Raw genomic sequence first — 56,070 nt, 5'->3', positions numbered from 1 at the left:
CGAGTCACTTTCTCTCGCTTGCCCGAGAGAAAGTAACCCAAGAGAGGGGCACCCTGCGTTCGCGCCCACCGGCTCTGCGAGCCGGCGGGTCCGCGCCCGGCTACGGGGGTTCGCCGACAGGGCTCCTGCCCTGGCGTCGAACTGGCCGGCATCCATGCCGACCACCCTGCGGGCCTGATCCTCCGCCGCGCGCCGCTTCTCGAAGGGTTGGAAGAGCCGCGCACCGCAGCGTCGAATTCAATCACGCGAGCTTGCCCTTCCTAGCCCTCGGTTATCGGTGACGGCGCGGTGTGGCCGCGCGTGTAACAGGAAGAGCCACCTCTATTCCAAAAAGCCTCGACCGATCAGGCTTGTAGGGTCGGCGGGTCCCACAGGCCCTTTCTCTGGGTTACGTCTCTTTGGGCCAGCAAAGAGAGGTAACTCGGGCGCCGGCAGGCGCTCGAAAGCCCGCCGCAGGCGAGCCACCCATCGACCAAGTCAGAACGAGCGAAAGCCCCCACAGACAAGCCAACATGCGACCACCCAAACCCCAAAAAAATCAGGTCGCGCGAACAATCAACGAAGTCGGCAACATCTGGGATGCCACCGCCTGCCCCTGGATCAGCGCCAGCACCTTGCGCGCCAGCAGCACCCCGCCTTCCTGCCAGTTCTGCCGCACGGTGGACAACGGCGGCAAAAAGCTGGCGCCCAGCGGGGTGTCGTCGTAGCCCACCACCGACACATCGTTGGGTACCGACAAACCCAGTTCCACCAGCGCGCGGATCGCGCCCATCGCCAGCAAGTCGCTGCAGGCGAAGATCGAATCGAAATGCACCTTGCGGCTGGCCAGCGAGCGCACCGCGTCGGCACCCGAATCCAGCGTCCAGTCCACCCGTTGCAGCAGCAACGGCTTGATGCCGTGACCGGCCAGTTCGTCGACGAAGCCGTGCAGGCGCTGCGCCATTTCCGGGTGATCGGAATTGCCGATGAACACCGGGCGGCGCCGTCCGATCGAGAGGAACCGCTCGGCCACACTGATGCCGCCCTGGCGATTGTCGCTGCCCACCACGATGTGGTTGTCGTGGTCGCCTTCCGCGCCCCACACCGCCATCGGCAAGCCCATCTTGTCGTACAACTTGACCGCGTCCTGGCGCACGCCCTGGCCGAGCAGGATCACCCCGTCGGCCGCCTGCACCGCGGCATTCGCGGCACCTTGGCGGGTGGTCAGCAGCACGCTGTAGCCGGCTGAAGTCAGCTCCTGCGAAATGCCGCCCAGCAGTGACAGCGGGTACGGATCCCACATGGTGCGGCTGGACGAGGGCGTCATTTCCACGATCACCGCCACCGTGTGGCTGCGCCGCAAGCGCAGATTGCGCGCACTGACGTTGAGCTTGTAACCGTGCTTGCGCGCCAGCGCCTGGATGCGCTCGCGGGTATCGAGAGTGACCAGCGGGCTGTCGGCCAGCGCCCGCGAGATGGTGATCTTGGACACTCCGGCCAGCTTGGCCAGATCCGCCATGGTCGGGCTGGGGCGCACCGCCACCGGCTGCTTCTTCTTGACCGGGCTCAAGCCATGCCCTCCGCACGATGGCGGGATAGCCGCGCTGCGGGCATCCCGTGCCGGCATCCGTCGAGGTCCAACTGGCTTTTTCGCGACGGCGGCATGGGCTCCACGGCTTCGGCGGGATCCGCAGCAGAAGTGCGGATCGATCAAGGGCGCCCCAGTGTCGCCCGCCATCGAGAGGTATTCAACGGGCGGGCGTGGAATGGCGTCCGACGGCCATAGTCGCAACCGTCATCACGGCGAATGATATCGATAACTTGATATCGATATCATTCGCTCGTATGCTCCGCCCGAATGCGTCATTCCGGCCGCCGATGGCGTAGCCGATATCCACTGAGGGGAGTTCTGCGTGCAAGATCGTGATGTGCCATCGGCCACGGCCAGCCGCCATGCGGACATGACTTCGCATGGCGGCAGCGCGGGCGCCATCGACCCGAGCGCCATTGACCCATGGCGACTGGTTCGCACCGATCACGATCCGGCCCGCGCCGCGCATCACGAAAGCCTGTTTGCCCTAGCCAACGGCACGCTGGGCGTGCGTGGCGGCCTGGAAGAAGTGCCCAGCCCCAGCCAGGGCAGCTTCCTCACCGGTGTGTGGGAACGCACGCCGATCGAATATCACGAACGCTTCCCCGGCTTCGCCCGCCACACCGACACCCGCTTGCCGGTGGTCGATGGCACCCGCATCGGCCTGCGCCTGGGCGACCAGCCGGTCGATCTGGCCGCGGGGGAATGGCAGGACTTCGAACAGTCGCTGGACCTGCGCACTGGCTGCCTGCGCCACCACCTGCGCTGGCGCTCGCCGGCCGGCGCCACGTTGGAGATCGATGCCGAACGCATCGTGCCGTGGCACGCCGCCGGCCTGCTGTGCATTCGCTACCGCGTACGCTCGGTCGACTATCGCGGCCTGCTCACGCTCGATTCGAGCCTGACCGCTGATGGGGCCGCCATCGGCCAGGGCGACGACCCGCGCATCGGCGCACGCATCGACGGCGGCCTGGCACTTGCTGCATCGAGCGCCGACGCCTCCGGCGCCACGGTATGCCAGGCCACCCGCCACAGCGACATCCGGCTGGCCTGCGCCCAGCGTCATCGTCTGGCGGATGGACAACTCGCCTTCGCCAGCGCCGCGATCGACACGCAGGGCGCTCGCCAGCGCTACACCGCGACGCTGGCGCCGGGCGACAGTGTGACCCTGGAAAAATACGTGGCCTACGCCTGCAGCGAACCGGGCGACGGCAGCACCGATGCCACCCTGCTCGACCTGGCCGCCGCCGCGCTGCAACAGGCGCTGGACGAAGCTTTCGAGCAGCACCTCGCGCTGCAAGCAACCGCCTGCGCCGACTACTGGCGCAGCGTCGACCTGGCCATCGACGGCGACCCGGCCACCGAACAGGCGCTGCGCGTGAATCTGTTCCATCTGCGCCAGTCCACCGCCGCCGACGGCCGTGGCAGCGCGGCGGCCAAGAGCCTCACCGGCGAAGGTTACGAGGGCCATTATTTCTGGGACGCCGAAGCCTTCGTGCTGCCGGCGCTGGCCTGCCTCGCCCCCGAACTGGCGCGCGGCATGCTGGATTACCGCATTCGCAAGCTGGACCGCGCGCGTGCCCACGCCCGCGAAATGAACCATGCCCGCGGCGCGCTGTATCCGTGGCGCACGATCAGCGGCGACGAATGTTCCGCCTACTTTCCCAGCGGCTCGGCGCAGTACCACATCAACGCAGCCATTGCCTTCGCATTGCAGCGCTATGTCGAGGCCACCGGCGACGCCGGCGTGCTGCTCGACGGCGGCGCCGAGATGCTGTTCGAGACCGCCCGGCTGTGGCTGCAGGTGGGCAACTACAGTCCGCGCCACGGTGGCGCCTTCTGCATCTGCCAGGTCACCGGGCCGGACGAATACACCGCGCTGGTCGACAACAACCACTACACCAACCGTATGGCGCAACGGCACCTGCGCCACGCCGCCGACGTGGCCGAGTGGCTGGCGCGCGAACAACCCGACACGTACACGCGCCTCGCCGCTGCCATCACGCTGGGCGATACCGACATCGCCGAGTGGCGCCGCGCTGCCGATGCGATGTACCTGCCGGTGGACGAACGGCTGGGCATCTTCCCGCAGGACGATGCCTTCCTCGACAAGCCGCGCCTGCCGCCCGAATTGCGCGACGACGCCGGACATCAACCGCTGCTGCTGCGCCTGCATCCGCTGACGATCTACCGCCACCAGGTCTGCAAGCAGGCCGACGTACTGCAGGCCTTCGTGCTGGCCGGTGACGATGTCGATCGTGACAGCAAGCGCCGCAACTTCGATTACTACGAAGGCGTGACCGTGCATGACTCCACGCTGTCGGCCTCCACCTTCGGCATCGTGGCCAGCGAAGTGGGCTACGCGGACAAGGCGTGGCGCTACTTCCAGGAAGCCTTGCGCGTGGACCTGGACGACCTGCACGGCAACACCGCGCACGGCGTGCACCTGGCCGCGATGGGCGGCAGCTGGCTGGGGCTGACGTGGGGCTTCGGTGGCCTGCGTTGCGTGGATGGCGTGCCGAGCTTCGCACCGACCCTGCCCGCGGCATGGCAGGGCTATCGCTTCGGCATGCGCTGGCGTGGCCGGCAGGTCCGCGTGGCCGTGCAGGCGCAAGGCGTCGAGTACAGCCTGCTCGAAGGCGCGCCGCTGGAGATCCGCCATCACGGTCGCACGCTCATCCTGCGCGTGGATCATCCCGTGACCTGCGCATTGTCCGGCAAGGCCAGCTTCCCGCAATCGTTCAAGGCGGTGATCTTCGATCTCGACGGGGTGATTGCCGATACCGCGGTGGTGCACCACGCGGCGTGGAAGAAGCTCGCCGACGAGATCGGCCTGCCGTTCGACGATGCCGTCGGCGAACGCTTGAAAGGCGTGGATCGCCGTGCCTCGCTGGAGATCCTGCTCGAGAACGCCACGCGCAGCTACAGCGAAGCCGAGAAGGACGCGCTGGCCACGCGCAAGAACGATTACTACCGCCAGCAGATCGAACACTTCGGCCCCGAGAATCTTCTGCCCGGTGCCCGCGAAGCGGTGGCCGCGACACGTCGCGCCGGTCTTAAAACAGCACTGGCCTCGGCCAGCCGCAATGCGCCGCTGCTGCTGGAACGGCTGGGCATCGCCGAGCTGTTCGATTACGTGGTCGATGCCGGGAATATCCGGCACGCCAAGCCCGATCCGGAAATTTTCCTGGCCGCCGCGGCCGGCCTGGGACTCGCCCCGGCCGATTGCCTCGGCGTGGAAGACGCCGCCGCCGGCGTCGCCAGCATCCATGCCGCGGGGATGGCGGCGGTAGGCATCGGCCAGGCGCAGGCCTTGGCGGAAGCGGACAGGCTGCTGCCGAACATTGCAGCGTTCGACATCGGCCAATTCACAACATAAGCGGTCAAGCCGCGCGGGCATCCGCGCTATCACACATTCACGGGTGGGGAGTAACGTAATGAACAGCAAGCAATTGACACGACTGACGCTATCGGCAGCCGTCGCCGCCACACTGATGGCCGGCACGGCCTATGCCCAGGACAGCACGCCGGCACCGGCCACGACTGCCACCAAGCGAGCGGCATCGGCGAAGGCCAATCCGAAGAAGGCGCAGAACCTGGAGCAGGTGGTGGTCACCGGCGTGGCCACCACCGGTGGCGTGCGCAAGATCGACGCCAGCTACTCGATCACCACCGCCAGCTTGGCGCAAATCCAGATGGACAACCCACGCAGCGCGGCCGACCTGCTGAAGATCTCGCCCGGCGTGTGGCCCGAATCCACCGGCGGACAGACCGGAGCCAACATCGAAATCGCCGGCTTCCCGGGCGGTGGCGACGCGCCGTTCTACACCAACCAGATCATGGGCACACCGTTGTACGGCATGCCATCGCTGTCGTTCTTCGAACAGAGCTCGATGTTTCGCCTGGACGACACCGTCGACCACGTGGAAATCCTGCAGGGTGGCCCCTCGGTGGTGTTCGGCGACGGCCAGATCGGCCTCACCTCCAACTACATCCTCAAGCAGGGCACCGATACGCCGTCCGGCGACATCGGCGTGACCTACGGCACCGAGAACCTCAAGCGCGTGGACGGCTTCTACGGCTTCCCGATCGGCAAGAACGGCTGGTACGGCAGCGTAGGCGGCTTCTGGCGCACTTCCGACGGCGTGCGTACCCCGCAATTCCCATCCGACAAGGGCGGCCAGCTCACCGCCACGCTGACCCGCGACTGGGACAGCGGCTCGCTGGTACTGTGGGCACGCGGCCTGGATGATCGCAATCAGTTCATCACGCCGATCCCGCTGATCCAGACCGGCTCGGGCAACTTCTCGCCCTACCCCGGCTTCGACCCTCTGACCGACACCTATTACAGCCGCGCGATGCAACACGTGCACCTGGAGAGCTACCCGGGCGGCGGTACCAACGCCAACCTGGCAGACGGCCGCGGTGCCCAGCTCGGCTTCTTCGGCGGCAACTACGACTGGGATTTCGGCAACGGCTGGACCCTGAGCGACAAGTTCCTCGTCGACGGCGGCAATATGGACACCAACGCGCTGTTCTCCGGCTCCAACCCGCAGACGCTGAGTTCGTGGGAAACCGGTAACGGCGTGCCGGCCGGCATCGCCGCCACCGCCAGCTACACCAACGGTTCGGGCATGGTGACCGACCCCAATGCCGACGTGATCAGTCAAGGCTGGTGGCACATCCACAAGAACCTGAAGAGCGTGGTCAACGACTTCCGCGTGAGCCACGAACTGTTCGAGGGCAACACGCTGACCGCCGGCCTGTACCTGGCGCACTACACCGACAACGACCGCTGGTCACTCGGCAACCCGATGTTGATGACCAACACGCCGAACGCCACGCCGATCGCGGTGAGCTACGTGCAGGGCGGAAAGACCTACTACGTCACCGATGCGCAGGGCCTGATCTACAACGGCGGCTACAACATCACCGAGAACGGCACGGCCACCAACAAGGCGTTCTACCTGTCCGACTCGTGGAAAACCGGCCAGTGGATGTTCGATGCCTCGGCCCGCGTGGAGGACGAGAACGCACGCAACGACGTGTGCAACCTGTCAAACGTCGACATCGACGGCAACGCCAACACCCTCTACGACAACAGCGTGTCGATGTGCAACGGCACCGTTGCACGCACCAACTACAACAAGACCCACACCTCATGGACGTTGGGTGCCACCTACAAGCTTCAGGACAACATGGCGTTGTACGCCCGGGCCAACAAGGGCGCGCACTTCAACAGCTTCGACGACCTGCGCGGCAGCACCACCGGCGACACGCCGCCGCTGCTGAAGATCCAGAACTTCGAGATCGGCTACAAGTACGAAAATCCGCAATTCAGTGCCGACATCTCGTACTACCACCGCCAGTTCGACGGTCTGATCTACCAGCCCTCGTCCTTCGGCGTGCCGTTCGGCAACAAGACCACCTACGGTTCGGACACCAAGGGCCTCAACTTCAAGATCCGCGCGAGCACGCCGGATCAGTTCTTCGGGGTGACCTGGTCGGGCGACTGGATGGATGGCCGCTACTCGCATTTCCAGGGCAACGTGGCGTTCTCCGGCCTGAACGGCATCTTCTACGCCAACATCAACGGCGAGCAACTGCAGCGCCAACCGAGGTTCCAGTTCCGTCTCACCCCTGCGTTCCGCATTCCCACGGCTTACGGCGACCTGCGCTTGTGGGCGACCTGGGAACATGTGGGCAACCACACCCAGGATCAGACCGGCCTGCAGCAACTGGGCAGCTACAACGACTTCAACATCGGTGCGCAGTACAGCTACGGTCCGCACTGGGTATTCACTCTCCTCGGCTCCAACGTCACCGACGCGCTTGGCCTGACCGAATCGAACTCGCGTATCGCCGGTTCGGCGGCCGGTTCCAGTGGTGTGATCCTGGCGCGCCCGCTGGAAGGGCACGAGTACAACCTGCAGGCGAAGTACCAGTTCTGAGGGATCTCTGGTCAAGTCTTTTCTCGTCATCCCAGCAAAGGCTGGGATGACGGCTTGTTCAGACCTTCCCTGGGAGTCCGTCAAAGGACGCTGGCCCGCGGCGACCCCCCTCCCCCAGGCGTCGTCGACCTGCCGGACACCCCTCTATCCGGCAGGTCCGGGGTTGGCATGGCAGATGGCGGCAGTGGCCGCCGCGTGCCATCGTGACTCGCGCGATGAACCCGGCGGCAGGCATACGCCACGTCGCCGGCCTCGGCCCGGAGTCGGCCTTCACCCATCCATCCGCAGGCAGTACCACATGAACCGATTTCGCATGATCGTCGCGCTGGCCCTGATCTACATGGTCTTCGCGATCCTGCTCAACAGTGTGGGCACGGTGATCCTGCAATCCATCTACACGTTCGGCGTGGGCAAGCCGCAGGCCAGCCTGCTGGAACTGTTCAAGGATCTGCCGATCGCCATCACCTCGTTCCTGGTGGCCTCGTTCCTGCCGCTGCTCGGCTACCGCCGCGCGATGATGATCGCGCTGGGCATCGTCACCGTCGCCTGCTCGCTGATGCCGTTGTTCCCCGGCTTCCACACCACCGAGCTGCTGTTCACCTGCATCGGCATTTCGTTCGCGCTGGTCAAGGTCGCTGTGTACTCGTCGATCGGGCTGCTGACCAGCGACAAGGCCGAGCACGGCCGCCTCACCAACACCATCGAAGGCCTGTTCATGGTCGGCGTGCTGGTCGCCGGCTGGCTGTTCAGCGCCTTTGTCGACCGCCGCGCACCGGGTAACCATGCCTGGCTCAACGTGTACTGGCTGCTGGCCGTGGTCTGCGTGCTGGTGATCGTGCTGATCACCGGTTCGCGCATGGACGAATCAGCTGCGCGCAGCGACGAAGGCACATCGGTGCGCGGCTCGCTGCTGGAGATGCTGCACCTGTTCGTGCGCCCGCTGGTTTACGTATTCCTGGCCTCGGCCTTCCTCTACGTGCTGATCGAGCAGAGCTTCGGCACCTGGCTGCCCACCTTCAACAACGAGGTGCTCAAGCTGCCCAACGCGATGAGCATCCAGTTGGCCAGCATCCTCGCCGCGACCACCGCCATCGGTCGCATCGCCGCCGGCCAGGTGCTGCGCCGGGTGCCCTGGTACACCCTGCTGAACCTGTGCGTGCTGGGCATGGGCGTGCTGGTGCTGGTAGTGCTCCCGCTGGCACGTGGCGTGGCGGCGCGCCCGGGCGTAGGCTGGTTCAGTGCGCCTGTCGCCGCCTACCTGATCCCGTTGATCGGCCTGCTGATGGCGCCGATCTATCCGGTCATCAACTCGGTGGTGCTGAGCTCGCTACCCAAGCCGTCGCATGCGGCGATGACCGGGCTGATCGTGATTTTCTCCGCACTGGGCGGCACACTGGGCTCGCGCATCACCGCGATCGTTTTCTCACGTTTCAACGGCATCGATGCGTTCTATTTTTCGCTGGTGCCGATGGTGCTGCTGCTGGTCACGTTGTTCTTCTTCAAGCGCGAGACCAACCGCCACGGCATGGCAGCATCGACGCCGGCCATCCGGCTTGCCGCGAAATAGGTTTCGCATCCATCAGGCGCCATGGACGACGCCGCGCACCACTTCGGGAGCGACCATGAGCTTGCGCCACATCGGCTTCACTGCACTGATCTTCTTCGGCATGGCCCACGCACCATTGGCACGCTGCGCCACCGATCCCAGTTTCCTGCTCACCGGCACGGCGAAGAATTTCGGCAGCTATTTCCCCAGCTACCTGGCGAACGGCTACTTCTCCGTGATGACCTCACCGCGCGGCACCGAACCGACGCGCAGCTACATGGTCGCCCTGATGGACTACGCGAAGGGCGACACCTCTCGTCCCGCCGCGATCCCGGGCTGGAACGAAATCGACTACAACCCCGGCGGCGGCTGGCTGAATTCGACGCGACTGGACCCGAAAATCTTCGCCGGCTACACGCAGACGCTGGACATGCACGACGCCACGCTTACCACGCGCTACCGCTTCGACTACGCGCACAAGGCCACCGACGTGCAGGTGACCAGTTTCGTCAGCCAGGCCGATCCGCACCTGGCCGCGATCCGCTTCACCATCACGCCGCAGTTCAGCGGCGACGTGCAGCTCACCTTCCCGATCCGGCTGTGGTCGGCCTACCAGCCGCGCTTCGCGATCGCGACGATGACTGGCGCACAGATGATCGCCGCGGTGATCGCCAGCGGGCAGAACCTCGACAACAAGCCGGTGCCCACGCCCGACCGTGCACCGGTGTGGTACCCCGGCTACACCCGGGTGCTGTCCGACGACGGCAACGCGAAGACGCTGACGCTGTGGCTCGACGGTCGCGCCAAGCAGGGCCTGGCGATGGCCGAGGCCGCTGCCATCGCATTGCCGGACGGGATCGTGATCCGGAGCGCGAAGCTTGCCAAGGGACCGTATCGGCTCTCACTCGACCTCACCGTGCATGTCGAGCAGGGCAAGACCTACGCCTTCACCAAGTACATCGCCGCTTCGCGCGATGGCTGGGGCGGCGGTGCGCAGGCCGATCTCGCGCTCGCCACGCAAGCACGCAGCACCGGCTTCGACGCCCTGCTCGCAAGCCACCAGGCCGCCTGGCGCCAGCTCTGGCAATCGGACATCGTGGTGGATGGCGACCCGCAGGTGCAGAAGACCATCCACTCGGATCTCTACTACCTCTTGTCCAACACTACCGTGGGCACCGCGTGGCCGATGGGCGCCTGCGCGCTCACCCCCAACTATGCCGGCCACGCGTTCTGGGACAGCGATTCGTGGGTATTCCCCGCGCTGTTGCTGCTGCATCCGGAACGGGCGAAACCGATCGTGATGTTCCGCCATCGCACCATGCTGCCCGCGCAGGCGCAGGCGGCGCATTACGGCTGGAAGGGCTTGATGTATCCGTGGGAGTCCGACCCGCAGAAAGGCACCGTGGTCACCCCGCATTTCGCCGAGGGCGTGCACCGCGAGATCCATGTCAACGCCGATATCGCCATCGCGCAATGGCAGTACTGGCTCGCCACCGGCGACGAAGACTGGCTGAAGCAGGACGGCTGGCCGGTGATCCGCGGCGTGGCCGAGTTCTGGGCCAGCCGCGTCACCTGGGACAAGGCGCACGACCGCTACGAGATCCTGCACGTCACCTCGCCCGACGAGGCCTACGACGACGTGCCGAACGACGCGTTCACCAACGCCGCCGCGCGCAAGGCGCTGCGCATCGCGGTGAAGGCGGCCACGCTGGTCGGCGCCACGCCCGATCCGCAGTGGTCGCGCATCGCCGACCACATGTACATCCCGTTCGACGAGAAGGCGCAGCGCCACTACGATTTCGACCCCTCGGTGCCGCACGACAAGATCACATGGATGGGTTCCTCGCTAGCCTGGCTGATGTACCCCAACCTCGACCTGCCGATGAGCGAGACGGTGCGCCGCAACGACTTCGCCTTCCAGCTGCAGGCGCTGAAGACCCACGGCGACGACCCCAACGAAATGATGATGGTGATGCTCGCCGTGGGTTCCGCCGAACTGGGCGACGCGAAAGGCGCTGGCCGGTGGATCCAGCGCAACCTGGTCGGCTTCCTGAAACCGCCGTTCAACGTGCGTACCGAAACCGCGGCGAACAACGCCGGCTATATCCTCGCCACCTCGGCCGGTTTCGTGCAGAGCATGGAATACGGCCTCACCGGCCTGCGCATCGACGACAAGGGACTCGACCCGGCCTACACGCCGGTGCTGCCGCCGACGTGGCAATCGCTTACGCTCAAGGGCGTGCACTTTCGCGGGAAACGGTACGACGTCACCGTGCAGCGTGATGCGACGACGGGCAAAGCGACGCTGATGCGGCGGGCGCTATGAAGACGCCCCCGATGAGCGCCGAGCTCCAACCTCGCCATTCCGGCGCAGGCCGGAATGACGGGCAAAAACCCGTGTTGGAATGACGGGCCGGAAAGCATCCCATGCCCACCACCGCACCCGCGCTGCTCGAATCCATGCGCCAGGTCGGCGCGCTGTTGCAGGCCGGTGACCTGCGCAGCGCGCACCAGCGCCTGCAGGCCATCGTCGTGGAACACCCCGACTGTGCCGAAGCGCTGCGCCTGCTCGGCGGCCTGCGCCAAAGTTTCGGCGATGCCGAAGGCGCCGAGGCACTGCTGCGCCAGGCGATGGCGCTCGACCCGAACTGGGCGCCTACGCTCACAACCTTGGGCGAACTGCTGCTCACCAGCGGCCGCCACGACGAAGCCGAACCCCTGCTGCGACGCGCGGCCACCAAGCTGCCGCACGCCGCATTGCTGTTGGCGCGCCACTACAACGGCAACCAGCGCCCGGCCGACGCGCTGGCGCTGCTGGCGCCACTGTGCGCCACCGGCCACGCCAACGCCGAGCTGGCCGCGCAACACGTGGCGGCGCTGGCTGCGATGGGGCGTCACGACGAAGCCATCGCGTACTATCGCCGTGCGGCGGAAGCGGCGCCCGACAATTCGGGCGCCGCGCATGCACTGGCGATCGCCCTCACTGCCGCCGGCCATCACACCGAAGCCGAACGCACCGCCAGCCTGGCGCTGGCGCACGGTCGCCCGAGCGCCACCATCCACTTCACCCATGCACGCAGCCTGATCGCACTCGGCGAGTTCGCGCGCGCCGAAGCGGCCTTGCGCGACGGCCTGCGGCTGGAACCGCGCAACGTCGAGGCGCACGACCATCTCGCGCGACTGGTGTGGATGCGTACCGGCGACCCCGCGCAAGCCACGGACTCGCTCGATCAGGCTCTGCAGAAGTTCACCGGCGACGAGGCTTTGCTCGCCGCCAAGGCCGCCATCCTGCAGGGCACGGGCGATGCACGCGGCGCCCATGCCTGCTTGTCCGCGCCGGCTTCGCACGCGCAGGCCACGCCGGTTTTACTGGTACGCGCAGGGCTTGCCGCGCTGGAGTTCGACCCTGCAATCGCACGGAGCCTGGCGGAACGAGCGCTGCACGTGTCGCCCGCTTCGACGGCCGCGCGCAACCTGCTGGCCGCCGCCCTGCTTGGTGTGGGCGATGCGCGCCACGCGCTGCATCACTGCGAAGCCCTGCTGACCGAGACGCCTGACGACCAGTACTTGATCGCCCTCCAGACCACCGCCTGGCGACTGCTTGGCGACGTGCGCCACGACGCCTACTGCGACTACGCACACCTGGTACGACCCTGTCGCCTGCAGGCGCCATCGGGGTGGCCGGATCTCGCCAGTTTCCTCGCCGACCTCCAGCGCAGCCTGGAGTGCCTGCACGATCCGCACGGTCATCCGCTGCTGTTCCAGTCGCTGCGCCACGGCACCGAAACCACTGCGGACCTGACCCGTCACACCGACCCGGTGATCCAGGCCCTGTTCAATGCCTTCGACGCGCCGATCCGCGACTACCTCGCGCACATCGGCCACGGCGATGACCCGCTGCGTCGTCGCCATCGCGACAGCTACCGCTTCAACGGCAGCTGGTCGGTGCGCCTGCACAGTTCCGGCTACCACGCCAACCACGTGCATCCGCGCGGCTGGATCTCCTCGGCCTTCTATGTCGACCTGCCCGAGGGCATGGCCGGCGCCACCACGCCGGACGGCTGCCTCGCCTTCGGCGAGCCCGGCATCGTGACGACACCACCCTTGCACGCCCAGCACAGCGTTCGTCCCGAAGCCGGCACACTGGTGCTGTTTCCATCATATGTCTGGCACGGCACCGTGCCGTTTTACAGCGACCGCGCGCGACTCACCGTCGCCTTCGATGCAGTGCCGGAGCGGGCAATGTGAAAACACCAGCGACCCCGGGGACCGATTCCCCAGATGCCGTACCCATGAGGCTTCATCCATGAAAACCCTCGCCCGTACCGCCTTCGGCACGCTGGCCGTGCTGTGCATGACAAGCGTCTTCGCCGCCACGCCCGACCCAGCACGCACACGCGCCTATATCGACCATGCCTGGACCAGCCTGACCCGGCAGATGGCCGACTGCTCCGCCTTCGGCCACGGTGTGGGTGGAGTGCAACCAACGGTCTACCTGCCGCATGCGCTGCCCACGCCAGCCGGGCTCGCGCAGCTTGCCGGCACCTGCCATGTCGAGGTGCGGCGGCTGCCCCGCACGATCCACCGGCTCGGCGACATCGATGCCACGAAACTGCCCGCACAGGGGCTGCTCTACCTGCCGCATCCCTACGTGGTGCCCGGAGGCTTCTTCAATGCGATGTACGGCTGGGACAGCTATTTCATCGAACTCGGCCTGCTCGCCGACCACCGCGAGGCGCTCGCCCGCAATATGGTGGACAACGCGTTGTTCGAAGTGGCGCACTATGGCGGTGTACTCAACGCGAACCGCACCGTCTACCTCAGCCGCTCGCAGCCCCCGTTCCTTGCCATGATGATGGCAGCGCTGATGGATGATCCTGCCAGTTTCCCCGATACCGCGGCGAAGCATGCCTGGCTGGTGCACGCCTACCCGCTGGCGGTGCGCAACCACGACGTGTGGACGCGCCCCGAGCACCGCGCTGGCGACACCGGCCTGGCCCGCTATTTCGACTACGGCCACGGCCCGGTGCCGGAGTCGCGCGACGCCCGCTACTACCAAGGCGTAATCAAATGGCTGCTGGCGCATCCGTCTCAAGACCCCGGCTACCTGGTCAAGGCATCGCAGCACCCGGGAGCCGCCGAATCGGCACACCTGAAAACCACGAGTTGCGACGTCGGCGCATCGAAGGTCTGCGCCGATGCCTGGGCCGACGGCTATCGTCTCAGCGCCGACTACTATCTCGGCGACCGCGCCATGCGCGAATCCGGTTTCGACACCGATTTCCACTTCGGCCCGTTCGGCGGCTCCACCCACCACTACGCACCGGTAGGCTTGAACAGCCTGCTCTACCGCTACGAGTGCGCACTGCACGATTTCGCCGTGCAACTCGGCAAGACGGCGGACACCAGGCACTGGGCGCACGCAGCAGCAACGCGCAAGGCCGCGATGAACCAATACCTGTGGCAATCTGCCAAGGGCCTGTACATGGACTACGACTTCGTCGCGCACCGGCCCTCGACCGATCCCTACCTGACCGCGTTCTACCCGCTGTGGGCAGACGCGGCCTCGCCCGCGCAGGCACACGCGCTGGATGGCAAGCTCGGGCTGTTCGAGCAGCGTGGCGGGCTGGCCATGAGCACCCGCGTCACCGGCGCGCAATGGGATGCGCCGTTCGGCTGGGCGCCGACGAACTGGCTCGCGGTGGCCGGGCTGGACGCCTACGGCTTCCACGCCGACGCGCGCCGTATCGCCGGCAAGTTCACCGCCACCGTCGATCGCAGCTTCGCCGCGGACGGCACAATCCGCGAAAAATACAACATGGTGCTCGGCAACGCCGACGTGAAGATCACCGCCGGCTACACCCAGAACGTGATCGGCTTCGGCTGGACCAACGGGGTGTACCTGAAGATGCGGCAATTGCTCGACGACGGTGCGATGCCAAAGGCAACGGCCACCACGACAGGCGGATCGGAATAGGCGCCCGTTCAAGGTCCTGTCCAGCCCCCGTCTGCCGTCATCTTCCCGGGAGCAGGAGCAGCTTCAGCCGCGATGCTTTTTGCATGGCAGCCGAAAAGCCTGAAGAGCATCGCGGCTGAAGCCGCTCCTGCTACAAGCTCGTGCGCTCACCATTTGAACAGGCGCTCAGGCCAACGCAACCACCCACCTGGTCACATGCGAGGAACCACCATGAACCGTTTGCCTCGATCAACCATCACCTCGGTCATGCTGCTCGGCGGCAGTTTGTTCGCCGCCAGCGCCCTCGCGCAAAGCATCAAGCCCGACGGCAGCGTCACCTCACCTGCCGCCAGCGTGCCCTACTCGGTGTTCGCCTCGCCGCAGGCGCGCGCGTTCTTCCCGAAGATGCTTGCCGAAGGCAGCAAGGCGCCGCCGATCACCGCACCGATCGCGCAAAGCCGCGCCTTCTACGACCACCTCAACCGCAATCGCGTGCGGCGCATGGAAAAGCTGTATCCGGTGAAACTCGGCCACAGCAGCATCGCCGGCGTCGATGTCGACACCGTGTTGCCCGCGCAGGGCGTGGCGCCAGCGAACCGCCACCGCGTGCTGCTCAACCTGCACGGCGGCGCCTTCCTGTGGGGGGCGCACAGCGGGGCGCTGGTCGAATCGATCCCGATCGCCAGCCTGGGCCGCATCAAGGTCATCGGGGTGAACTACCGGCAAGGCACCGAATACACCTTTCCCGCCGCCAGCACGGACGTGGAAAAGGTCTACCGCGCCCTGCTGAAAACGCACAGACCAGACGAGATCGGCATCTACGGCTGCTCGGCCGGCGGCATCCTCACCGGCGAGTCGGTGGCGCGCTTCATCACCGACAAGCTGCCGGTACCCGGTGCGATCGGCATGTTCTGCGGAGGACTGGTGGACATCGCCGGTGATTCGTCCTACACCGCACCGCTGCTCAACGGGCAAGGCGTGCCCGCGCATCCCTTCGGCCTCGCCGCGCTGCCCTACTTCCACGGCGCCAATCCGCATGACCCGCTGGTACAACCGGGGCTGTCGCCCGCGCTGCTGGCGCAGTTCCCGCCGACCCTGCTGATCACCGGCACACGCGACATGACCATGAGCTCGGTGGTCCACAGCAACGAACTGCTCGACCAGGCCGGCGTGCCCACCGAACTGCACGTATGGGAAGGCATGTGGCACTCGTTCTTCTCCGATCCCGAACTGCCCGAGTCGCAGCAGGCCTATCGCACCATCGTGGCATTCTTCGAACACCGGCTGGCACGCTGAGAATCCGCCCGGTCCCGGAGCCCGCTCGCGGGCGATGCTTTTGCTTCTATTCCCACTGCGGGAAAGCATCGCCCGCGAGCGGGCTCCAAGTTCCTGCCGCAAAGCTGCGCACCGTTCGGAGCGACCGTCGAACAGGCCCGCCGGACGGCATACGCGCCCGGACGGCTTTGCCTCCCGTCAAAGCGGCTAGTATCCTGATTGACATCCCACCAACTGCCGTGCCCATGAGCCAACAGACCGTTCTGGTCATCGACGACGAACGCGACATTCGCGAGCTGCTCACCATCACGCTGGGCCGCATGGACCTGCAGGTCCACGCCGTCGGCACGGTTGCCGAGGCCCGCCGCGCGCTGGACGAGCGCAGCTACGATTTGTGCTTCACCGACATGCGCCTGCCCGACGGCAACGGCCAGGAAGTGATCGAGCTGATCGCGGACGAACACCCCGACACGCCGGTGGCGATGATCACCGCCTACGGCAACGTCGACGCCGCGGTGAATGCACTCAAGGCTGGCGCGTTCGATTTCGTCTCCAAGCCGGTCGATATCCAGATGCTGCGCCGGCTGGTGCGCACGGCGCTGAAGCTGGCCGAGGAAAAGCGCGCCGGCGGCAACGATGCGCCCGATGCCGCCGCCAGCGGCAGCCGCCTGATCGGCGACTCGCTGACCATGCAGCAGGTCCGCGTCACCATCGGCAAGCTGGCGCGCAACCAGGCACCGGTCTACATCGCCGGCGAATCCGGCGTGGGCAAGGAACTGGTGGCGCGGCTGATCCACGAACAGGGCCCGCGCACCAGCGGCCCGTTCGTGCCGGTGAACTGCGGCGCGATTCCGTCCGAGCTGATGGAAAGCGAATTCTTCGGCCATCGCAAAGGCAGCTTCACCGGCGCCGGCGCCGACAAGGAAGGCCTGTTCCAGGCCGCCAACGGCGGCACGCTGTTCCTCGACGAAGTCGCTGAGCTGCCGCTGCACATGCAGGTGAAACTGCTGCGCGCGATCCAGGAAAAAGCGGTGCGCCCGATCGGCGCGCGCGAGGAAATACCGGTGGACGTGCGCATCCTCTCGGCCACGCACAAGAACCTGGCCGCGCTAGTCGAGCAGGGCCTGTTCCGACAGGATCTGTTCTATCGCATCAACGTGATCGAATTGCGCGTGCCACCGCTGCGCGAGCGCCGTGGCGACGTGCCGCTGCTGTCCGCCTTCATCCTCAAGCAACTGGCCGCGAAGAACGGTGGCGACGAAGGCCGCCTGCAGGCCGACGCCAGGCAAGCGCTGGAAGCCTACGATTTCCCGGGCAACGTGCGCGAACTGGAAAACATCCTCGAACGCGCAATGGCGATGTGCGACGGCGACAGCATCACCGCCACCGACCTGATGCTGCCGCAACGCGCGCCGCGCATGTCCGGCGAGCCCGCGCCAACGTCCCCGTCCCCGGCCGGCATGGCGACCGCGCCCGCCGCCGCGGCATCCACGCCCGACGGTGGCCTCGACGACTACATCAGCAACCTCGAGCGCACCGCCATCATCAAGGCGCTGGAAGAATCCCGCTACAACAAGACCGCCGCCGCCCGAAAGCTCGGCATCACCTTCCGCGCGTTGCGCTACAAGCTGAAGAAGCTCGGCATCGACTGATCGTTGTTCCGTGGCCGCCAGGTTGCTCACCCATAGCAGGCTTTCGCTGGCCTGCCGGCCAGTGAGTCCCTTCTCTTTGCTGGCCCATGGCTTACTTCCCTCACCGTCATTCCAGCGCAAGCTGGAATCCAGCGACTGTACGGCTTGGGCAAGCGTGACCCTCACTGGATTCCGGCCTGCGCCGGAATGACGAGCAAGGGCGTGATGCGCGTTGCGTAGGGCTGTAAGCGCTCACAGCTTGTCGGCCACGTGCGGGCACGGCAGGCGGGGTGCCCTCACACCGAGCGCGTGGCCTCCACCGGCGGAACCGATGCCGCGCGCCGTGCCGGACCCAGCACCGCTACCTGACCGAGCAACCACAACAGCAATGCGCCGACTCCAAGCACCCAGAGCGGCATCCGCGGCAGTTCGTAGTGCGCCATCAGCGACAGGTTCGCGGCGATGCCCAGTACTACGCCCAAACCGATACCGGCAGCCACGATCAGGGCGTTCTCCACCTGGAAGTAGCGCAGAATGTCGCCCCGCGTCGCGCCCAGCGCACGTCGCACGCCGATCGACCGACGCCGCTGACCGACCCAGAAACTGCTCAGGCCGACGATGCCGCCCGCTGTCGCCAGCAACAGCAGGCCGCACATCGCAGCCATCATGATCGCCACGCCGCGATCGGTGGTGTAGGCCTTTTCGCGGGCCTGCACCAGCGTGACCACGCCATCGTCCGGACTGATCAGTCGCATGCGGTTCTGCGCAAGCAACGCTGCCGGCGCCGCATGTAGCAACTTGTCCAGCTGACCCGCCTGCGCGCGCACCAGGTAGACCACGCCGTCATCGGGGCTGGCGTAGCGCGCCGGCACCAGCACCGTGTCCTCGTCGATCGAACGTACGCCGCTGCCCGCGTAGCTGCCTTCCAGCCGGTCGACCACGCCGATGATCGTGCTCGGGCCGTCGTCCCGGAGATAGACGCGCTGGCCCACTGCCGAGCCCCCGGGGAAAAGCTTGCGGGCCAGGTCGCGCGTGATGATGATCACCGCCGGCACCACCTTGTCATTCGGGCCGAGGCTGGCGATCTCGTCGGCACGGAAGTTGCGCCCGGCCACCAGCGTGATACCGAATGTACCGAGTGCATGTTCATCGGCAAAATAGGACAGCGCCAGCTGCAGCTTCTTCTGCTCGATCTGGTGCTTGAGGCGCACCAGGCCACCACCGCTCTCTTCCATCGGATAAGCCTGGCTGGCAAACGCGTCACGCACGCCCGGCAGCTTGCGCAGGGTCGCCAGGTCGGCGTTCATCTGCGCTTGGATATGCGGCACGTCCGGCTGGCCGATCCACTGGTTGTTGATCGCGAACAGGTGCGCCTCGTCGACGCCGCTCGGGCGCGACAGATGCACCACCCGCGTTTTGACGATGAACAACGCGTTACTCACCACCGCAAGAGTCAGCGCGATCTGCAGCACGATCAACAGCGTGGCCATCTTGTGCCGGCGCAGCGCGGCGAGGATCGGACGCATCTGCATCGCCACGCTCATCCGTTCACCTTCAGCTGCCACGCCGGCTGCACATGGGCGGCACGCCAAGTGGGATACAGAGCGGCGATCAAGGTAACGAGCAACGCGACCACGACGGTCAACAGGAACAGCGACGCATCCAACCGTGTCAGCTGAGCGATCTCCGGCTCAAACACCTTGCCGATGCCAGCCATGCCCAGGGCCGTCAACAGCAGGCCCAGCAGACCACCGGCAAGCCCGATCACCGCCGCCTCGATCAGAAACTGGCGATAGATCGCTCCGCGCGACGCCCCCAGTGCGCGGCGCACGCCGATCTCCGGCGCGCGCCGCATGAAGCGAGCCAGCATCAGGCCGACCACGTTGACGAGACAGATCAGCAGGAAACTCACCGAGACGATCAGCGACAACGTCGACGATTTCGGTATCACGTTATTACCATCCTGGCGCAGCCATTGCATGACATCGGACAGGCGCACGTTCGGCGGCCAGTCGAAACGACCGAGGCGTTGCTGTTCGGCCGCGTAGTTGCGTAGCCAGTCGCGATAATGCGCCACGTCGGCGCGCGCAGGCAGTTCCACCCAGGCCGCGATCCATGCGCATTCGCTGCGCAGAACGCTGTTCCAGTCCGGCAGGTCGGGATCGACGGTATTCGTGCTGCAATAGAACTGCCCCGTGGTGGCCTTGTGCAGGTCGATGGCACGACTGAACGGGAGATAGAGCTGTCGCGGATGACTGAAGGGATAGTACGTACTGGCCACATCGAAGAAACGCGGACGCGGCTCCCAGTCGTCCAGCACACCGACGATGCGATAGACGTGCGCATCCAGGTTGATCTCGCGACCCACGCTGTTCGCGCCGCCGAACAGCTTCTGGTTGAGCGCACTGCTGATGACTACCACCGCCGCGCGCTGCTCGTCAGCATGGCTCGACCAGCCGCCACCGTAGCGGAACCGCGCGTCGAACATCGCGAAGAAATCGCTGCTCACCGCATCGCCTTCCTGCGGGAACGGCGGCTGCCGCGCGTCATCCGGCAGCACCGTCCACTTGCTGCCGTAGATCAGCACCTGCCGCCGCGCCTGACGCGCATGCAACAACGCTTCGGCATCCCTATAGCTGAGCAGGATCGGCGGCTCGCTCTTCCAGTTGTGCGCCGGTCCGAAGTTGTCGATCTGCGGCACGAACAACTGGTGCGACTTCTGCGGAATCGGGTCGGCCGCAGCAGCTCGAAACACCGCGAAGGAAATCATGCAGGTGGCTACCCCACAGCCCATCAGTACCACCACGAGCGCCGTCAACGCCTTGCTGCGCCGACAACTGCGCAGTGCCAGGTCGAAGTAGTAGCCGAGCATTGATCCCCCAGGATTCCCCCGACCACCCGAGCGGAATGGTCGAGCCGGGAGACTACCAGACTTCACCATGGCGACAAGCGAAGCGGCACACCTTTGCACTTCGGCCGCAGATGACCTGCTGCCTGGGGCGAACGTACCTTTCCACCGCGACCTCAGTCGCACTCCCTATCGCCCACCAGCGCCCGGCGCAGGCAGTGCAGCAGCTTGCTGGTGGAGAACGGCTTGTCGAGCACATGTAGGCGCGGCAACGGTGGCAGGGATTCGGGGGCCGGTGGATGGTCGGCGCTGGCGAGCATGATCACCGCGCCGACGTAGCCGCGATCGGTCAGCGCCGTCAGTGTCCGTTCGGCGGTGAACAGGCTCATGTCGGCATCCAGCAGCACCAGGTCCGGCAGGCTGCCGGCCTCGATCCATTGCAGTGCGGCGGTGCCGCTCTGGCTGGCGTGGACCTGGTAGCCCCAGGCATCCAGCGTGTCGCTGAGCAGCGACAGCAGCGCAATCTCCTCGGCCACGGCAAGCACGCGCTCGGCGTTGCCCTGCAAGCTCTCGGCATCTTCCTCGCCGGCCATGTCGGCCGCCAGCTCGACCAGCGGAATGTACAAATGGAAATGGGTGCCCTGGCCCGGCGAACTCTCCACTCGCATCAGGCCGCCGTGGCTGGCGATGATGCGCTTGCATGACAGCAGGCCCAGCCCGGTGCCGGTTTCCTTGGTGGTGAAGAAGGGCTCGAACAGCCGTGCCAGCGTCGCGTCGTCCATGCCCGTGCCGGTATCGATCACGGCCACGCGCAAATAAGGCCCGCTGCGCGGCTCCTCCTCTTCCAGGAAGAAGTCCGTCGGCAAGGTGACCTGTGACGTCTCGACGCGCAGCTCGCCGCCATCGGGCATGGCCTGGATCGCATTCAGGCAGAGGTTGAGCAGGCATTGCTGCAGCTCGGTATGGTTGCCCTGGAAGCTGAGCTCGGGGTCGGGCATGTCGATGGTAAGCCGCACGGAATGCGGCACGCTGCCCTGCAGCAGCAGGCCCAGCGCATCGAGCAGGTTGCCCAGTCGCAGTTGCTCGGCCCGGCGCGCACCACGTGCGAACGAGAGCATCGACTGCACCATGTCCAGCCCGCGCCGACCACAGTCGCGCACCAGCGCACCCAGCCGCGCCAGGCGTGGATCGTCCTTGTAGTCCTGCAGGCTGTCGCCGGCCAGCAGCAGCGGCTGCAGCATGTTGCGCAAGTCGTGGCTGAGGCCACCGGCGAGCATGGCCAGGCTTTCGAAGCGCTGGGCGCGCATCAGCTCCGTTTCGGCACGGCGATGGGCACGCTGCGCCTCGGCCTCGCGCAGCGCCCGACGCACCGCGCTGGCCAGTCGCGCCGGGTTCTGCTTGAGGATGTAGTCGGTGGCGCCGTTGCGCAGTGCCTCGATCGCCGCCTCCTCACCCAGCGTGGCGGAGACATAGATGAAAGGCAGCTCGCCGTCACGCTCGCGCAGCAAGGCCAGCGCGCGCTGGCCGGAGAAGCCGGGCAGGCTGAGGTCCGACAACACGATGTGCGGCTGGAATTCGTCCAGCGCTTCGAGGTAGCGCGCCTCGTCGTCGACCACGCGCGTTTCGCAGGCGATGCCGTCCGCTTCCAGTTCGGCCAACGCCAGCTCTGCATCGGGCCGGCTGTCTTCCACCTGCAATACCCGAATCGTCGGCAAGGTGGCCGGATGGTTCTGTTTGTCGTTCATGTGCGTGCTTGAGCCACGATATCCCTGTCTGTTGCCGTTCGACGTGTACGGAGCGTGGGCGGTAGAAACTTTCGAGGCGAAAAAGTGGCTGCGTGAGGACAGATTTTCGACGATTCGCCGGTCCATAGTGGTTCTATGGGCCAAGAAGCGACGGACATATGGACCACGCAGACACTTTTGCAGCCCGGAGGATTTCTGCCGCCCACGCTCCTAGGTTGTTTCAATCGGGCTCCGGTGACTGGTTCAGTACCGCCCAGAATTGACCCAGCGTACGCACGGCGTCGAAAAATTGCGCCACGTCCACCGGCTTGATCACGTAGGCGTTGGCGCCCAGGTCCCAACTGCGCGCCAGGTCGCGTTCCTCGCGCGAGGACGACAGGATCACCACCGGCACGCGGCGAAACCTTTCGTCCTGGCGCATGTGGGTAAGCACCTCCAGCCCGTCCATGCGCGGCATCTTGATGTCCAGCAGCACCACCGCCGGGTCGCCGCTGCCACGGCCGTCGAAGGCGCCGCGCGCGTACAGCCAGTCCAGGCAATCCACGCCATCCTCGACATGCACCACCGGGTTGGCCAGGTTGGCCTCCCGCAGGGCATCCATCGCCATCTCGGCATCGGCCAGGCTGTCTTCGACCAGCAGGATGGGGCGCAGGAAAGCTTGTTTCATGAAGTCTCTCGTGTATGGGACGGCGTCGGCTCGGCGGCCGACAGCGTGAAGTGGAAACGTGCCCCTTCGTCCGGCTCGCCCTCGGCCCAGGTGCGGCCACCGTGGCGCGTGACGATGCGCCGCACGTTGGCCAGGCCGATGCCGTTGCCGGGAAACTCGGAGGAGCGATGCAGCCGCTGGAACACGCCGAACAACTTGCCGGCGTACTGCATGTCGAAACCGGCGCCGTTGTCGGCGACGGTAAATTCGTGGTCACCCTGGCGCGTGCGCCGCGTGGTGACCTGGATGTGCGCATCCTCGCGATGGCCGGTGTATTTCACCGCGTTGCCGATCAGGTTCTGCCACACGGTGCGCAGCATGTTTTCGTCGCCGATGACGATCGGCAACGGATCGATCTTCCAGGTGATGTGCCGCCCGATGGCCTCCGACTCGGCCATCGCACGCGCTTCCTCCACCAGCGATTGCATGTCCACCGGTTGCAGTCGCAGGGCGCCGCGCCCCAGCCGCGAGAACACCAGCAGGTCGTCGATCAGCTGGGCCATCCGCTTCGACGCGTCGCCGATCACGTCCAGGTAATGATGCGCGCGCTCGTCGGCCTGGTCGCCCAGGTGTTGCTCCAGCTTGCCGGCAAAACCGGCGATATGGCGCAACGGCGCACGCAGGTCGTGCGAGACGGAATAACTGAACGCCTCCAGCTCGCGATTGACGTCGGAAACCTGCGCCACCTTGCCTTCGAGCTGGCGGTTGAGGTCGTTCACCTGCTGCTCGACCAGCGCGCGCGCGGTAACGTCGCTCACCGTCAGCAGCAACGCGGGCTTGTCGTTGTCCTGCTGCAACCGGCGCGCGTTGATCACCACGTGGCGTTCCACGTCGTCGACGGTGCGCTGGATCAGTTCGTAATCCCACAGCTCGCGGTCGCGTACCAGCACGTCAGTGAGCCGCTGCAGCAGCGCGCCATCGCTCCACGCACCATCGCCGATCCCGGCCAGCGGCTGCGCACGGACATCCTGCGCCACGCCGTACAACTCGCTGAAGGCCGCATTGACCAGCAGCGTGCACAGATCTTCGTCGAGCAGCGCGATCGGCTCGCGCACCGTCTGCACGATCAGGCGCGAACGTCGCACGGCCTGTTCTTCGCGCGTCTCCGCCCGCAGGCGCTTGCCGATCTGTCGTTCGGACACCACCACCACGATGACCAGCAACAGGATCTGCGCCGCCGCGGTGATGCCCAGCACCAGGCTGCTGTCGAACGATTGCTTCTGCGCATCGAGGCGCCGCTGCTCCAGGATGCCTTCCTGGCTGGCGGCCATGTGCGTGGTCAGGCTGTCGATGTTGTACAGCCGGCTGGCATCGCGCATGGAGGCATTGGCACCGGCCGCGTCACCGCGCTGATACAACAGCAAGGCCTGGTCCATCAGCGCCAGCCGTCCCGCCACGGCGGCGGCCAGCGAGGTCACCAGCCGCTGTTGTCCGGCGTTGTCGCTGGTTCGCTCGCGCAGGGATTCCAGCAATTGCGGCACGTCGTGGTCGGCACGTTGCGCGCGGGCCAATTCGGTCGCGGTGTGTTCACCGCCGATCAACCGGTAGATCGCCGCCTCGCTGTCGCGCACCACATAGGCGATGCGGTAGACCAGCGCGCTGGTCTCGGCCGAGCGGGTGACCTGCGCACCGGCACCCAACGCCTGTTGCGCACCGCTGCGGGTAATCATGTAGGGAAGCGCAACGATCACGAGCACGGCGAACAGCAGGCTGACGATGCGCCAGCGCAGCGCCACCACATCCCGCATCCCCCTACGGATCATCGTCGGGTCCCTCATAGGCATGACAAGGCATTCTGGCATGTTTCCGCAAGCGCGCCAGCCTGCCCCGTGTGCGCGGGATCACCGTGCCGACCCCGCGCCATGCATGGCGCGGGAGTCCGGAAACCACGATTACTGCCCGTACCGGCTCATCGACGTCGGACGCGCCGCAAGATCATGCCCCCAGCTGCGATTCGGCGTGGCCTGCATGGTGAAGTGCAGCTCGCCGCCGGCAAGGATCTCGGCGTGGTGCAGATACACCCGGTCCAGCGGCTTGCCGTTCAGCGTCACCTTGCCCACATAGGGATGCGCAGCGTCCAGGTGATCGGCCACCACGGTGAAGGTATGGCCGTTGGTCAGGTGGATCACCGCCTTCGGCACGAACGGTCGGCCGATCGCGTACTGGTCGCTGGCCGGCGTCACCGGGTAGAAGCCCAGTGCGGTGAAGATGTACCAGGCCGACATCTGGCCGAGGTCGTCGTTGCCGCTGAGGCCATCCGGTCGCGCGGCGTACTGGGTCTCCATGATCTGTTTCAGCCGCTCCTGCGTCTTCCACGGCTCGCCGGCGTAGTCGTACAGATAGGCGATGTGATGGCTGGGCTCGTTGCCGTGGGCGTACCAGCCGATCAGGCCGGTGATGTCTTCCACGTTCTTGAAGTGCGACGGATCGACCTTGGCGTCGAACAGTTCATCCAGCTTGGCATCGAATTTCGCATCGCCGCCCATCGCCGTGATCAGCCCGGCCACGTCCTGTGGCACGTACCACGAGTACTGCCACGCGTTGCCTTCGGTGTAATCGCTGCCGTAACCGGCATAGGTGGGGTCGAACGGCGTGCGGAACTGGCCGTTGCTGAGCTTGGCGCGCATGAAGCCGGTTTTCGGATCCCATGCGTTGCGCCAGTTGGTGGCGCGCTTGTCGAAGGTGGCGGCAATCCTGGTCTTGCCCATCGCCGTGGCCATCTGCGCCAGCGACCAGTCGTCGTAGGCATATTCCAGGGTCTTGGAGGCCGCTTCCGGCTCCTTGTCGATCGGCACGTAGCCGAGTTTCATGTAGTCGGCCAGGTCGCCGTACGGGCCATAGGTGGCGCTGGCGACCATCGCCTTCATCGCCGCATTGGCGTCGAAACCGCGCACGCCCTTCAGGTACGCATCGGCAATCACCGGCACCGCGTGGTAGCCGATCATGCACCAGGTCTCCAGCCCCTGATATGCCCACACCGGCAGGATGCCGAACGGGCTGGCCTGCTGCGCGGCGATCAATGACTGGATGAAATCGGTGCTGAGATCGGGCCGCAGCAGCACCATCAACGGCTGCTGCGCGCGATAGACATCCCACAACGACCAGCTCGAATAGAAGTCGAAACCCTTGGCCGTGTGCACTTCATGATCCGGCCCGCGGTATTCGCCATTGACGTCCATGCTCAGCGTGGGCGACAGCATCGCGTGGTACAGCGCGGTGTAGAACTGGGTCTGCTGCGTCTTCGTGCCGGACACGTCGATCGACGACAGCGCCTTGTTCCACATCGCGGTGGCCTCGGCACGGCGGGCATCGAAATCCCAGCCCTTGCCGTCCTGGTCGAGGTTGGCGATCGCGTTCGCCTCGCTTACCGACGATATGGACACCTTCACCACCAGCGGCGACTTCAGCTTGCCGAAGTCGAACACGCCTTCCAGCGCGCGGCCGTTCTCGGCATCGTGGTCCTGCGGCTGGTTGCCCGGGCCCTTGAAACCCTTGTAGACCACGTTCGTCTCGCGGTCGTACAGCGTGCGCGAGACCATCGGCTGGTTGAAGCGCATCGCGAAGCAGAGCTGCCGACCCGGCGCCCAGCCGCGAGTGGTGCGACAACCGCTGACGGTGCCGTCCGGGCGCACGCGCAGGCGCGCCCACAGCACCTTGCCCGGGTAGTCGTAGATGCTGGGGCGCAGGTCGAGCAGCACATGCGCCGGCTTGTCCTTGGGAAAGGTGTAGCGATGCCAGCCCACGCGACGCCCGGCGGTCAGCTCGGCACGCACGCCGTAATCCGCCAGCGTCACTGCGTAATAGCCGGCGTGCTCCACTTCGGTGGCATGGCTGAAGCGCGAGCGGTAACCGCTGCCCGGCTTGGTCGGGTCACCCGGGTCCAGCTTCACGTCGCCGGCAATCGGCATGACCAGCACGTCGCCCATGTCCGAATGACCGGAACCGGAGAAATGCGTGTGCGAGAAGCCCATGATGGTCGGGTCGCCATACTGGTAGCCGGCGGCCCACTTGTAGGCGTGCTTGAAATCCGGCATCGCGGTATCCGGCGACAACTGGATCATGCCGAACGGCACCGTGGCGCCGGGAAAAGTATGGCCATCGCCACCGGTACCGATGCTCGGATCGACCGAGCCGGCATGCCCGGGCGCGGCGGCGGACGCCAGCACCGGCCACAGGCCGACCGCGGCGGTGAGCAAGGCGGGAAGCCAGAAGCGGGATGGACGACGGGTCATCGGGATTCCTCGGTTGCGGGCCAGCCGGCCATTTGGATCGTTACAAATGCAGCAAGCTAGCACCCACCGGCGAAGCCTGCATGCTGCACTGCAGCTATCACGAATCTCCCGCAATCGGCAAGATTCGGTTACATTTGGATCGTTACAAACCGGGGAACATCCACGATGGGAAGCACTCCGCAGGTTCGGCGCAAGGTCACCCTGAGCGATATCGCGGCTGGCTGCAATGTCTCGCGCGCCACCGTGTCGTTGGTGTTGCGGGGCAGTCCGCTGGTGAACAAACACACGCGAGCGCGGGTGGAAGAGGAACTGCGCCGACAAGGGTACGTCTACAACCGCGCCGCCGCCAATTTGCGCCGCCGCACGTCATCCAGCATCGCGCTGGTGCTCAACGACCTGGCCAACCCGTTCTTCGCCGAATTCGCCGCCGGCGTGGACGAAGCGGTCGCCGGCGCCGGCTTCGTCACGTTGCTGGGCAGCACCGCCGAATCGCCCGCGCGCGAAGAGGCCGTGCTCGGCTCGCTGGTGGAACACGGTCCGGGCGGCATCATCCTGTCGCCGGCCGAAGGCAGCGATGCACGCAAGGTACTGGCGGCGGTGGGCAGCCACATGCCGCTGCTGCTGTTCAACCGCGAGCTGGACGGCAGCGTGCCCGAGATCGCCCACTGGGACACGCTGGCGCTGGACAACCAGCGCGGCGCGCAAATGGCCACCGAGCACCTGATCGCACTGGGCCACAAGCGCATCGCCTTCTTCGGCGGCCATCGCGACTCCAGCTCGTGCCGCCAGCGCCGCGAAGGCTATCGACAGGCGATGCACGCGGCCGGACTGCGCGTGGAATCGCACTGGATGGTCGAAAGCGCGCCCACCCGCCTGGACGCCGCCCGCCAGACCGCGGCGCTGTTCGCCGGCAAGACCTCGCCCACCGCGGCGGTCTGCTACAACGACGCCGTGGCGCTGGGCCTGATGCTGGGCCTGTACCAGCACGGTCGCCGCCCCGGCCATGATTTCGCGATCACCGGCTTCGACGATATCGCCGAAGCACAGGTGAGCATGCCGCCGCTCACCACGCTGTCCACCGTGCCGCGCGAACGCGGCAAGCAAGCCGCCGCGCTGCTGATGCAGCGTCTGCAACATCCCGACACGCCCGTCGGCCACACCATTGCACCGGTGAAGCTGGTCGTGCGCGAAAGCAGCTGCCCACCACCCGCCGCCTGATTCCAGGGAGAATCCGCATGGCCTTCACTGCACCGCCTGCCAGCCAGTCCACGCCCGCCCCCGGCGGAGGCCAGCGCTATACCGACTTCCCGATGGCCCTGGGCGTGATCACCACGGTGTTCTTCATGTGGGGTCTGCTGACCGCACTGAACGACATCCTGATTCCGCACCTCAAATCGACATTCCAGCTCGATTACGCCCAGGTGATGCTGGTGCAGTCGACCTTCTTCGGCGCGTACTTCCTGATGGCGCTGCCGGCCGGCAAGCTGGTCGCCCGGCTGGGCTACAAGAACGGCGTGGTGGCGGGACTGGCCATCGCCGGCATCGGCGCGCTCGGCTTCTGGCCCGCCGCGGCGCTGCATCTGTACGACGCATTCCTCGGCGCGCTGTTCGTGCTCGCCACCGGCATCACCGTGCTGCAGGTGGCCGCCAATCCGTACGTATCCCTGCTCGGCCCGGAGCGCACCAGCTCCAGCCGCCTCACCCTGGCGCAAGCGCTGAACTCGCTGGGTACCGCGCTGGCGCTGTGGTTCGGCGGCAAGCTGATCCTGTCGGCGGTGGTGAAAAGCCCGGACGACATCGCGCACATGGCCGGCGCCGACCAGCTCGCTTACCAGGCGCAGCAGGCGCATGCCGTGCAGGGGCCGTATATCGGCCTGGCCATCGTGCTGTTCCTGCTGGCCGTGTTCGTGTGGCTGTTCCGCCTGCCCGCCCTGCGCGAAGCCACCGACCAGGCCGACGTGGGCCACCACACCTATGCCGATGTGCTGCGCCATCCGCACGTGCTGTTCGGCGTGCTCGGCATTTTCTTCTACGTCGGCGCGGAAGTGTCGATCGGCAGCGCCATGGTGAACTACCTGGCGATGCCGGACATCGGCCACATCAGCGAGCAGCAGGCGGCCTACTACACCTCGTTCTACTGGGGCGGCGCGATGGTCGGGCGCTTCCTCGGTTCGTGGCTGATGGCGTTCCTGTCGCCACGCAAGCTGCTGAGCGTTTTTGCGGTGATCAACGCGCTGCTGGTGCTCACCACCATGAGCACCCACGGCAACGTGGCGATGTTCAGCATCATCATCATCGGGCTGTTCAACTCGATCATGTTCCCGACCATCTTCGCACTCGGCATCGAGCGGCTCGGGCCGATGACCAGCAAGGCGTCGAGCCTGCTGATCATGGCCATCGTGGGCGGCGCGGTGATCCCGTACCTGCTCGGCGTGCTGGCCGACCACATCGGCCTGCAGCACGCCTTCGTGCTGCCGCTGCTGTGTTACGCCTACATCGTGTTCTATGGCGTGTCGGGTTCGAAGATCCGCACGCCGACGCCTGCCGCGGCACCCACCACGGAGGCATCCGTCTGACATGAGATCCATCCTCTGTTTTGGTGAAGCACTGATCGATTTCCATGCCGAAGGCACGGATGGCCACGGCTATCCGCGCGCCTTCGTGCCCTTCGCCGGCGGCGCCCCGGCCAACGTGGCGGTGGCGGTGGCGCGCCTGGGTGGACAAGCCCGTTTCGCCGGCATGCTCGGCAGCGACCTGTTCGGCGACCTGCTGCTGGACAGTCTGCATCGCGCCGGCGTGGGCGTGGACGACGTGGTGCGCACCGATGAAGCCAATACCGCACTGGCCTTCGTGGCACTGGACGCACGTGGCGAGCGCAGCTTCAGCTTCTACCGGCCACCCTCGGCCGACCTGCTGTTCCGGCCGCGCCATTTCCGCGCCGAAGCCTTCGCCGATACCGCGATCTTCCACGTCTGCTCCAACAGCATGACCGACCCGGCCCTGGCCGAAGCCACCCGCGAAGGCATGCGCCGCGCGCGCGCCGCCGGCGCGCTGGTCAGCTTCGACCTCAACCTGCGCCCTGCGCTGTGGCCGGCCGGTGCCGATGCGCATCCCACGCTGTGGGATGCATTGACCCTGGCCGACCTGGTGAAACTCAGCGCCGAGGAATTCGCCTACCTCGCCACCGACGGCGAAGCCGCCGTGCTCGAACGCCTGTGGCAGGGCCACACGCGGCTGCTGGTGGTGACCGACGGCGACGCATCGCTGCGCTGGTTCGCACCGGATGCGGATGGCGAGCTGCCGGCCTACCGCGTGCCTGCCGTCGACACCACCGCCGCCGGCGATGCCTTCGTCGGCAGCCTGCTGTACCGACTCGCCGTGCAGGCGATCAGTCCCAACGAATTGCCCGCCCTGGTTGCCGAGCTGCCGCGGCTGCATTCCACGCTGCGCTTCGCCGCCGCCGCCGGTGCACTCACCGTGACGCGTCAGGGCTCGTTCACCGCGATGCCCGACGACGCCGAAGTCCAGGCCTTCATGGAAACTCACTCTTGAATCAGCCACTCATGAATTCGCCACGCATGCCCCCCCACCTTCCCGCCGAACCGCTGCCCGACTTCCGCTCGGCCGATGTCCTGCGCCAGCACATCGCCGACACCATGGCGTTCTATCACCCGCACGTCATCGATCCGGCCGGCGGCTATTTCCAGTACTTCAAGGACGACGGCACGATCTACGATCGCAGCCATCGCCACCTGGTCAGCAGCACGCGCTTCGTCTTCAACTACGCGATGGCCGCGATGGAATTCGGCGACGACGCGACCTTGCAGCGCGACTACCTCGACGCCACCCGCCACGGCTTGCGCTACCTGCGCGAAACGCACCGCAACCCGCAAACCGGCGGCTACACCTGGACGATTCGCGACGGCCAGCCGGAAGATCGCACCAACCACGCCTACGGCGTCGCCTTCGTGCTGCTGGCCTACGCCACCGCGCGCAAGGCCGGCTTCGACGAAACCGTGCCGTGGATGGACGAAACCTGGAATCTGCTCGAACAGCGTTTCTGGGACGCCGACGCCGGCCTGTATCGCGACGAGGCCGACGCCGACTGGCACTTCAGCGACTACCGCGGCCAGAACGCCAACATGCACATGTGCGAAGCGATGCTCGCCGCGTGGCAGGCCAGCCACGAAGCGCGCTACCTCGACCGCGCCCTGCTGCTGGCCGACCACATGACCCGACGCCAGGCCGCCAAGGCCGGCGGTCTGGTGTGGGAACACTACGACCTGCAATGGAACATCGACCCGGACTACAACAAGGACGACCCGCGCAATCTGTTCCGTCCCTGGGGTTTCCAGCCCGGCCACCAGACCGAGTGGGCCAAGCTGCTGATGATCCTGCAGCGCGAACTGCCCGTTGCCGGACGCCAGGCGCCGGAGTGGCTGCTGCCCACCGCGCGCCATTTGTTCGACGCCGCCGTCGAACACGCCTGGGACAACGAGCACGGTGGCCTGTGCTACGGCTTCGCCCCCGACGGCAGCGTCTGCGACGGCGACAAGTATTTCTGGGTGCAGGCCGAATCGCTGGCTGCCGCGGGCCTGCTGCACGCGGCCAGTGGCGAGTCCGCCTACGACGCGTGGTACGGCAAGCTGTGGGCCTACGCGTGGCAGCACCTGGTCGACCATCGTTACGGCGCCTGGTATCGCATCCTCACCCAGGACAACCGCAAGTACGACGACGAGAAAAGCCCCGCCGGCAAGACCGACTACCACACCATGGGCGCCTGCCACGAAATGCTGGCGTTGATCCGGAGTGGCGGCAAGCCCTGAAATCTCGACGCCACCTGTAGGAGCGCACCCTGTGCGCGAGGCTCTTCGTCACATGACGGAAAGCTTCGCGCACAGGGTGCGCTCCTACAACCGGCTACGCAGTGACATCGCCTCGACCCTTCCCGTGGCACGCTGCACGACATGCCCACGTCACCCGCCCTACCCGTCTTCACCATCGGCCACTCGACCCGCCCGATCGAGGACTTCCTCGCCCTGCTGACCGAAAACAGCGTGGAAGAAATCGTGGACGTGCGACGCCTGCCCGGTTCGCGCCGCCATCCGCAGTACGACCAGGACACGCTGCGCGAAACCCTGGCCGCCCACGGCATCGGCTATCGACACATCGCCACGCTGGGTGGCCGGCGCGGCGGCCGCACGGCTGAGTCGCGCAACACCTGGTGGGAACATCCCGCCTTTCGCCGTTACGCCGACTACGCGCTCACCGCAGCTTTCCGCGAAGGTCTGGCCGAACTGCTGGCCTGCTCGGCCACGCGCCGCTGTGCGGTGATGTGCGCCGAAGCGGTGTGGTGGCGCTGCCACCGCCGCATCGTCACCGATTACCTGCTGCATGCAGGCCGCGAGGTGTGGCACATCCTCGGCCCGCATCACGCCGAACACGCCGCGATGACGCCGGCGGCGCAAGCATGTGGCGAAGGCTTGATCTACCCGGGATTGATCTCTCCCGACCACTCCATCCGCGAGGAACCTGCCATGGCACGCACATACCAGGTCGGCGACCACGTCAGCTGGAACTCCGAAGCCGGTCGCGTACGCGGCACCATCACCAAGGTGCACACCAGTGACGTGAACTGGAAGGGCTATACCCACCACGCCAGCAAAGACGATCCGCAGTACGAAATCCGCAGCGACAAGACCGACCATGTGGCACTGCACAAGGGCAAGCCGCTGCGCAAGCTGAAGACGCCGGCACCGCCGCGGGACGACTGATTCCCGACGCACCAGCGACTGGTCCCCGCTCCTCCCCCTGCAAGCAGGGGGAGGCTGGGAGGGGGTTCACTGCGTACCTCGACGCCCACGGTCAAGAGCACCCCACCCCAACCCTCCCCTGCCACCTTGCAGGGGAGGGAGCACGAGCGCCGATGGTCCGCTGGTGCCTCCGTATGCCCGCCGCATGCAGGCACTCCAGCCATGAATACGTATGCAAGCGCTGGTTGTTGCACCGCGATACGGCCTAGCCTAGGGCGGACACCCGCGAACGCGGCCACCGAAGCCTGACAAGCTCCCAGGAGACGACCGTTGAAGCCGACCGCCGCAACCCGCCACCGGACGCTTTCGTGTTGACCGAACCCGGCGTCGCACGCGCCAAGCCCGAGCTGTCGTTCCGGCAAATCTGGAACATGTGCTTCGGCTTCCTCGGCATCCAGTTCGGCTTCGCGCTGCAGACGGCCGACGTCAGCCGCATCTTCCAGACCCTGGGCGCGTCGCTGGAACAGATTCCGGTGCTGTGGATCGCCGCGCCGCTGACCGGCCTGATCGTGCAGCCGATCATCGGCCACTGCTCCGACCGCACCTGGACGCGCCTGGGTCGCCGCCGCCCGTACTTCCTTGCCGGCGCGGTGCTTGCCACGCTGGCGCTGTTCTGGATGCCGAATGCCGGCGTGCTGTGGATGGCGGCGGTGCTGCTGTGGCTGATGGACGCCACCTTTAACGTGGCGATGGAACCGTTCCGCGCCTTCGTCGCCGATCAGCTGCCGGTGCGCCAGCGGCCACTGGGCTACCTGTTGCAGAGTTTCTTCATCGGCGTGGGCGCGGTCATCGCCTCGATGCTGCCGTGGATCCTGGCCCATTGCGGCGTCAGCAACGTGGCGCCGGATGGCCGCATTCCCGACACGGTGAAGTATTCGTTCTACGCCGGTGGCGTGGCCCTGCTGGGTGCGGTGTCGTGGACGGTGTTCCGCACGCACGAATATCCGCCCGAGCAACTGCAGGCGTTCGATCCCGCACCAGCCACCACCGCCGAAGCAGACCACCGCGGCGCCTGGCGCGGCGGCATCGCCTGGGTCGTGGCGGGCGCCATCATCGGCGTGCTGATCCAGCGCTTCCACATGCAGCAGGAGATGTATCTGCTGGCGGGCGGGCTGGTCGTGTACGGCGCCCTGCTGCTGTGGCTGGCGCGCACGCGCAGCCGCGGCATGCTGGCGCAGGTGCTGGGCGACCTGCATGCGATGCCCGATGCAATGCGCCGGCTGGCCTGGGTGCAACTGTTCTCGTGGTTCGCCCTGTTCGCGATGTGGATCTACACCACCGCCAGCGTGACCCAGCTGCAGTTCGGCACCAACGACCCGCATTCGGCGCTGTACAACGAAGGCGCCAATTGGGTCGGCGTGCTATTCGCTGCCTACAACGGCTTCGCCGCGCTGGCCGCGCTGGTCATCCCGCTGATGGTGCGCCGCTGGGGCTTGCGCGCCAGTCACCTGATCAACCTGTGGCTGGGCGGCGCGGGCTTGCTGGCGTTCCTGTTCATCCGCGACCCGAACTGGCTGCTGCTGCCGATGCTGGGCGTGGGCTTTGCCTGGGCATCGATCCTGTCGCTGCCGTACGCGATGCTGTCGGACAACCTGCCCGCCGCCAAGATGGGCGTCTATATGGGCATCTTCAATTTCTTCATCGTGATCCCGCAGTTGATCGCGGCCAGCGTACTGGGTGGATTGCTGAAGCTGTTCTTCCATGGCCAGCCGGTATGGGCGTTGGTGCTGGGCGGCGTGAGCCTGTTCGCCGCCGGGTTGTTCACGCTTCGGGTGCAGCCAACCGAGCGTACTGGCACGTAGGAGCGCACCCTGTGCGCGAATGCCTCTGACAGGGGATTGCGCAAGTCTTCCGCGAGGGCCTTTCGCGCACAGGGTGCGCTCCTACGGGAGCGTGTGAAGGCCCAGGACAGGTCATGAATCCGACAGTTTCGGCGCGTCATTCGACACGTCCCGCCGATGTTTGCGAACGCCGCCGTTCCTACGATAAGTCCATCGCGCAGCAGCCACCGCGCATGCTCATGACAGGAACCACGACATGACGATCGATCTCGACCGACCTTATCCGCTGTCGCCGCAGCAGATCGCCGATTACCGGCGCGACGGCTTCATCAAGCTCAAGGACGTGTTCAACGCCGACGAGCTGCATCACTACGGCGAGGAGATCACCCGCCTCACCATCGCGCTGAACACGCAGACGCTGCCGCTGGAACAGCGCAGCACGTACGATCGCGCCTTCCTGCAGGTGATGAACCTGTGGGAAGAAAGCGACACCGTGCGCGAGTTCGTGTTCGGCAAGCGCCTCGCCGGGCTCGCCGCGGCGCTCATGCAAGTGGACGGCGTGCGGCTGTACCACGACCAGTCGCTGTACAAGGAACCGGCTGGCGGCATCACACCGGCCCACGCCGACCAGTATTACTGGCCGGTGGCCAGCGATCGCACCATCACCGCGTGGGTGCCGCTGCAGGCGGTGCCGCAGGACATGGGGCCACTGGCGTTTTTCGCCGGCAGCCAGCACGTGGAATTCGGCCGCGACCTGGGCATTTCCGACGAGAGCGAACGCGCGATCACCGCGAACATGGAAGCGCACGGCTTCCGCGTGGTGGACGAACCGTTCGCGCTGGGCGAGGTGAGTTTCCATTCGGGCTGGACCTTCCATCGCGCCGGCCCCAACCGCTCCGCACAGCCGCGCGCGGTGATGACGGTGATCTACATGGATCGCGACATGCGCCTGAAGGCACCGGACAACCACATGCAGCAGGCTGACTGGGAACGCTGGTGCCCCGGCGCGGAAGTGGATGCGGTGATCGATACGCCCAAAAACCCGGTGCTGTTCGAGTTCTCGACATGACGCCTGATGTCGTCCGCGGCCCGGCGATCATCGCCGACGGCCAGGGCCGCTTCGGCATCGAGACGATCGAGGTCGACCCGCCGGGCCCGGGCGAGGTGCGCGTGCTGATCAGCGCCGCCGGCGTCTGCCATACCGACCATGCCTCGCTGCGCTGGCCCGGCCCGCTGGTGCTGGGCCACGAGGGCGCGGGTTACGTGGAAGCCCTCGGCGACGGCGTGGAAGGGCTGCAGATCGCGCAGCCCGTGCTGCTGAACTGGGCGATCCCCTGCGGCACCTGCCCGCAATGCGCACGCGGCGCCGCCTCGCTGTGCGAACGCACCCACGAACTCGACGTGGCACGCCTCGGCACCAGCCGCGCCCACCCCGGCAGCACGCGCTGGCGCGGGCAGCCGATCGAACGCTCCTTCCACCTCGGCACCTTCTCGCGCTATGCGCTGGTACGCGCCGAGGCGGTGACGCCGTTGCCGCCCAGCCTGTCCGTGGATATCGCCTGCATCCTGGGCTGCGCGGTGATGACTGGCGTGGGTTCGGCCGTGAACGTGGCGGCCGTCGCACCCGGCGATTCGGTGGTCGTGCTCGGCTGCGGCGGCGTGGGCCTCAATGTGATCCAGGGCGCGCGGATCGCCGGTGCGCGCACCATCATCGCGATCGACCGCGTACCGGCACGCCTCGACCGCGCACGCGAACTCGGCGCCAGCCACACCATGCTGGCAGGCGATGGCGATGGCGACACCAGGCACGCCCAGCTCGTCACCGATGTGCGCACGCTCACCGACGGCCGCGGCGTGGACCACGCCTTCGAGGCCACCGGCCTGCCCGCGCTCGCCTTCCTGCCGCTGCAACTCGCGCGCAACGGCGGCAACGCCTTGCAGGTGAGCGGCGCGCACGGCCCGGCCACGCTGCAGCTCACCGACCTGTTCTGGAACAAGCGCTACCTCGCGCCACTGTACGGCGGCTGCGTTCCCTCGCGCGACTTCCCGCGCCTGTTCGACTGGGTCGCACAAGGCAGGCTCGAACTCGCCGGACTGATCAGCCATCGCTATCCGATGGAAGCGCTGGATGAAGCCTTCGACGACATGCTGGAGGGACGCAGCAGCAAGGGCGTGTTGCGCATCGCATGAACGAATCCGGAGCCATGTCCAGCATCCACGCATCTCTCCGAATCCGGGTAGGAGCGCACCCTGTGCGCGAATGCTCTTGGCCGGGCACCGTGAAAAACCTCTCGCGCACAGGCTGCGCTACTGTGAAAGCAGGTCAGGTGAGGCGCCCATGAGCGAGGACACCTTCCGCACGCTCGAGTCATCCGATCCATCCATCGCGCCGGACGGACTCCGCTTCGCCACCGTCAAGAGCAAGGCGCTGGGACGACGGGCCGATGTCACCCTGTTCGTGCCGCCTGCGGCGCGCGGCGTGGTCGACGTGCCGATCGTGGTGCTGCTGCACGGCGTTTACGGCTCGCACTGGGCGTGGGCGTTGAAGGGTGCGGCACATCTCACCACCGCGCGCCTGATCGACGAAGGTGCGCTGCCACCGGTCGCGTTGCTGATGCCCTCGGATGGCTTGTCGGGCGACGGCGCAGGCTATGTCGCCCACACGGATGAAGACAGCGAACGCTGGATCATCGACGAAGTGCCCGCGCTCGCACGCGAGGTGATCGATGGCTGCACTTCGCGCTCGCCGCTGCTGCTGGCGGGCCTGAGCATGGGCGGCTTCGGTGCGCTGCGACTGGCCGGCAAGTATCCACGGCGCCTCACCGCCGCCGCCGCACTATCGGCGGTGACCCGCGCCGGGCAATTCGACGCCTTGATCGAGGAACGTCGCGACGGCTGGAGCGCGGCGCCCGCGGATCGCAGCGTGCTGGCTGCGCTTGCCGGTGCTGCCGACACACTGCCACCGCTGCGCATCGACTGCGGCCTCGACGACCCCTACCTGGAAAGCAACCGCGAACTGCACGCCGCACTGCAACGTGCCGGCATCGCGCACCATTACGCCGAGAGCGCCGGTGGCCACGACTGGCGCTACTGGACGACCACGTTGGAAAGCACGCTACGCTTCTTTGGCGATGTGCTGCACGCCACGGAGGACGACGCATGAACCTCGCACGACCGCTGCTCACCCTGCTCGCCGCCAGCCTGCTGGCCATGACCGCGATGCCTGCGCCCGCCGCATCGCAAACAACCACTGCACCGCCGCCAGCAACCCGGGCCGGCAGCCAGGTGCTCTACCAGATCTTCTTCCGCAGCTTCCGCGACTCCAACGGCGACCGCATCGGCGACCTCGAGGGGCTGACCTCCAAACTCGGCTACATCAAGCATCTCGGCGCCACCACAATCCTGCTCACGCCACTGCAGCCCTCGCCGTACTACCACAATTATTTCGCCACCGCGTTCAAGGCCATCGACCCGGCCTACGGCACCATGGCGGACTACTTCGCCTTCATCCGCGCCGCCCACGCGCAAGGCCTGAAGGTGTATCTGGATGAGGAATTCCAGTACGTCGCCGAAGGCAATCCATGGTGGCGCACCTCGATCTGCAAACCCCACGCGAAGTACGCCGACTACCTGCTGTGGAAAGACGCCAGTCACTGCGTCGCCGAGCCCTTCATGGGCCGCGCAAAATGGCTGAGCTACACCGGCAAGTCCTACGGCATCGCCATGGTCAACCTCAATAACCCGGCGGTGAAGGCGTATTTCCAGAAGCTGCTGCTGTTCTGGGCCGACCCGCACGGGGACGGCAGCGGCCGCGACGGCGTGGACGGTTTTCGCCTCGACCACATGATGGACGATCTCGATCACAAGGGGCTGGACAAGGACCTGTTCGCGCACTTCTGGGCACCGATCATCCACGCCCTGAAAGCACGCCGCGCGGATCTCGGCATCCTCGCCGAGCAGGCCGATTGGGGTTACGGCACGAAGTGGCTGACGCAAGGCCATGTCGACATGGTGTTCGCCTTCCCATTGCGCGGCGCGCTGCTTTCGCTCGACAAGCAGGCCATCGTCAAGGCCATCCGCGCCACCGATGCCGCCACGCCAGCGGGCAAACGTCAGGTGATCTTCCTGGAAAACCACGACGTCGACCGCTCCATGTCGATCTTCCACGACGACCAGGCCAAGGCGCGCGCTGCCGCCGCGATCGAGCTGATGCTCAAGGGCGACTCGCTGATCTATTACGGGCAGGAACTGGGCATGCGCGGCATGCAGCCGAAGAACTTCGGCAAATCCGGCGGCATCCCGCTGTCCGACGGCATCGGCATTCCCGTGCGCGAAGCGTTCCGCTGGCAGGCAAACCTGCAAGCCCCCGGCTCGGCGATCTGGTACGAAGGCAGCAAGCCGTGGTGGCCGGACCGCTACAACCGCTCGAACGACGGCGTCTCGCTGCAGGAAGAAAAGGCCCGGCCGGATTCGCTCTACCACTGGTACCGCAAGCTGCTGGCATTGCGCCAGGCGCGAGCGGAACTGCGCGAAGGCAGCCAGCGCATCCTGTGCGACGACAACACCACGGTGCTGTGCATCCTGCGCGAAGACGGCTCGCAGCGCACGCTGCTGCTGGTCAATCTGGGCAAGACCGATGCAAAACCACGGCTCGACCCGAAGCTCACCCGCGCCACCACGTGGACGGATCTGCTAGGCAACCACGCCACCACATCGCCCGACGCAACACTGCAGCCCATGCAGGTTCGCATCGTGGGCACGCCGGAGTAAGCCAAGGCCGATATCCCGCCCCGCGTTTATGTAGGAGCGGATTCAGCCGCGATGCCTTTTCACCACCCGTGTCAGAAGCATCGCGGCTGAAGCCGCTCCTGCCCGAGGTTGTGGTGATGTCACTACCGGCGGAACAGCGCGAAGCGCCCGAGCAATCCCAGCGCCAGCACGGCGCTGAAGGCACCGTAGCCGTACAGCGCCGGCAACACCTGCTTCCAGATGCCGCCGCTGACGCGTCCGAATTCGTTCAACTCCGCTACCGGCACGGCTTCGAAACCGAGCGTGGCCATGTGCACGCCCAGCACCGCCGCGAGCAGCAGCACGATGATGTCGAACAGCCGACGCGGCCAGGTGCGCCGCAGGTTTTTCGGATAGCACCAGTACAACCACGCAAAAATCAGCAGCACCGGGGCCAGCAACATCAGGGCGAGATAGCGCATGCGGCGACTCCGTCGTGCGCCCGCGTCAATCTTGCGCGGCGAGCTGGTCCAGCGTGTCACGCAAGCGCTGCAACAGCGCGTCGCGCGCTGCCGCATCGGCCTGCGCCGGCGTGCTGGCCACCACGTTGCCATCCAGGCTCAGGTGGGCGCCCTGCGCGTCCGCAGCCAGCTCGGCGGCCGCGCCACCGAGCGTGCGCAGGCGCTTCTGCAGCATGCCGGCGGCCTTGGGGTCGGCAAACGGCGCCGACAGCAGCAATTCTTCGCCATCCGTTGCGAACAGGCGGAAGCGGAATTGGCCTTCATCGTCGCGGAAACTGGCGAAGCGCGGCTTGCTGTCTTTCGCCGGCGTGGCCTTGGCTGCCTTCTGCGACGGCTGGATGCGCGCCATCGAACGCAGGCCGATCGCCTCGCGCAATTCGGCCAGCAACGGCGTCGCGGTGGCACGCGCCTTTTGCGCGCCTTCATGCAGGATGTCCTCGATCGCGGCCGGCTTGGCGATCAATGCTTCGTACTGCTCGCGCATCGGTGCCACATCGGTTTCGATGCGTTCGAACAGCCGCTGCTTGGCCTCGCCCCAACCGATGCCATCAAGCAGCGACTGGCGAAACGCAGCGGTTTCGTCGGCGCTGGCGAAGGCCTGGTAAATGGTGAACAGCGCGGAATCATCCGGATTCTTCGGCTCGCCGGGTGCGCGCGAATCGGTGACGATGCGCATGATCGTCTCGCGCAAATGCTTGGCGCCACCGGCGAACAGCGGAATGGTGTTGTCGTAGCTCTTGGACATCTTGCGACCGTCCAGCCCCGGCAAGGTGGCCACCTGCTCCTCGATCTGCACTTCGGGCAGCACGAAGAATTCGCGCCCGTAGATGTGGTTGAAGCGCTGCGCGATATCGCGTGCCATCTCGATATGCTGGATCTGGTCGCGCCCCACCGGCACCTTGTGCGCATTGAACGCGAGGATGTCGGCCGCCATCAGCACCGGGTACATGTAGAGCCCCGCAGTGACCCCGGCATCGGAGTCCTCGCCAGCCTCCGTGTTCTTGTCCACCGACGCCTTGTACGCATGCGCGCGATTGAGCAGGCCCTTGGCGGTGACGCAGGTGAGGAACCAGGTGAGCTCGGGAATCTCGGGGATGTCCGACTGGCGGTAGAACGTCACCCGACCCGGATCGAGCCCGGCAGCCAGCCACGTCGCCGCGATCTCCAGCCGCGAACGCTCGATGCGCTCGGGATTGTCGCTCTTGATCAGCGCGTGGTAGTCGGCCATGAAGTAGAACGCGTCGACATCGGCGCGGCGGCTGGCCGCCACCGCCGGACGGATCGCGCCCACGTAGTTGCCCAGATGGGGCGTGCCGGTGGTGGTGATGCCGGTAAGGACTCGAGTCTGCATGCTGCGTTGCGCAAGTAAAAAGCCAGTGTACGACATCCCGCCCGACACCTCGACGGGACCGGCCACGCACGCGTTTGTCAAAAAAATCACGCTCGTGAGTCCAGGTTTCACGAACGATGATTCGTTCCATGCCCCCGCCCGTCATTCCTGCAAGGCAATTGCCGCTGTGCGAATGACGCTGAACCCTGACCCAAGCCAACCCCAGGAGAGCAACGCGATGAGTGGCAAATTCACCCTGTTCACCGGCAAGAACGGCGAGATCTACTTCAACCTCAAGGCCGGCAACGGCGAGATCATCCTCAAGAGCGAAGGCTACCGCGACAAGGGCGGTGCGCAGAACGGCATCGAGTCGGTGCGCAAGAACGCGGCCGATGCCTCCCGCTTCGAGAAGAAGACGTCCGTCAACGGCAAGTTCCACTTCAACCTGAAGGCTGCCAATCACCAAGTGATCGGCAGCAGCGAGATGTACGAAAGCGAGCGATCCCGCGACAACGGCATTGCCTCCGTGATGGCCAACGCACCCGATGCTTCCCTGGTCGAAACATAAGCGTCCACGCTCCAAGGGTTCACGCCGGAAACCGGCGTGAACCGGAGGCTTACTTCACCCCGTGCATCAAGCGGTTCACCAGCGGCGCGATCAGCAGCAGCAACACGCCCGAGCCGGCCAGCACCCAGAAGCTGAAGGTGAAGCCGGACAATGCCGCCGACGCGGTCAGCCCGTGCGCGCCGGTGATGCGGCTGGCGAACAGGCCGGACAGGTTGCCGCCCACCGCCAGCGACAGGAACCAGCCGCCCATCGCCACGCCCACCAGTTTCGGCGGCGCCAGCTTGGTCACCATCGACAGGCCGATCGGCGACAGGCACAGCTCGCCCACCGTCTGCATCACGTAGCACATCACCAGCGGCCAGAACGGGATCAACCCGCTGGCGCCGAGCAGGCGCGACAGCGCATACACCAGGATCGCGAAACCCACCGCGTTGAAGATCAGGCCGAGGCCGAACTTGCGCGGGATCGACGGTTCGCAGTGCCGCTTGCCTAGCCAGCCCCACGTCAGCGCCACCACCGGCGCCAGCACGATGATCGCCAGCGGACTGACCGACTGGAACCAGCCCACCGGGAACACCCAGCCGCCGAACATCGTGCGATCCACCAGGTTTTCGGCAAGGAAATTGAAGGTGGTGCCGAGCTGGTAATAGAACATCCAGAACAGCACGTTGAAAGCGAAGATGATCAGCATCGCCAGCACGCGATGCACCTGCACCCGCCCGTCGCGCAGCGCCTCGGCAATCAGCATGGCGGACACGCCGACGAACAGCAGCCCCAGCAACCACTGCAGCCCGCTCGCACCAACCTTGGCCAGCAGCAGATACACCAGCGGCACCGCCACGAGCGAACCGATCGCCACCCACAGCACGCGCCAGCGGCTGGCCTGCCCCGGCGCCGGTCGTCCCACCGCACCCAACTGGCGCCGGCCGAACCAGAACCAGAACAGGCTGAGCAGCATGCCCACGCCCGCCGCCAGGAACACCAGCTTGTAGTTCTGCTGCATCGAGGTGCCGGTGAATTCCGCCGCCATCCAGCCGGTCAGCAGCGGCGCCACCAGCGCACCGGCATTGATGCCCATGTAGAACAGGGTGAAGCCGCGATCGCGGCGATCATCGCCGCGCGCGTAAAGCTGGCCCACCATCGAGGAAATGTTCGGTTTGAACAGGCCATCGCCCACGATCACCAGCGCCAGCCCCAGCAGCAGCACCGGCTTGGTCGGCACCGCCAGCGCAAACAGGCCCGCTGCCATCACCGCCGCACCGAGCAGGATGGTGCGCTGGTAGCCGATCAGCTTGTCCGCCACCCAGCCGCCGAAGATGCCGGTGCCGTAGATCAGCGCGGTATACGAACCGAAGATCGCGCTGGCCCACGCCTGCCCCGACGCATCGCCGTGATAGAACTGCGCCACGATGTACAGCGCCAGCGCCCAGCTCACGCTGTAGAACGCGAAGCGCTCCCAGAACTCGGTCATGAACAGCATCCACAACGGACGCGGGTGGCCGAGCAGTTGCGGATAGGCTGGTGCGTTGCCAGCAGTCGTGGTGTCGTTCACGCGATCCCCTTCGGATGTTTCGCAAGGCGCAACATGTAGCACAAGAGCAAGGAGTGAGTGGAGGGGAGTGAGGAGTGAGAGAGAGTCAGGACGTCGCATATTGCGGGCTTTGGCCTTCTCTCACTCCTCACTCCTCTCCACTCACTTCCCGTTTTTCAGTGGACGCCATGCATCAGCTTGCGCACCAGTGGCGCCGCCAGCAGGAACACCACCGCCACGCCCAGGCCCCAGACGAATACGTGGCCGTAGACCCTGGCGTACTCGACAATCCCGCCCGATGCGCCGGTCGCCGATGCGTGCGTGGTCAGCGTGGCGATCCAGCCGGCCAGCTGGTAGGCAATGGCCACGCCGAAGAACCAGCCACCCATCGCCAGCGAGGACTCCTCCGGCGCCGCCAGCTGACCGACCAGCGCGTACCCGATCGGCGACAGCGCCAGCTCGCCCAGCGTCTGCAGCAGGTAGCACAGCACCAGCGTCCACCAGCCGATGTGGCCGTCCGCACCCTGCAGGTGATCGATGGCATACACCAGTACGCCGTAGCTCAACGCCACCAGCAAGATGCCGATGCCGAACTTGCGTGGCGTCGACGGATCGCGACCGCGCCGCTCCAGCCACGGCCACAGCATCGCCAGGAACGGCGCGAAGATCAGGATGAACAGCGGATTGGCCGATTGGAACCAGCTGAAATCCCACGGCGCATCCACGTAGTCGCGCGCCAGGAAGTTGAGCGAGGTGACGCCCTGCAGGCTCAACGCCCAGAACACCACCAGTCCCACGAACAGCACCAGCAGCGCCAGGTAGCGCTGGGTCTGCACGCGATCGCGCCGGCGCACGCAGCTGACCACGAAATACAGCACCAGCAGCCCCATCAGCACGTACATCGCCCCGCGCAACACTTCGGGGTAACCGAGCAACAGCGCGGTGGGATACACCAGCACGGCAACCCCCAGCAGTACCCACACGCTGGCCATCGGCCCGTGCAGGTGATCGCCCTTGGGCAGCACCGGGTCCAGCTTGTGCTTGCGCCACTGGAACCAGATTGCGCTCAGCGCCATGCCCGCCGCCGCGGCAACGAAGCCCCAGCGGTAACCGTAGTGGCGCCCGATCCATGACGCGCAAACGATGGGCGCGATGAACGAGCCCACGTTGATGGCCAGGTAATACAGCGTGTAACCGCCATCGCGGCGCGCGTCGTCGGTGGCGTAATTGCGCCCGATCAGCACGGTCAGCGGAATGCTCAGGCCGATCGCCAGCGCGCACAACGCCATGCCAAGCTCGAATCCGAACAGCGTCGGCGAGGCCATCAGCAACAGCGCCAGCACCGCCAACCAGAATGACATCGCCAACGCCCGCGTCTCGCCGAGGACCTTGTCCGCCACATAACCACCGACAATCGGCGTGGCGTACAACAGCGCGAGAAAGCCGCTGCCCAGCAGGTCCGCTTGTCGCTGCGCGGCGGCCGCGCCAAGGCCGGCATAGAAATGCTGCGCAATGTACGGCGCCAGAAAGGCGCGGAATCCGTAAAAGGCAAAATTGAACCAGACGGTGACCCCGAGCAGCATCCACAACTGGCGTGGATGTCCCCAGCGATTGGCACCGAGCTGGCTCGGTGATGCAACGGCTTGCGCCTGGTTCATGCGTGCTTTCCCCGTGGCTCTGCGGTTCTCGGAGCCTGTTCACGTTTTTTCGCCGGACCCTTCATGAAGCCCCGGCAGGAGCGCACCCTGTGCGCGAAAGGCTTTTCGCGAGGCCCGGCCAAGAGCATTCGCGCACAGGGTGCGCTCCTACGGGGCAGGGACACGGGCGCTCGTGCATGGGATCGCCCGCAGCAGCAAAAGTTCACGCCGTGCCAAGCACGGTGCGCACATCCAGCAATTCCGGGAAGAAGGTCAGGTCCAGCGCTTTCTTCAGGAAACCCACGCCGGAGGAACCGCCGGTGCCGCGGCGGTGTCCGATGATCCGCTCCACCGCCTTCATGTGGCGGAAACGCCACAGCTGGAAACTCTCCTCGATATCCACCAGCGTCTCGCACAGATGGAATTCCGCCCAGAACGATTCCGGCGCCTCGTAGATGCGCTTGAACACCGGCAGCAAATCGTCGCGGAATTGCCATGGCTGCGTGACATCACGCTGCAGCAGGTCCGCCGGCACCGCATGTCCGCGCCGCGCCAGCCAGTGCAACGCCTCGTCATACATGCCCGGCGCTTCCAGCGTGGCGCGCAGCCCCGCCTGCGCCACCGGGTCATGCGCGAACACCGGCAGCATGTCGGTGTTCTTGTTGCCGAGCATGAATTCCACCGTGCGGTATTGCACCGACTGGAAGCCCGACGACGGCCCCAGCGCATCGCGGAACGCCAGGTATTCGTGCGGCGTCATCGTCTCCAATACCGCCCACTGCTCGAACAGCTGGCGCTGGATCTGCTTCACCCGCGCCAGCACCTTCAGGGCCGGATTGGCGCGGTCGTCGCGCAGGAACGCCATGGCCGCGCGCAACTCGTGGATCAACAGCTTCAGCCACAGTTCGGCCACGTGGTGCTGCACGATGAACAGCATTTCGTCGTGGTACGGCGGCTGGCTCAACGGCTTCTGCGCGGACAGCAAGGTGTCCAGGTGCAGATAGCCGGCATAGGTCATGCGCCCGTCGAGGCTGCGTTCGATACCCGCCTCAAGGTCGCGCTGGTTGTCCGTCATGGTGATCCGCAAGTCCCCAAAGACGTTCATGGTAACGCCAGTCCGGGCTCGGGCCGTACGCCCCCGCATGCTGCACCATACCTTGCAGCGCAGCATGTGCCCCTGCTATCAATTGCCGTCTTTTCAAGGGATTTTTGCGTGTCTGGCCCCACTGGATGGGCCGCCGCTTCCCGCCCCTACCCCCTCAGTCCACCGGGAGCGAGTCGTGTCCATCGCCGCCAAGTTTGAAATCGAATACCTGCAGTATCTCGATGCCGAAGGCAAGGAAGTCCGCAAGGATCTGCCCGCCTTCGCCAAGGATCTCGACCACATGGTCGAGCTGTACAAGCTGATGTTGTCGACGCGGGTGTTCGACGCCAAGTCGATCGCCTTGCAGCGTACCGGCAAGCTGGGCACCTATGCCAGCTGCCTCGGCCACGAGGCCGCGCATGTCGGCATCGGCAGCGCCATGAAGCCCGAAGACGTGCTGGCGGTCAGCTACCGCGAGTACGGCGCCCAGTTGTACCGCGGCGTGCAGCCGCGCGAGGTCTACATGTACTGGGGCGGCGACGAGCGCGGCAACGATTACCAGAAGGAACCGGCCCGCCACGACTTCGCCTGGTCGGTGCCGATCGCCACGCAGTGCCTGCATGCCGCCGGCTCCGCGATGGCGTTCAAGATCCGCGGCGAGAAGCGCGTGGCCGTGTGCACCATCGGCGACGGCGGCTCGTCCAAGGGCGATTTCTACGGCGCCATCAACGTCGCCGGCGCGCAGAACCTGCCGCTGGTGGCAGTGATCGTCAACAACCAGTGGGCGATCTCGGTGCCGCGCAAGATCCAGTCCGGCGCACCCACGCTGGCGCAGAAGGGCATTGCGGCCGGGCTGTTCTGCATCCAGGTCGACGGCAACGACATCATCGCCGTGCGCAAGGCGATGGAAGACGCGCTGGAGCGCGCTCGCAACGGCGAGGGCGGCAGCGTGATCGAGGCGGTGACCTACCGCCTCGGCGACCACACCACCGCCGACGATGCGCGCCGCTACCGCGGCGAGCAGGAAGTGAAGGACGGTTGGGAACGCGAGCCGATGAAGCGCCTGCGCAACTGGCTGGTGGCCAAGAAAGTGTGGGACGACGCGAAGGAAGAGGCCTGGAAGGCCGAGTGCGACGAGTGGATGGACAACGAGGTGAATGCCTACCTCGAGACGAAGACGCAGCCGGTCACGGCGATGTTCGATTACACCTTCGCCGAAGTCCCCGCCGATCTCGCCAAACAGCGCGACTACGTTCTTTCGCTCGACCAGAAGGCCCACTAAGCCATGGCACAAATCACTCTCATCGAAGCGGTCACCCAGGCGCTCGCCTACGAAATGAAGCACGACGACAGCGTCGTGGTGCTGGGCGAGGACGTCGGCGTCAACGGCGGCGTGTTCCGCGCCACCCAGGGCTTGCAGGAAAAGTACGGCGAGTTGCGTGTCATCGACACGCCGCTGGACGAAACCACCATCGCCGGCCTCACCGTCGGCCTGGCTGTGCAAGGCATGAAGCCCGTCGCCGAAGCCCAGTTCGAGGGCTTCATCTATCCGATGATGGAACAGATCGCCTGCCACGCCGCACGCATGCGCAATCGCACCCGCGGTCGCCTGACCGTGCCGGCCGTGTGGCGCGCCCCGTGGGGCGGCGGCATCCGCGCACCGGAGCATCACTCCGAGGCGAACGAACACCTGTTCACCAACATCCCCGGCCTGCGCGTGGTGCTGCCGTCCTCGCCGGCGCGCGCCTACGGCCTGCTGCTGGCCGCGATCCGCGATCCGGACCCGGTGATCTTCTTCGAGCCCAAGCGCATCTACCGCCAGTACAAGGAAGAAGTGCCGGACGACGGCGAGGCGCTGCCGCTGGACGTGTGCTTCGTGCTGCGCGACGGCACCGACGTGACCCTGGTGACCTGGGGCGCGCAGGTGAAGGAATCGCTGGAAGCCGCCGACGAACTGGCCAAGCAGGGCATCAGCGCCGAAGTGATCGACGTCGCCACGCTCACCCCGCTGGACTTCGACACCATCGCCGAGTCTGTGCAGAAGACCGGCCGCTGCGTGATCGTGCACGAGGCACCCAAGACCGCCGGCTTCGGCGCCGAGATCGCCGCCCGCATCGCCGAGGAATGCCTCTACGACCTGCTCGCCCCGGTCGAGCGCGTCACCGGCCCCGACACGCACATTCCGCTGTTCCGCCTGGAAATGAAGTACCTGCCCAGCGTGGAGCGCATCGTCGACGCGGCGAAGCGCACGCTGGCAGCAAGCTGACGCTCTTGGCTCCTCCCCCTGCGTGCAGGGGGAGGTCGGGAGGGGGTAAAGCTCTTGATCTGACGTCCGTAACCCAAGAGCACCCCGCCCCAACCCTCCCCTGCCAGCAGGGGAGGGAGCAAATCGGAAAACTCATACCTGGAAATCCGCTCATGGCTGATATCAAGACATTCCACCTGCCCGACCTCGGCGAAGGCCTGCCCGACGCCACCGTCGTCGAATGGCATGTGAAGGAAGGCGACACCATCAAGCTCGACGCCCCGCTGGTGTCGATGGAAACCGCCAAGGCGGTGGTCGACGTGCCCTCGCCCTACTCCGGCACGGTGAAGAAACTGCACGGCGCCACCGGCGACGTGATCGAAACCGGCGCCGCGCTGGCCGAATTCGAACTGGACCCGAACGCGAAGCAGCGTGCCGAGGCCGAATCCACCGGCCACCACCACGGCCCGAAGAAGACCGAAGCTGCCGCACCGGCACCAGCCCCGGAGCCCGCCACCACCGCCGTGCGCGAAGACGAAGGCACCGTGGTCGGCGCGATGGTCAGCGGCAACACCGTGCACGTCGAACAGGCCGCCAGCGTGGGCGGCGTCAAGGCCGTGCCCGCCGTGCGTGCCATGGCGAAGAAGCTCAAGGTCGACCTCGCCCGCGTGCGCCCCAGCGGCGCCGACGGCGTGGTCACCATGAAGGACGTGAAGGACGCCGCCGCCAATGGCAGTGCCGTGCTGGGCGCCGCCCCGGCCCGTGCCGTGCCCGCCTCGGCCGGTCGCCACCTGGCGCCGGAACTGCCGCAGCCCGAGCCGCAGCGCAGCCCGGTCTCGCTGGCCGGCAAGCCCGTGCGCACCGCGCCGCCGTCGGTCACCGCCAGCGGCCAGCCGGAGCAGCTCAAGGGCGTGCGTCGCAACATGGCCCGCGTGATGGCCGATGCCCACGCCCAGGTCGTGCCGACCACCCTGGTCGACGACGCCGATCTGCACGCCTGGATCGGCAAGCAGGACATCACCGCGCGCCTGATCCGCGCCATCGTCGCCGCCTGCAAGGCAGTGCCGGCGCTGAACGCGTGGTTCGACGGCAAGAACCTCAGCCGCACGATGCATCCGCAGGTCGACATCGGCATCGCCGTGGACACCGACGACGGCCTGTTCGTGCCGGCGCTGCGCAACGCCGACGTGCTCGATGCCGCCGGCATCCGCGCCGCGATCAAGCGCCTGCGCACGCAGGTAGAAGACCGCACGATTCCGGCCTCGGAACTGTCCGGCTACACCATCAGCCTGAGCAACTTCGGCATGTTCGCCGGTCGCTACGCCACGCCCGTGGTGGTGCCGCCGACCGTCGCCATCATCGGCGCCGGCAAGCTCAGCCACGACGTGGTGGCGGTGATGGGTGGCATCGAAGTGCATCGCCGCATGCCGATCAGCCTGACCTTCGACCATCGCGCCGCCACCGGCGGCGAAGCCGCGCGCTTCCTCAAGGCGTTGCTGGACGACTTGTCGATGCCGAACTGAGCCAACCGCTCGTCATCGCACACGAAACGGGGCGCCATCGGGCGCCCCGTTTTCGTTTGCCCCGCCCGCGTCCTTCCTGTCGCAGGAGCGCACCCTGTGCGCGATGGCTGTTGATCCCTGTCGCTGCCAGAGCATCGCGCACAGGGTGCGCTCCTACAGTGATAGCCACCCTGGTGCGGGCGGCCACACTGCATGTTCCTTCACGGCGACAGCGCGAGAATCACGGCCAGCTTCCCCGGGTAGAAAATCCCATGCATCACAGCCGACTCTGCGCTCTTGTTCTCGACAGCCAAGTGGATGATCTCGTCAAAGGCGTACGCTTCTGGAGCGCCGCGCTGGGCAAGGACGTCATCACGCTCGACCAGGATGGCGACGGTCGCTACGCCGAACTGAAAACCGACGACGACGAACCGATCATCCTGCTGCAGAAAGTGGATCACGAAAGCCGCGTGCACCTGGACATCGAAACCGACGACATCGATGCCGAAGCCAGCCGACTGGAAGCCCTCGGCGCAAAACGCATCGCCTTCGTTCGTCATCGCTGGTGGGTAATGGAGGCGCCGACCGGCCATCGCTTCTGCGTGGTTCGCAAGCAGCGCGCCGCGTTCGGCCCTCACCTCAATCGCTGGGACTGAGCAACGGCAAGCCCAGGCAGAAGCGGTTTGCAGGAGCCGGCTCGCGGGCGATGCCTTTGCTTTTCGGACATCGAAACAAAGGCATCGCGACTGAAGCCGCTCCTGCGTGCCGCCCTCACAGGGTGCAAACTGAACACCCGTTCACGATTCCCCCACGAAATTCCTGCAACTATTCACTCGTATGTCACGCGGAAGGCTGGTTTGGCCTGGTACGCCGTGGAAGCATGGACGAGTCCTGCGGTGAATCTGCCCTGATCGGCACCGTGGGAGCGTGGCTACAGGGGGTGGAGCGCGACGCGTACGACACGAATTGCTTGGTCCTTGTGTCGCCCACGGTGCCGATCAGGGCAGATTCAACCGCTATCGATCAGTGCGCCGGTTTGGCAATACCGGACAATTCCACCCGGCGGTTCGGTGCCAGGCACGCGATCAGTTTCGCCCGCGCCTGTTTCGGACACTGCACTACCGGATCCGCCTTGCCACGCCCTTCCACCTGGATCGCATCCGCGGGCACACCGCCCTGCACCAGGTAATCACGCACAGCCTCGGCACGCTTCTTCGACAGCTTCATGTTGTAGCTGTCGCTGCCGATGCGGTCGGTGTAACCCACCACATCGATGTTCTCCACCGCACTGGCCGAACGCACCTGTTGCAGCAGGGCATCAAGCTGCTGATGCCCCTGATCCGTCAGCTTCGCGCTGTCGAAACCGAACATGGCATCCGACGACAGTCGGATCGGTTGGGCCGGCATCACCACCGGTGCGGGCTTGGGTGCCGCATGGTGCATTTCCAGCACGGCCTTGCACGCCTCCGGCTTCCAGTAGAACTGCTCAGCCAGATCCTGCTTGTTGAAGATGATCTGGTACTGGCAGCTGAAGTAGTCGCCACTGCCGTCGGACTTGCGGAAGTTGAAGATGTAGTTCCACTTGCGCACGCCGATCACGCCCTCGTCGAAACGCGGGTGGCCGATCAATGCGTAGAGCTGCTTCTTCGTCATGCCCGGAGAAACCTTGCGCAGGTTCTCCAGGTTGACGAACAGCCCTTCCGGCACCGAGGAATGCGACGGATTGGGAAACGAGACGCCCTGGGCATTGTCGGACGCCTTGCTGCCCGTCGTGCTGCAACCTGCCGCGAGCATGGCCCCGGCGAGCAACGCCGGCCACACCGCCCATTTGTACTGATTCACCTTGCGCATGATGACACCCCCTTGATCGTTGTCCTGGAATCGATATGTCGGTACATCGTGCGGCCTTACCACTGCATGCCCGCACCGATCGAGACACCCGCGTCGCCACGCGTGTCGGCCGAACCGGCCAGCTTGTAGACCCAGCGCCCACCTTCCGAAATGGTGGAAACGCCGACGGCGATACTGGATTCGCCGCGGAACGAGCCGGCGGCGATCGCCGCCATGCTCCGACCCGGCTCGTAAGCCTGCGGCAGACCCGCGGTAGCCATCGCGGCAGCCACGCCGGCATCGGCGCGATGCCCCACCTTCTGGATCTGGCCATTGATCTGGTCAAACCGCTGGTCGGTGTAGGTCTTCGACCAATCCATCGCCTGCTGCACCTGGCCCACGTTCGCCGCATCGGTGGGCGCAGTACCTGCCGCCACGTTGTGGACGGTGGTGTCACCGGTACCGCCGTTGCCCAGGGTCACGCTGCCGTAGTTGATGCTGCCGTCGGTGTTGGTGTCGTAACGCACGTTGCCCTTGGTGGTGGTGCTGATCGCCGAATCCAGCTGGCCCACGTTCACTGCATCAGTCTTCGCCGTACCCGCCGCCACGTTGGTGACCTGCCGCTCGTTGCCGGCACTGCCCACCGAGACCGTGTTGGCGCGGTCGGCCACCGAGCCGGCACCGATCGCCACCGAGTTGTCGGCCGAGGCATTCGCACCGTTGCCCATCGCCACGCTGTCCTTGCCACCGGACGTGGCGGAGGGCCCGATCGCGATGCTGTCGCTGCCGGTGGCCTTGGAGTCGGGACCGGTGGAGTTCACGTTGAAGTACTTCACGCTGCCCGTGCCGGGATGGATGTTCTGGATATCGTTGTACAGGCTGAGGTTGCTGTACTGGTTGGTGGTGTCCTGGGTCCAGTGCCACAGCTGCGAGCCATTCACGGCATCGGTGCTGGTGGCACTTTCCGCACCCGCGGCCAGGTTGGTGATGAGCACTTGCGAACCCGTGCCGTTGCCGGTCAGCGTGATCGTGTTGGTCGGATCACCGCTGGTATCGGCGTCATACTTCACCGCCAGCTTGTCGGTGCTGTTGGCCTTGTTGTCCACCGCCTCCAGCTGGGCCACGTTCACCGCATCGCTGGCGGCCGAGCCGGCGGCCACGCCGGTAATCTGGCGGTTGCCCACGTTCACTTCGCCCGCCGACGTCTGCGGTGCGGTCAGCCCGTAGGCCGTGTAAGCACTCAGCGCACCAATCACGGCGGAGGAGCCGGCACCCAGCGCAATGCTGTTGGCCATGCTGGCCGTGGCACCCGCACCGAAGGCCATCGCGTTGGCGGCGGAAGCGTTCGCGCTGTCGCCCAATGCAATGGCGCTGGCGCCATTGGCGATGGAAGTCGAACCCATCGCAATCGCACCTTGGCCAGTGGCCGCGTTGTTGTAACCCAGTGCGACCGCACCCTGGCCCGTGGCCGTGTTCGGATCGCCCATCGCCACCGCACCGTCGCCATCGGCGGTGTTGCCGTTGCCGATCGATACGGCGCTGCCGTTCTGCGCCACCGCACCGGTGCCGATCGCCACCGCGTTGGCCGAACTGGCCGTGGCGCCGTTGCCCATCGCCATGCTGCTGGCGCCGGAAGCCACGGAAGACGGTCCGACGGCCACGCTGTCGGTACCCTTGGCGTTCGCGGCAGGCCCCGAGGAGTTGGCCTGGAAATACTTGCTGCCAACGTCGTTGATGTTCTTGATCCGGTCGTTGATCGTGTTCACCGAGTTGTCGACCGCGGCAAACGCATCCGTCACATTGTTGTAGCTGCCCTTGGTGGTGCTGCCATCAATCGCCACCGAGGTGATCGAGAACGTCGGTGCCGTCCAGGTGTTCGTGGTCGGATCGAAGTGGGTGGTGCCGCCCATGTACTTCACCAGCGACGCGTTGGTGGCGAACAGCTGGCTGCCATTCACCGCGTCGGTGCTGGTGGCGCTCAAGGCACCCTGATGCAGGTTGGTGATGGTGGTGCCGCCGGTAACGCCGCCATCGGTGCTGGCCGGACCGGCCAGGGTCACCAGCGTATGACTGGTGCTGTCGTACTGCACCGAGTTGTCGGCCGTGGCTGCCACGCCCTTCAACTGCGCCACGTTCACCGCGTCGGTATCGGCACTGCCGGCCGCCACGTTGGTGATCTGGCGTTCCGCGCCCGGTGAACCGATCGACACCTCGCCGACCGAAGTCTGCGGTGCCGCCAGCCCGTAGGCGGTGTAGTTCATCTGCTCGCCGCGCGAGGCATTCGAATTGAAGCCAAGCGCCACGCTGTTCGCCACGCTGGAAGTGGCTCCCGCGCCGATGATGGTCTGCGCGTTGGCGGTACCCGAGGCGCCATCGCCGATCACCACCGAGTGGCCCAGGCGTGCGGCATAGTCCGCCGTCGGCACGCCGGTGGGATTGTTCGGATCGTTGGTGCCATTGCCCGGGAACGCCTGGCTGGCATCCACCGTGGGCAGCGTATGGCTGGCATTGGTGCCGATCACGACCTCTTCCGAACCGTTGGCCGAGGCGCCATCGCCTACCAGCACCTGGTTGTCCTGCGCCGCATTCACCGCCCAGCACGATTCCTTCAGCACGCCGAGCACGTTGAGGCAGGTGGAAGCCCATGCAGGGGCATTCTTCGGCAACACCAGGCCAAGCAGACCGCCCGCCGCGCCATTGTTGATATTGGAAATGTAGTTGCCGGAAGTCACGCCACCGATCAGGGTGAGGTGCGAGTTGCTGCCCGTGCCACCCAGCGTGGTACCACCCACCGTGGTCAACACGGTGCCTACCGGCGTGGAATTCACCACCGGCAGGCCGAGCAGGTTCAGCGTCGAATAACCCTGGCTGAAGTTGGCATTGCTCACCTTCAGGCTGCCATTGGTGATGTAGCCGCTCGGGTTCGAATTGTTGAATATCGAGCTCTCGGTGGAACCGAGCAGCTGCGTTGCCGTACCGACCACGCCACCGTTGCCGATGATCAGGCCCGTGGGCGTCGCACTCGGCGGCGGCACCACCGGGACGGCCGCCGGCGAAGCCGAGGCCATGGCCACATTGTTGGGTGCCATCGCGGCACTGCTGATCGGCGCGGCGCCGGATGAAGTCATCGGCAACAGGCCACCACTACCCGAGGTTACCGAACCCAGTGCGCCACCCAGTTGCGACACCACCGGGCCCACCACCGGAACCTGCGAAGTGGCATCCGTCACCGTACCCACCACGTTGCCAAGCAGGCCCGTGGCGTCGCCACTGCCCGAGGTCACCGAAGTCAGCGCATCACCCACCTGCGCCACCACCGGACCGACCACCGGAACCTGTGCAGCAGCACCCGTCACGGTACCGACCACACTGCCAAGCGTACCGGTGAGATCACCGCCGCCCGATGTCGCCGATCCCAGCGCGCCAGCGACCTGCCCCACCACCGGGCCGACCACCGGAACCTTCGACGTGGCACCGGCAACCGTACCCACCACGTGACCAAGCGTGCCGGTGAGATCACCACCGCCCGATGTCGCCGATGCCAATGCACCGCCGACCTGGCCCACCACCGGACCCACCACCGGAACCTTCGACGTGGCACCCACCACGCCACCCACAACCTTGCCCACGACACCCGTGAGACCGCCGCCAAGGCCGCCATTTCCGCCGCTGCCGTTGCCGATCTGCGCAGTCGTCTCCTGCAGGGTCTGACCCACCTTGGCCACCACCGGACCAACGCCCGGCTGCTGTGCCAGCGAATTCACCACGCCACCGACCACCTGGCCCAACTGGCCTTGCAGGCCGCTACCGAGGTCGCCACCCGAAGTCACCGTCTTCAGCGCCTGACCGACGCTGGCCACGGTATCGCCAAGCAGCGGCAACTTCGCGCCGTTGTTGACCACGCCGCCCACCACATGACCGAGCGTCGTGCCGAGATCGTTCTGGCCGGAAGTCACCGAGCCAAGGGCACCCGTGACCTGACCTACCACCGGACCCACCACCGGAATCTGCGAGGTCGCACCCGTCACCGTGCCGACCAC

General features: G+C 66.1%; 37 protein-coding genes. 23 read left to right on the top strand and 14 right to left on the bottom strand.

Annotated features, from left to right (window positions below; all coding sequences use genetic code 11):
• Positions 1 to 538: 538 nt before the first annotated feature.
• Positions 539 to 1,498, bottom strand: coding sequence for a LacI family DNA-binding transcriptional regulator (locus BMY90_RS12220; RefSeq protein ID WP_092704296.1), 960 nt, complete (start codon positions 1,496 to 1,498; stop codon positions 539 to 541).
• Positions 1,499 to 1,892: 394 nt separating this feature from the next.
• On the opposite strand from BMY90_RS12220, the gene pgmB reads away from it, so the two are divergent.
• The 8 genes from pgmB to BMY90_RS12175 all read left to right on the top strand — a co-directional run bounded on the left by pgmB (position 1,893) and on the right by BMY90_RS12175 (position 17,950).
• On the top strand, positions 1,893 to 4,949 hold the full coding sequence (gene pgmB / locus BMY90_RS12210; protein WP_245735033.1) for a beta-phosphoglucomutase: 3,057 nt from the start codon (positions 1,893 to 1,895) through the stop codon (positions 4,947 to 4,949).
• Positions 4,950 to 5,007: 58 nt separating this feature from the next.
• Positions 5,008 to 7,521 (top strand): TonB-dependent receptor, encoded by a 2,514-nt coding sequence (locus BMY90_RS12205; RefSeq protein ID WP_092704260.1) that lies wholly within the window; start codon positions 5,008 to 5,010, stop codon positions 7,519 to 7,521.
• A 298-nt stretch (positions 7,522 to 7,819) separates the two neighbouring features.
• Entirely contained in the window at positions 7,820 to 9,088 is a 1,269-nt protein-coding gene (locus BMY90_RS12200) for an MFS transporter (protein WP_245735032.1), read from the top strand.
• A 55-nt stretch (positions 9,089 to 9,143) separates the two neighbouring features.
• Complete coding sequence (locus BMY90_RS12195) at positions 9,144 to 11,393, top strand: glycosyl hydrolase family 95 catalytic domain-containing protein (protein ID WP_092704256.1); 2,250 nt, start codon at positions 9,144 to 9,146, stop codon at positions 11,391 to 11,393.
• Between the two features lie 101 nt (positions 11,394 to 11,494).
• Positions 11,495 to 13,315, top strand: a complete 1,821-nt coding sequence (locus BMY90_RS12190; RefSeq protein WP_092704254.1) for a tetratricopeptide repeat protein — start codon at positions 11,495 to 11,497, stop codon at positions 13,313 to 13,315.
• 58 nt (positions 13,316 to 13,373) lie between these two features.
• Positions 13,374 to 15,044: a trehalase family glycosidase gene (locus BMY90_RS12185; RefSeq protein WP_092704252.1), complete on the top strand. Its 1,671-nt coding sequence runs from the start codon at positions 13,374 to 13,376 to the stop codon at positions 15,042 to 15,044.
• Positions 15,045 to 15,254: 210 nt separating this feature from the next.
• Positions 15,255 to 16,319 (top strand): alpha/beta hydrolase, encoded by a 1,065-nt coding sequence (locus tag BMY90_RS12180; RefSeq protein WP_092704250.1) that lies wholly within the window; start codon positions 15,255 to 15,257, stop codon positions 16,317 to 16,319.
• 224 nt (positions 16,320 to 16,543) lie between these two features.
• The gene (locus BMY90_RS12175; RefSeq protein WP_092704248.1) at positions 16,544 to 17,950 is read left to right on the top strand and encodes a sigma-54-dependent transcriptional regulator; all 1,407 of its coding nucleotides are present in this window, start codon (positions 16,544 to 16,546) and stop codon (positions 17,948 to 17,950) included.
• A gap of 275 nt (positions 17,951 to 18,225) precedes the next feature.
• Here BMY90_RS12175 and BMY90_RS12170 read toward each other — a convergent pair whose 3' ends face one another.
• The 6 genes from BMY90_RS12170 to BMY90_RS12145 all read right to left on the bottom strand — a co-directional run bounded on the left by BMY90_RS12170 (position 18,226) and on the right by BMY90_RS12145 (position 27,460).
• Entirely contained in the window at positions 18,226 to 19,473 is a 1,248-nt protein-coding gene (locus BMY90_RS12170; RefSeq protein ID WP_092704246.1) for an ABC transporter permease, read from the bottom strand.
• Positions 19,470 to 20,801 (bottom strand): FtsX-like permease family protein, encoded by a 1,332-nt coding sequence (locus BMY90_RS12165; protein WP_092704244.1) that lies wholly within the window; start codon positions 20,799 to 20,801, stop codon positions 19,470 to 19,472. The genes BMY90_RS12170 and BMY90_RS12165 overlap by 4 nt, the downstream gene beginning before the upstream one ends.
• A gap of 152 nt (positions 20,802 to 20,953) precedes the next feature.
• Positions 20,954 to 22,522 (bottom strand): response regulator, encoded by a 1,569-nt coding sequence (locus BMY90_RS12160; RefSeq protein ID WP_175481562.1) that lies wholly within the window; start codon positions 22,520 to 22,522, stop codon positions 20,954 to 20,956.
• A 220-nt stretch (positions 22,523 to 22,742) separates the two neighbouring features.
• Positions 22,743 to 23,189 (bottom strand): response regulator, encoded by a 447-nt coding sequence (locus BMY90_RS12155; protein ID WP_092704243.1) that lies wholly within the window; start codon positions 23,187 to 23,189, stop codon positions 22,743 to 22,745.
• Positions 23,186 to 24,991, bottom strand: a complete 1,806-nt coding sequence (locus BMY90_RS12150; protein ID WP_245735031.1) for a sensor histidine kinase — start codon at positions 24,989 to 24,991, stop codon at positions 23,186 to 23,188. Before BMY90_RS12150 ends, BMY90_RS12155 begins: the two co-directional genes overlap by 4 nt.
• Positions 24,992 to 25,120: 129 nt before the next feature.
• Positions 25,121 to 27,460, bottom strand: a complete 2,340-nt coding sequence (locus BMY90_RS12145; protein WP_092704239.1) for a GH92 family glycosyl hydrolase — start codon at positions 27,458 to 27,460, stop codon at positions 25,121 to 25,123.
• A 165-nt stretch (positions 27,461 to 27,625) separates the two neighbouring features.
• Here BMY90_RS12145 and BMY90_RS12140 point away from each other — a divergent pair, with 165 nt between their 5' ends.
• From BMY90_RS12140 to BMY90_RS12095, 10 genes are all read left to right on the top strand, one after another.
• Positions 27,626 to 28,678 (top strand): LacI family DNA-binding transcriptional regulator, encoded by a 1,053-nt coding sequence (locus BMY90_RS12140; RefSeq protein WP_092704237.1) that lies wholly within the window; start codon positions 27,626 to 27,628, stop codon positions 28,676 to 28,678.
• 17 nt (positions 28,679 to 28,695) lie between these two features.
• A complete protein-coding gene (gene fucP / locus BMY90_RS12135; RefSeq protein ID WP_008212993.1) occupies positions 28,696 to 30,036 on the top strand; it encodes an L-fucose:H+ symporter permease in 1,341 nt (446 codons plus the stop codon).
• Position 30,037: 1 nt separating this feature from the next.
• Positions 30,038 to 31,012 carry a carbohydrate kinase family protein gene (locus tag BMY90_RS12130; protein ID WP_092704235.1) on the top strand — a complete coding sequence of 325 codons (975 nt, stop codon included), beginning with the start codon at positions 30,038 to 30,040 and terminating at the stop codon, positions 31,010 to 31,012.
• Positions 31,013 to 31,038: 26 nt separating this feature from the next.
• Positions 31,039 to 32,286, top strand: a complete 1,248-nt coding sequence (locus BMY90_RS12125; protein ID WP_092704292.1) for an AGE family epimerase/isomerase — start codon at positions 31,039 to 31,041, stop codon at positions 32,284 to 32,286.
• Positions 32,287 to 32,427: 141 nt separating this feature from the next.
• A complete protein-coding gene (locus BMY90_RS17525; RefSeq protein ID WP_092704233.1) occupies positions 32,428 to 33,234 on the top strand; it encodes an HVA1 family protein in 807 nt (268 codons plus the stop codon).
• Positions 33,235 to 33,584: 350 nt separating this feature from the next.
• Entirely contained in the window at positions 33,585 to 35,075 is a 1,491-nt protein-coding gene (locus BMY90_RS12115) for an MFS transporter (protein ID WP_425438662.1), read from the top strand.
• 235 nt (positions 35,076 to 35,310) lie between these two features.
• Complete coding sequence (locus BMY90_RS12110; protein WP_092704231.1) at positions 35,311 to 36,123, top strand: phytanoyl-CoA dioxygenase family protein; 813 nt, start codon at positions 35,311 to 35,313, stop codon at positions 36,121 to 36,123.
• The gene (locus BMY90_RS12105) at positions 36,120 to 37,244 is read left to right on the top strand and encodes a zinc-binding dehydrogenase (RefSeq protein ID WP_092704229.1); all 1,125 of its coding nucleotides are present in this window, start codon (positions 36,120 to 36,122) and stop codon (positions 37,242 to 37,244) included. The genes BMY90_RS12110 and BMY90_RS12105 overlap by 4 nt, the downstream gene beginning before the upstream one ends.
• Positions 37,245 to 37,392: 148 nt before the next feature.
• Positions 37,393 to 38,217, top strand: coding sequence for an alpha/beta hydrolase (locus BMY90_RS12100; RefSeq protein ID WP_092704227.1), 825 nt, complete (start codon positions 37,393 to 37,395; stop codon positions 38,215 to 38,217).
• Entirely contained in the window at positions 38,214 to 39,824 is a 1,611-nt protein-coding gene (locus tag BMY90_RS12095; RefSeq protein ID WP_092704225.1) for an alpha-amylase family glycosyl hydrolase, read from the top strand. The genes BMY90_RS12100 and BMY90_RS12095 overlap by 4 nt, the downstream gene beginning before the upstream one ends.
• A 122-nt stretch (positions 39,825 to 39,946) precedes the next feature.
• Here BMY90_RS12095 and BMY90_RS12090 read toward each other — a convergent pair whose 3' ends face one another.
• Positions 39,947 to 40,264, bottom strand: a complete 318-nt coding sequence (locus tag BMY90_RS12090) for a hypothetical protein (RefSeq protein WP_008213426.1) — start codon at positions 40,262 to 40,264, stop codon at positions 39,947 to 39,949.
• 25 nt (positions 40,265 to 40,289) lie between these two features.
• Positions 40,290 to 41,654, bottom strand: coding sequence for a tryptophan--tRNA ligase (locus tag BMY90_RS12085; RefSeq protein WP_092704223.1), 1,365 nt, complete (start codon positions 41,652 to 41,654; stop codon positions 40,290 to 40,292).
• Positions 41,655 to 41,871: 217 nt separating this feature from the next.
• Here BMY90_RS12085 and BMY90_RS12080 point away from each other — a divergent pair, with 217 nt between their 5' ends.
• A complete protein-coding gene (locus BMY90_RS12080) occupies positions 41,872 to 42,201 on the top strand; it encodes a YegP family protein (protein WP_008208814.1) in 330 nt (109 codons plus the stop codon).
• Positions 42,202 to 42,250: 49 nt separating this feature from the next.
• Here the strand turns inward: BMY90_RS12080 and BMY90_RS12075 are convergent, their stop codons facing one another.
• From BMY90_RS12075 to BMY90_RS12065, 3 genes are all read right to left on the bottom strand, one after another.
• Complete coding sequence (locus BMY90_RS12075; protein ID WP_092704221.1) at positions 42,251 to 43,753, bottom strand: peptide MFS transporter; 1,503 nt, start codon at positions 43,751 to 43,753, stop codon at positions 42,251 to 42,253.
• 155 nt (positions 43,754 to 43,908) lie between these two features.
• Positions 43,909 to 45,390: a peptide MFS transporter gene (locus BMY90_RS12070; RefSeq protein ID WP_092704219.1), complete on the bottom strand. Its 1,482-nt coding sequence runs from the start codon at positions 45,388 to 45,390 to the stop codon at positions 43,909 to 43,911.
• A gap of 202 nt (positions 45,391 to 45,592) precedes the next feature.
• On the bottom strand, positions 45,593 to 46,444 hold the full coding sequence (locus BMY90_RS12065; RefSeq protein ID WP_092704288.1) for a tryptophan 2,3-dioxygenase: 852 nt from the start codon (positions 46,442 to 46,444) through the stop codon (positions 45,593 to 45,595).
• A gap of 205 nt (positions 46,445 to 46,649) precedes the next feature.
• Between BMY90_RS12065 and pdhA the strand changes: the two genes are divergently transcribed.
• The 4 genes from pdhA (at position 46,650) to BMY90_RS12045 (ending at position 50,856) form a co-directional block, all read left to right on the top strand.
• Positions 46,650 to 47,735, top strand: a complete 1,086-nt coding sequence (gene pdhA / locus BMY90_RS12060; RefSeq protein WP_092704217.1) for a pyruvate dehydrogenase (acetyl-transferring) E1 component subunit alpha — start codon at positions 46,650 to 46,652, stop codon at positions 47,733 to 47,735.
• Positions 47,736 to 47,738: 3 nt separating this feature from the next.
• On the top strand, positions 47,739 to 48,719 hold the full coding sequence (locus BMY90_RS12055) for an alpha-ketoacid dehydrogenase subunit beta (RefSeq protein WP_008208801.1): 981 nt from the start codon (positions 47,739 to 47,741) through the stop codon (positions 48,717 to 48,719).
• A gap of 152 nt (positions 48,720 to 48,871) precedes the next feature.
• A complete protein-coding gene (locus tag BMY90_RS12050) occupies positions 48,872 to 50,221 on the top strand; it encodes a dihydrolipoamide acetyltransferase family protein (protein ID WP_092704215.1) in 1,350 nt (449 codons plus the stop codon).
• A 251-nt stretch (positions 50,222 to 50,472) separates the two neighbouring features.
• Complete coding sequence (locus tag BMY90_RS12045) at positions 50,473 to 50,856, top strand: VOC family protein (RefSeq protein WP_092704213.1); 384 nt, start codon at positions 50,473 to 50,475, stop codon at positions 50,854 to 50,856.
• A gap of 367 nt (positions 50,857 to 51,223) precedes the next feature.
• On the opposite strand, the gene BMY90_RS12040 is transcribed toward BMY90_RS12045, so the two are convergent.
• Positions 51,224 to 52,051 (bottom strand): OmpA family protein, encoded by an 828-nt coding sequence (locus BMY90_RS12040; protein WP_092704211.1) that lies wholly within the window; start codon positions 52,049 to 52,051, stop codon positions 51,224 to 51,226.
• A 56-nt stretch (positions 52,052 to 52,107) separates the two neighbouring features.
• Positions 52,108 to 56,070 (bottom strand): YadA family autotransporter adhesin, encoded by a 3,963-nt coding sequence (locus tag BMY90_RS12035; RefSeq protein WP_425438661.1) that lies wholly within the window; start codon positions 56,068 to 56,070, stop codon positions 52,108 to 52,110.

Origin of the sequence: Rhodanobacter glycinis (genome assembly GCF_900114325.1) — a bacterium.
GTDB classification, from domain to species: domain Bacteria; phylum Pseudomonadota; class Gammaproteobacteria; order Xanthomonadales; family Rhodanobacteraceae; genus Rhodanobacter_A; species Rhodanobacter_A glycinis.
The sequence above is the reverse complement of the archived record's forward strand: the minus strand, read 5'-3'. Positions and strand labels throughout refer to the sequence as shown.

Bases quoted from the DNA above. Each gene is read 5' to 3' on its own strand.
- BMY90_RS12220 (WP_092704296.1), bottom strand. From the start codon at position 1,498: ATGGCGGATCTGGCCAAGCTGGCCGGAGTGTCCAAGATCACCATCTCG.
- BMY90_RS12205 (WP_092704260.1), top strand. From the start codon at position 5,008: ATGAACAGCAAGCAATTGACACGACTGACGCTATCGGCAGCCGTCGCC.
- BMY90_RS12200 (WP_245735032.1), top strand. From the start codon at position 7,820: ATGAACCGATTTCGCATGATCGTCGCGCTGGCCCTGATCTACATGGTC.
- BMY90_RS12195 (WP_092704256.1), top strand. From the start codon at position 9,144: ATGAGCTTGCGCCACATCGGCTTCACTGCACTGATCTTCTTCGGCATG.
- BMY90_RS12190 (WP_092704254.1), top strand. From the start codon at position 11,495: ATGCCCACCACCGCACCCGCGCTGCTCGAATCCATGCGCCAGGTCGGC.
- BMY90_RS12185 (WP_092704252.1), top strand. From the start codon at position 13,374: ATGAAAACCCTCGCCCGTACCGCCTTCGGCACGCTGGCCGTGCTGTGC.
- BMY90_RS12180 (WP_092704250.1), top strand. From the start codon at position 15,255: ATGAACCGTTTGCCTCGATCAACCATCACCTCGGTCATGCTGCTCGGC.
- BMY90_RS12175 (WP_092704248.1), top strand. From the start codon at position 16,544: ATGAGCCAACAGACCGTTCTGGTCATCGACGACGAACGCGACATTCGC.
- BMY90_RS12170 (WP_092704246.1), bottom strand. From the start codon at position 19,473: ATGAGCGTGGCGATGCAGATGCGTCCGATCCTCGCCGCGCTGCGCCGG.
- BMY90_RS12165 (WP_092704244.1), bottom strand. From the start codon at position 20,801: ATGCTCGGCTACTACTTCGACCTGGCACTGCGCAGTTGTCGGCGCAGC.
- BMY90_RS12160 (WP_175481562.1), bottom strand. From the start codon at position 22,522: ATGAACGACAAACAGAACCATCCGGCCACCTTGCCGACGATTCGGGTA.
- BMY90_RS12155 (WP_092704243.1), bottom strand. From the start codon at position 23,189: ATGAAACAAGCTTTCCTGCGCCCCATCCTGCTGGTCGAAGACAGCCTG.
- BMY90_RS12150 (WP_245735031.1), bottom strand. From the start codon at position 24,991: ATGATCCGTAGGGGGATGCGGGATGTGGTGGCGCTGCGCTGGCGCATC.
- BMY90_RS12145 (WP_092704239.1), bottom strand. From the start codon at position 27,460: ATGACCCGTCGTCCATCCCGCTTCTGGCTTCCCGCCTTGCTCACCGCC.
- BMY90_RS12140 (WP_092704237.1), top strand. From the start codon at position 27,626: ATGGGAAGCACTCCGCAGGTTCGGCGCAAGGTCACCCTGAGCGATATC.
- fucP (WP_008212993.1), top strand. From the start codon at position 28,696: ATGGCCTTCACTGCACCGCCTGCCAGCCAGTCCACGCCCGCCCCCGGC.
- BMY90_RS12130 (WP_092704235.1), top strand. From the start codon at position 30,038: ATGAGATCCATCCTCTGTTTTGGTGAAGCACTGATCGATTTCCATGCC.
- BMY90_RS12125 (WP_092704292.1), top strand. From the start codon at position 31,039: ATGCCCCCCCACCTTCCCGCCGAACCGCTGCCCGACTTCCGCTCGGCC.
- BMY90_RS17525 (WP_092704233.1), top strand. From the start codon at position 32,428: ATGCCCACGTCACCCGCCCTACCCGTCTTCACCATCGGCCACTCGACC.
- BMY90_RS12110 (WP_092704231.1), top strand. From the start codon at position 35,311: ATGACGATCGATCTCGACCGACCTTATCCGCTGTCGCCGCAGCAGATC.
- BMY90_RS12105 (WP_092704229.1), top strand. From the start codon at position 36,120: ATGACGCCTGATGTCGTCCGCGGCCCGGCGATCATCGCCGACGGCCAG.
- BMY90_RS12100 (WP_092704227.1), top strand. From the start codon at position 37,393: ATGAGCGAGGACACCTTCCGCACGCTCGAGTCATCCGATCCATCCATC.
- BMY90_RS12095 (WP_092704225.1), top strand. From the start codon at position 38,214: ATGAACCTCGCACGACCGCTGCTCACCCTGCTCGCCGCCAGCCTGCTG.
- BMY90_RS12090 (WP_008213426.1), bottom strand. From the start codon at position 40,264: ATGCGCTATCTCGCCCTGATGTTGCTGGCCCCGGTGCTGCTGATTTTT.
- BMY90_RS12085 (WP_092704223.1), bottom strand. From the start codon at position 41,654: ATGCAGACTCGAGTCCTTACCGGCATCACCACCACCGGCACGCCCCAT.
- BMY90_RS12080 (WP_008208814.1), top strand. From the start codon at position 41,872: ATGAGTGGCAAATTCACCCTGTTCACCGGCAAGAACGGCGAGATCTAC.
- BMY90_RS12070 (WP_092704219.1), bottom strand. From the start codon at position 45,390: ATGAACCAGGCGCAAGCCGTTGCATCACCGAGCCAGCTCGGTGCCAAT.
- BMY90_RS12065 (WP_092704288.1), bottom strand. From the start codon at position 46,444: ATGACGGACAACCAGCGCGACCTTGAGGCGGGTATCGAACGCAGCCTC.
- BMY90_RS12055 (WP_008208801.1), top strand. From the start codon at position 47,739: ATGGCACAAATCACTCTCATCGAAGCGGTCACCCAGGCGCTCGCCTAC.
- BMY90_RS12050 (WP_092704215.1), top strand. From the start codon at position 48,872: ATGGCTGATATCAAGACATTCCACCTGCCCGACCTCGGCGAAGGCCTG.
- BMY90_RS12045 (WP_092704213.1), top strand. From the start codon at position 50,473: ATGCATCACAGCCGACTCTGCGCTCTTGTTCTCGACAGCCAAGTGGAT.
- BMY90_RS12040 (WP_092704211.1), bottom strand. From the start codon at position 52,051: ATGCGCAAGGTGAATCAGTACAAATGGGCGGTGTGGCCGGCGTTGCTC.